At 68.6% G+C, this 56,162-nt stretch carries 51 protein-coding genes, 1 tRNA gene and 7 pseudogenes (2 of these 59 only partly in view); 25 read left to right on the forward strand and 34 right to left on the reverse strand.

The window, feature by feature from the left end; all coding sequences use genetic code 11:
• The 5 genes from ACZ7MX_RS23310 to ACZ7MX_RS23330 all read right to left on the reverse strand — a co-directional run.
• Positions 1-813, reverse strand: partial view of a 3-oxoacyl-ACP synthase III family protein gene (locus ACZ7MX_RS23310; RefSeq protein WP_472134968.1) — the 5' portion only. 207 nt of this gene lie to the left of the window's left edge; 813 of the gene's 1,020 nt are visible here — the first part of the coding sequence; the start codon lies at positions 811-813; its stop codon lies off the left edge, out of view.
• Positions 810-1,463 (reverse strand): SRPBCC family protein, encoded by a 654-nt coding sequence (locus ACZ7MX_RS23315; RefSeq protein ID WP_472134970.1) that lies wholly within the window; start codon positions 1,461-1,463, stop codon positions 810-812. Before ACZ7MX_RS23315 ends, ACZ7MX_RS23310 begins: the two co-directional genes overlap by 4 nt.
• Complete coding sequence (locus tag ACZ7MX_RS23320) at positions 1,435-3,225, reverse strand: thiamine pyrophosphate-binding protein (RefSeq protein WP_472134972.1); 1,791 nt, start codon at positions 3,223-3,225, stop codon at positions 1,435-1,437. Before ACZ7MX_RS23320 ends, ACZ7MX_RS23315 begins: the two co-directional genes overlap by 29 nt.
• Positions 3,222-4,238: a GlxA family transcriptional regulator gene (locus ACZ7MX_RS23325; RefSeq protein ID WP_472135101.1), complete on the reverse strand. Its 1,017-nt coding sequence runs from the start codon at positions 4,236-4,238 to the stop codon at positions 3,222-3,224. Before ACZ7MX_RS23325 ends, ACZ7MX_RS23320 begins: the two co-directional genes overlap by 4 nt.
• Before the next feature lie 878 nt (positions 4,239-5,116).
• Positions 5,117-5,380 (reverse strand): hypothetical protein, encoded by a 264-nt coding sequence (locus tag ACZ7MX_RS23330; RefSeq protein ID WP_472134974.1) that lies wholly within the window; start codon positions 5,378-5,380, stop codon positions 5,117-5,119.
• 263 nt (positions 5,381-5,643) lie between these two features.
• Between ACZ7MX_RS23330 and ACZ7MX_RS23335 the strand changes: the two genes are divergently transcribed.
• The gene (locus ACZ7MX_RS23335; protein ID WP_472134976.1) at positions 5,644-6,084 is read left to right on the forward strand and encodes a VOC family protein; all 441 of its coding nucleotides are present in this window, start codon (positions 5,644-5,646) and stop codon (positions 6,082-6,084) included.
• A gap of 598 nt (positions 6,085-6,682) precedes the next feature.
• Here the strand turns inward: ACZ7MX_RS23335 and ACZ7MX_RS23340 are convergent.
• A complete protein-coding gene (locus ACZ7MX_RS23340) occupies positions 6,683-7,516 on the reverse strand; it encodes a PIG-L family deacetylase (RefSeq protein ID WP_472134977.1) in 834 nt (277 codons plus the stop codon).
• 1,217 nt (positions 7,517-8,733) lie between these two features.
• Positions 8,734-8,943 (reverse strand): DUF6243 family protein, encoded by a 210-nt coding sequence (locus ACZ7MX_RS23345; RefSeq protein WP_472134979.1) that lies wholly within the window; start codon positions 8,941-8,943, stop codon positions 8,734-8,736.
• 406 nt (positions 8,944-9,349) lie between these two features.
• Here ACZ7MX_RS23345 and ACZ7MX_RS23350 point away from each other — a divergent pair.
• Positions 9,350-9,541 (forward strand): annotated as a pseudogene (locus ACZ7MX_RS23350) (IS5/IS1182 family transposase); the annotation flags it as partial.
• Between the two features lie 94 nt (positions 9,542-9,635).
• Here ACZ7MX_RS23350 and ACZ7MX_RS23355 read toward each other — a convergent pair.
• Positions 9,636-10,382, reverse strand: coding sequence for a phosphotransferase family protein (locus ACZ7MX_RS23355; RefSeq protein ID WP_472134981.1), 747 nt, complete (start codon positions 10,380-10,382; stop codon positions 9,636-9,638).
• A gap of 146 nt (positions 10,383-10,528) precedes the next feature.
• Between ACZ7MX_RS23355 and ACZ7MX_RS23360 the strand changes: the two genes are divergently transcribed.
• Together ACZ7MX_RS23360 and ACZ7MX_RS23365 are read left to right on the forward strand one after the other, a co-directional pair.
• Positions 10,529-10,708, forward strand: a complete 180-nt coding sequence (locus tag ACZ7MX_RS23360; RefSeq protein WP_472134983.1) for a type I-E CRISPR-associated endoribonuclease Cas2 — start codon at positions 10,529-10,531, stop codon at positions 10,706-10,708.
• Between the two features lie 187 nt (positions 10,709-10,895).
• Complete coding sequence (locus tag ACZ7MX_RS23365) at positions 10,896-11,498, forward strand: hypothetical protein (RefSeq protein WP_472134985.1); 603 nt, start codon at positions 10,896-10,898, stop codon at positions 11,496-11,498.
• Here the strand turns inward: ACZ7MX_RS23365 and ACZ7MX_RS23370 are convergent.
• On the reverse strand, positions 11,495-12,043 hold the full coding sequence (locus ACZ7MX_RS23370; protein ID WP_472134987.1) for a DUF6233 domain-containing protein: 549 nt from the start codon (positions 12,041-12,043) through the stop codon (positions 11,495-11,497). The genes ACZ7MX_RS23365 and ACZ7MX_RS23370 overlap by 4 nt on opposite strands.
• A gap of 328 nt (positions 12,044-12,371) precedes the next feature.
• Between ACZ7MX_RS23370 and ACZ7MX_RS23375 the strand changes: the two genes are divergently transcribed.
• The 6 genes and pseudogenes from ACZ7MX_RS23375 (at position 12,372) to ACZ7MX_RS23400 (ending at position 17,348) form a co-directional block, all read left to right on the forward strand.
• Entirely contained in the window at positions 12,372-13,625 is a 1,254-nt protein-coding gene (locus ACZ7MX_RS23375; protein ID WP_472134988.1) for a hypothetical protein, read from the forward strand.
• A 354-nt stretch (positions 13,626-13,979) separates the two neighbouring features.
• Positions 13,980-14,438, forward strand: a complete 459-nt coding sequence (locus ACZ7MX_RS23380; protein ID WP_472134990.1) for a universal stress protein — start codon at positions 13,980-13,982, stop codon at positions 14,436-14,438.
• Between the two features lie 162 nt (positions 14,439-14,600).
• Positions 14,601-14,885, forward strand: a pseudogene (locus tag ACZ7MX_RS23385) (dihydroxy-acid dehydratase domain-containing protein); the annotation flags it as partial.
• 109 nt (positions 14,886-14,994) lie between these two features.
• Positions 14,995-15,237: pseudogene (locus ACZ7MX_RS23390) on the forward strand (dihydroxy-acid dehydratase domain-containing protein); the annotation flags it as partial.
• Positions 15,238-15,310: 73 nt separating this feature from the next.
• Entirely contained in the window at positions 15,311-16,321 is a 1,011-nt protein-coding gene (locus ACZ7MX_RS23395; protein ID WP_472134992.1) for a dihydroxy-acid dehydratase domain-containing protein, read from the forward strand.
• The gene (locus tag ACZ7MX_RS23400; RefSeq protein ID WP_472134994.1) at positions 16,308-17,348 is read left to right on the forward strand and encodes a C-terminal binding protein; all 1,041 of its coding nucleotides are present in this window, start codon (positions 16,308-16,310) and stop codon (positions 17,346-17,348) included. Before ACZ7MX_RS23395 ends, ACZ7MX_RS23400 begins: the two co-directional genes overlap by 14 nt.
• A gap of 123 nt (positions 17,349-17,471) precedes the next feature.
• On the opposite strand, the gene ACZ7MX_RS23405 is transcribed toward ACZ7MX_RS23400, so the two are convergent.
• Positions 17,472-17,774, reverse strand: a complete 303-nt coding sequence (locus ACZ7MX_RS23405; RefSeq protein ID WP_472134996.1) for a putative quinol monooxygenase — start codon at positions 17,772-17,774, stop codon at positions 17,472-17,474.
• A gap of 29 nt (positions 17,775-17,803) precedes the next feature.
• Complete coding sequence (locus tag ACZ7MX_RS23410; protein ID WP_472134998.1) at positions 17,804-18,859, reverse strand: aldo/keto reductase; 1,056 nt, start codon at positions 18,857-18,859, stop codon at positions 17,804-17,806.
• Between the two features lie 223 nt (positions 18,860-19,082).
• Here ACZ7MX_RS23410 and ACZ7MX_RS23415 point away from each other — a divergent pair, with 223 nt between their 5' ends.
• The 3 genes and pseudogenes from ACZ7MX_RS23415 to ACZ7MX_RS23425 form a co-directional block, all read left to right on the forward strand.
• Entirely contained in the window at positions 19,083-19,946 is an 864-nt protein-coding gene (locus ACZ7MX_RS23415; RefSeq protein ID WP_472135000.1) for a helix-turn-helix transcriptional regulator, read from the forward strand.
• A gap of 365 nt (positions 19,947-20,311) precedes the next feature.
• Entirely contained in the window at positions 20,312-23,017 is a 2,706-nt protein-coding gene (locus ACZ7MX_RS23420; RefSeq protein ID WP_472135002.1) for a beta propeller repeat protein, read from the forward strand.
• 83 nt (positions 23,018-23,100) lie between these two features.
• Positions 23,101-23,233 (forward strand): annotated as a pseudogene (locus tag ACZ7MX_RS23425) (IS21-like element helper ATPase IstB); the annotation flags it as partial.
• A 171-nt stretch (positions 23,234-23,404) separates the two neighbouring features.
• On the opposite strand, the gene ACZ7MX_RS23430 reads toward ACZ7MX_RS23425, so the two are convergent.
• A complete protein-coding gene (locus ACZ7MX_RS23430) occupies positions 23,405-24,892 on the reverse strand; it encodes an amidase (protein ID WP_472135004.1) in 1,488 nt (495 codons plus the stop codon).
• Between the two features lie 122 nt (positions 24,893-25,014).
• On the opposite strand from ACZ7MX_RS23430, the gene ACZ7MX_RS23435 reads away from it, so the two are divergent.
• A complete protein-coding gene (locus ACZ7MX_RS23435; protein WP_472135006.1) occupies positions 25,015-25,632 on the forward strand; it encodes a TetR/AcrR family transcriptional regulator in 618 nt (205 codons plus the stop codon).
• Positions 25,633-25,962: 330 nt separating this feature from the next.
• On the opposite strand, the gene ACZ7MX_RS23440 is transcribed toward ACZ7MX_RS23435, so the two are convergent.
• The 3 genes from ACZ7MX_RS23440 to ACZ7MX_RS23450 form a co-directional block, all read right to left on the reverse strand.
• Complete coding sequence (locus ACZ7MX_RS23440) at positions 25,963-26,463, reverse strand: hypothetical protein (RefSeq protein ID WP_472135008.1); 501 nt, start codon at positions 26,461-26,463, stop codon at positions 25,963-25,965.
• Positions 26,464-26,722: 259 nt separating this feature from the next.
• Positions 26,723-27,103: a peptidase inhibitor family I36 protein gene (locus ACZ7MX_RS23445; RefSeq protein WP_030410962.1), complete on the reverse strand. Its 381-nt coding sequence runs from the start codon at positions 27,101-27,103 to the stop codon at positions 26,723-26,725.
• Positions 27,104-27,819: 716 nt separating this feature from the next.
• A complete protein-coding gene (locus ACZ7MX_RS23450) occupies positions 27,820-28,041 on the reverse strand; it encodes a hypothetical protein (RefSeq protein ID WP_472135010.1) in 222 nt (73 codons plus the stop codon).
• Between ACZ7MX_RS23450 and ACZ7MX_RS23455 the strand changes: the two are divergent.
• Both ACZ7MX_RS23455 and ACZ7MX_RS23460 read left to right on the forward strand, forming a co-directional pair.
• Positions 28,028-28,178 (forward strand): annotated as a pseudogene (locus tag ACZ7MX_RS23455) (IS110 family transposase); the annotation flags it as partial. The gene ACZ7MX_RS23450 and the pseudogene ACZ7MX_RS23455 sit on opposite strands and share 14 nt — an antisense overlap.
• A 26-nt stretch (positions 28,179-28,204) precedes the next feature.
• Positions 28,205-28,681, forward strand: coding sequence for a hypothetical protein (locus ACZ7MX_RS23460; RefSeq protein WP_472135012.1), 477 nt, complete (start codon positions 28,205-28,207; stop codon positions 28,679-28,681).
• Positions 28,682-28,977: 296 nt separating this feature from the next.
• Here the strand turns inward: ACZ7MX_RS23460 and ACZ7MX_RS23465 are convergent.
• The 14 genes from ACZ7MX_RS23465 to ACZ7MX_RS23530 all read right to left on the reverse strand — a co-directional run bounded on the left by ACZ7MX_RS23465 (position 28,978) and on the right by ACZ7MX_RS23530 (position 40,303).
• Positions 28,978-29,051: transfer RNA gene (locus ACZ7MX_RS23465), tRNA-Met, on the reverse strand.
• A gap of 221 nt (positions 29,052-29,272) precedes the next feature.
• Positions 29,273-29,806, reverse strand: coding sequence for a GNAT family N-acetyltransferase (locus tag ACZ7MX_RS23470; protein ID WP_472135013.1), 534 nt, complete (start codon positions 29,804-29,806; stop codon positions 29,273-29,275).
• A 746-nt stretch (positions 29,807-30,552) separates the two neighbouring features.
• On the reverse strand, positions 30,553-31,482 hold the full coding sequence (locus ACZ7MX_RS23475; RefSeq protein WP_472135015.1) for a hypothetical protein: 930 nt from the start codon (positions 31,480-31,482) through the stop codon (positions 30,553-30,555).
• Between the two features lie 104 nt (positions 31,483-31,586).
• The gene (locus ACZ7MX_RS23480; protein WP_472135017.1) at positions 31,587-32,033 is read right to left on the reverse strand and encodes a hypothetical protein; all 447 of its coding nucleotides are present in this window, start codon (positions 32,031-32,033) and stop codon (positions 31,587-31,589) included.
• Between the two features lie 243 nt (positions 32,034-32,276).
• Positions 32,277-33,092, reverse strand: coding sequence for an SDR family NAD(P)-dependent oxidoreductase (locus ACZ7MX_RS23485; protein WP_472135019.1), 816 nt, complete (start codon positions 33,090-33,092; stop codon positions 32,277-32,279).
• Positions 33,093-33,272: 180 nt separating this feature from the next.
• Positions 33,273-34,430, reverse strand: a complete 1,158-nt coding sequence (locus ACZ7MX_RS23490) for an MFS transporter (protein WP_472135021.1) — start codon at positions 34,428-34,430, stop codon at positions 33,273-33,275.
• Positions 34,431-34,668: 238 nt separating this feature from the next.
• Positions 34,669-35,739, reverse strand: coding sequence for a hypothetical protein (locus tag ACZ7MX_RS23495; protein ID WP_472135023.1), 1,071 nt, complete (start codon positions 35,737-35,739; stop codon positions 34,669-34,671).
• Positions 35,740-35,872: 133 nt separating this feature from the next.
• Positions 35,873-37,072, reverse strand: coding sequence for a cupin domain-containing protein (locus ACZ7MX_RS23500; protein ID WP_472135024.1), 1,200 nt, complete (start codon positions 37,070-37,072; stop codon positions 35,873-35,875).
• A gap of 70 nt (positions 37,073-37,142) precedes the next feature.
• Positions 37,143-37,283: a hypothetical protein gene (locus tag ACZ7MX_RS23505; RefSeq protein WP_472135026.1), complete on the reverse strand. Its 141-nt coding sequence runs from the start codon at positions 37,281-37,283 to the stop codon at positions 37,143-37,145.
• Between the two features lie 495 nt (positions 37,284-37,778).
• Complete coding sequence (locus ACZ7MX_RS23510; protein WP_472135028.1) at positions 37,779-38,183, reverse strand: ATP-binding protein; 405 nt, start codon at positions 38,181-38,183, stop codon at positions 37,779-37,781.
• Between the two features lie 271 nt (positions 38,184-38,454).
• A complete protein-coding gene (locus tag ACZ7MX_RS23515; protein ID WP_472135030.1) occupies positions 38,455-38,751 on the reverse strand; it encodes a DUF3817 domain-containing protein in 297 nt (98 codons plus the stop codon).
• A gap of 2 nt (positions 38,752-38,753) precedes the next feature.
• Positions 38,754-39,230: a DUF2269 family protein gene (locus ACZ7MX_RS23520; RefSeq protein ID WP_472135032.1), complete on the reverse strand. Its 477-nt coding sequence runs from the start codon at positions 39,228-39,230 to the stop codon at positions 38,754-38,756.
• The gene (locus ACZ7MX_RS23525) at positions 39,227-39,544 is read right to left on the reverse strand and encodes a hypothetical protein (protein WP_472135034.1); all 318 of its coding nucleotides are present in this window, start codon (positions 39,542-39,544) and stop codon (positions 39,227-39,229) included. Before ACZ7MX_RS23525 ends, ACZ7MX_RS23520 begins: the two co-directional genes overlap by 4 nt.
• A gap of 69 nt (positions 39,545-39,613) precedes the next feature.
• Positions 39,614-40,303 carry a DJ-1/PfpI family protein gene (locus tag ACZ7MX_RS23530; protein WP_472135036.1) on the reverse strand — a complete coding sequence of 230 codons (690 nt, stop codon included), beginning with the start codon at positions 40,301-40,303 and terminating at the stop codon, positions 39,614-39,616.
• A gap of 196 nt (positions 40,304-40,499) precedes the next feature.
• On the opposite strand from ACZ7MX_RS23530, the gene ACZ7MX_RS23535 reads away from it, so the two are divergent.
• Positions 40,500-41,438, forward strand: coding sequence for a GlxA family transcriptional regulator (locus ACZ7MX_RS23535; protein WP_472135038.1), 939 nt, complete (start codon positions 40,500-40,502; stop codon positions 41,436-41,438).
• A gap of 35 nt (positions 41,439-41,473) precedes the next feature.
• Positions 41,474-41,602: pseudogene (locus ACZ7MX_RS23540) on the forward strand (IS701 family transposase); the annotation flags it as partial.
• Between the two features lie 211 nt (positions 41,603-41,813).
• On the opposite strand, the gene ACZ7MX_RS23545 reads toward ACZ7MX_RS23540, so the two are convergent.
• Both ACZ7MX_RS23545 and lysA read right to left on the reverse strand, forming a co-directional pair.
• On the reverse strand, positions 41,814-43,202 hold the full coding sequence (locus tag ACZ7MX_RS23545) for an APC family permease (protein WP_472135040.1): 1,389 nt from the start codon (positions 43,200-43,202) through the stop codon (positions 41,814-41,816).
• 108 nt (positions 43,203-43,310) lie between these two features.
• Positions 43,311-44,642, reverse strand: coding sequence for a diaminopimelate decarboxylase (gene lysA / locus ACZ7MX_RS23550; RefSeq protein WP_472135042.1), 1,332 nt, complete (start codon positions 44,640-44,642; stop codon positions 43,311-43,313).
• 159 nt (positions 44,643-44,801) lie between these two features.
• Between lysA and ACZ7MX_RS23555 the strand changes: the two genes are divergently transcribed.
• The 4 genes and pseudogenes from ACZ7MX_RS23555 (at position 44,802) to ACZ7MX_RS23570 (ending at position 49,503) form a co-directional block, all read left to right on the forward strand.
• The gene (locus ACZ7MX_RS23555) at positions 44,802-46,088 is read left to right on the forward strand and encodes a PucR family transcriptional regulator (RefSeq protein ID WP_472135044.1); all 1,287 of its coding nucleotides are present in this window, start codon (positions 44,802-44,804) and stop codon (positions 46,086-46,088) included.
• Positions 46,089-46,096: 8 nt separating this feature from the next.
• Positions 46,097-46,300, forward strand: a pseudogene (locus ACZ7MX_RS23560) (MFS transporter); the annotation flags it as partial.
• A 230-nt stretch (positions 46,301-46,530) separates the two neighbouring features.
• Positions 46,531-46,731: a hypothetical protein gene (locus ACZ7MX_RS23565; protein ID WP_472135107.1), complete on the forward strand. Its 201-nt coding sequence runs from the start codon at positions 46,531-46,533 to the stop codon at positions 46,729-46,731.
• Between the two features lie 108 nt (positions 46,732-46,839).
• Positions 46,840-49,503, forward strand: coding sequence for a P-loop NTPase fold protein (locus ACZ7MX_RS23570; RefSeq protein WP_472135046.1), 2,664 nt, complete (start codon positions 46,840-46,842; stop codon positions 49,501-49,503).
• 410 nt (positions 49,504-49,913) lie between these two features.
• Here ACZ7MX_RS23570 and ACZ7MX_RS23575 read toward each other — a convergent pair whose 3' ends face one another.
• From ACZ7MX_RS23575 to ACZ7MX_RS23585, 3 genes are read right to left on the reverse strand one after another with little or no spacing between them, the layout of a single operon-like run.
• Entirely contained in the window at positions 49,914-51,215 is a 1,302-nt protein-coding gene (locus ACZ7MX_RS23575) for a cation:proton antiporter (RefSeq protein WP_472135048.1), read from the reverse strand.
• On the reverse strand, positions 51,212-51,802 hold the full coding sequence (locus ACZ7MX_RS23580) for a nitroreductase family protein (RefSeq protein WP_472135050.1): 591 nt from the start codon (positions 51,800-51,802) through the stop codon (positions 51,212-51,214). Before ACZ7MX_RS23580 ends, ACZ7MX_RS23575 begins: the two co-directional genes overlap by 4 nt.
• Positions 51,803-51,840: 38 nt before the next feature.
• On the reverse strand, positions 51,841-52,641 hold the full coding sequence (locus ACZ7MX_RS23585) for a 2OG-Fe(II) oxygenase family protein (protein ID WP_472135052.1): 801 nt from the start codon (positions 52,639-52,641) through the stop codon (positions 51,841-51,843).
• A gap of 597 nt (positions 52,642-53,238) precedes the next feature.
• Between ACZ7MX_RS23585 and besD the strand changes: the two genes are divergently transcribed.
• The 3 genes in view from besD to besB are tightly spaced (at most 41 nt apart) and all read left to right on the forward strand, a layout consistent with a single transcriptional unit that may run on beyond the window.
• Positions 53,239-53,997 (forward strand): L-lysine 4-chlorinase BesD, encoded by a 759-nt coding sequence (gene besD / locus ACZ7MX_RS23590; protein WP_472135054.1) that lies wholly within the window; start codon positions 53,239-53,241, stop codon positions 53,995-53,997.
• A gap of 41 nt (positions 53,998-54,038) precedes the next feature.
• Positions 54,039-54,809, forward strand: coding sequence for a 4-chloro-allylglycine synthase BesC (besC, locus tag ACZ7MX_RS23595; RefSeq protein WP_472135056.1), 771 nt, complete (start codon positions 54,039-54,041; stop codon positions 54,807-54,809).
• A protein-coding gene (besB, locus tag ACZ7MX_RS23600) for an L-2-amino-4-chloropent-4-enoate dechlorinase/desaturase BesB (RefSeq protein WP_472135057.1) crosses the window boundary here: on the forward strand, positions 54,806-56,162 show its 5' portion. 182 nt of this gene lie beyond the right edge of the window; only the first 1,357 of its 1,539 coding nucleotides appear in the window; it begins with the start codon at positions 54,806-54,808; its stop codon lies off the right edge, out of view. The genes besC and besB overlap by 4 nt, the downstream gene beginning before the upstream one ends.

The following is a 56,162-nucleotide window of genomic DNA, read 5'->3' on the forward strand; positions in this document are numbered from 1 at the left end:
CCGCCAGTTCCGCAGGAAAGTGCGGTTGGGCTGGTTGGTGATGAGGACGTCGATGTCGGTGGGCGCCACGCCGAGCCGCCGGCACAGGTCCGTGACCACCTCAGGAACGAGGCGGTTCCCGCGCGCCAGGACCTTGGCGACGCTGGCGTCGGTGAACCCGATCCGCAGCTGGGACTCTCCCGGTTCCCAGTACTTCCGGCCGTCGTCGACCGCTACGGTCATGTCCCCTGCGTAACTGCCGATGTGCCGGGTCTCCACGTCGAGCACCGGTGCGTCGGACGACGTCGTCACATACCCCACCCCGCAGCCGTCGCCCGGAACCGCGGCCTGGGCGAGCCGGCGCACCTGGGACTGGGTGAACCACTGGCCCGCGGCGCTTTGGGCATTGCAGATCAAGGCGGTCTTCGCGTCGGTGGTGGTGAGGATCTGCCGCGCCAGCTTCAGCATGTACACGAAGGAGGCGCAGCCCGCGTTGGCCACGTCGACGAGCCACTCCGGGTTCAGGCCCAGTCGGCGCGCCACTTCGGTGCCGGCGCCCACGAACGGCAGGTCCGGCAACTGGCTGTGCACCAACAGCACGTCGACGCCTCGGATCTCTTCCCTGCCGTGTCGTTCGATCAGAGGCTGTACGGCGCGTTCGACCATGTCCGCGTTGGTCTCGTCCGAGGCCACGTGGTGCCGTAACGGCGGGACCTTGAACATGGGGTGGTCGCGTAGCTTGTCCTCGGCTCCGGGGTACTCGGTGTAGAACTCCGCGGGCACCGGCTCGCCGGGGAGGTAGCTCGCGACGTCGGTGAGGCTGACCGTCTTCACTGCGCCACCGCCCTTGACGGAGCCACGCTGACCGGCAGGCCGTTGCGGTGGCGGTGTTCCAGGATCGCCTTGAGGTTGTTCATCTCCAGGGTGTGCCCTGCGTAGAAGAGGTCCCAGTAGTCGCCCACCCAGGGCCGGTCCGGGCGGGGCGCCCTCTCGGGATGAGGGTTGGCGTCGTAGTAGGGGTGCCGGCAATTGGTCCATGTGATCACCGAACCCGGCTTGTCCAGCACCAGCTGCGCCGGGACGATGCGCATCAGGTAGATCATCCACAGCTTCTCGCCCTGGTCCCAGGAGCAGTGGTAGTCCACGGTCATGGCGTCGGGGTTGGCGAACACCTCGCAGTAGATCCTGGTGTCGTCCTCCAGCCGGTCGTGGCCGACCCACAGCCCCGGTGTGCCGGAGGGCGCGAAGTCCCGCAGGCTGCAGGTCCATTCCTCCAGGTGATGCCCCTGGCGCAGGTAGTCGTACGCCGCCTCCGGGGGGCAGTCGACGTATTCGTGGAGGGTGCAGTACTGCCCGTAGACCTGATGGTGGGGGTAGACGGCGTGGGTGAGCTCCATGCAGTGGGCGGTCAGTTCCTCCTTGCCGGCGTTCTCGATCCGCAGCAGGCCGGGGATGTCAGCCAACGTGGACGACTCCTCGCTCATCCGAACTCTCCTTGCTCTCGGTGCGGTGGGTGCTCTCGGTGACGGCGGTCTCGCCGGTGCTGTCGGTGAAGGACTGGAAGGGAAGGAACGGTGGGATCTCCCGCGGGTCGCAGTCCACCGCGACGAACGCCGGGCCGCCGCCCGCATTGCCGCGCAGCAGCGCCGTGCGCAGCTGCGCCGCGTCGCCGGCGCCCGTGGCATCGAGGGACGGGAAGGCGGCGGCCACTCCCGCGGCGAGGTCGGTCCGGGCGAACAGGTCGTCGTCGCGGACGCCGCCCTGGAAGAACTCCTCGCGCAGCGCGCACATGGCGTGGGCATTGTTGTTGAAGATCACGAAGGTCACGGGGGCGGCGTACTCCACGGCGGTGTGCACTTCCATCCCGTGCATGAAGAACGCCCCGTCCCCGGCGAGGACGTAGGTGCGTCGGCCGGTGGCGAGCGCGGCGCCGATGCCGGCACCGAAGGTGTAGCCCATGCCGCCCATGCCGACCGCCACCACGAAGCGGCCGTGGCGCGGCGCCGGGAGCAGATGGACGGCGCTGGCCCCCGCGTTGCCGGCGTCCACGAAGACGTGTGCGTCCTGGGGGAGAGCCGCCTCCACCGCGGCGACCGCCTGACGGTAGGGGAGGGGTCGCCCACGCGCCTGGGAGAGCGGGCCCGGCATGGGGGTGGGGAGAGGACCGGCGTGCGGGGGACAGGGACGTGGGCGGGGTGGCAGGAGGGCGGTCACTGCGCGCAGCGCGTTCCGCAGGTTTCCGCCCAGCGCGGTGCCTGCCACGAACGGCGGTTCGGGGCCGAGGCAGACGACGTCGGTGGTGGCCAGGACCCGGTCGAGTCCGCCGCGTGCCATGAGCGGCAGTCGGGTACCGACCAGCAGGCATACGTCGGCCCGCCGCAGACACTCCTCGACGTTGGTGTGGCCCATCACCCCCGCTACGCCTGCGAATCGGGGATCACGGTTGTCGAAGACGTCCTTGGCATCCGGGGTGACCGCCACCCACGCCCCGAGGCGCCGGGCCAGTTCGGCCAACTCCGTACGCGCGTCGGCGGCGGCGACGTCCTCACCGGCAATGACGAGAACGCGGCCGGCCTCGCGAAGGGCCTCCGACACGGTGGTAAGGACGGCCTTGTCGAGCCGTGCCACCGATGCCGACGGTGCCGGCGCGCCCGGGGGAGCGGCCGCGCCGCGGCCGGGCACCCGGATGCGCGCCTGCTGCACGTCCTTGGGCAGCAACAGCACAGCCGGCCCACGGGGATCGGACTGCGCCGCCGCCACTGCCCGGGGCAGCAACTCGACGAGCGACTCCGCGTCGTCCACCCGGGCGCAGAACCGGGAGACGGGGGCGAACACCTCCCGGGCGTCGAAGGCCCCTGCCTTGCCGCTGGAGTCCTGGAACGCCCCGCGGCCCTCCTGGTCGGTCGGCGGCTGACCCACCAGTGCCAGCACCGGCACCCGCGAGGCATGGGCCTCCGCCAGGCCCGGTACGAGATTCATCGCCCCGCCGCCCGAGGTGGTGGCAACGACGCCGAGGCGCCCGGTGGTGCGTGCGTATCCGTCGGCCATGGTGACGGCGGAGAACTCGTGCTTGGCGACGACGCCGCGGACGGCGTCGCTGCGGTGCACGGCGTCGTACAGGTCCTCGATGTTCGCGCCGCCGACGCCGAATACGTGGGAGACGCCGGCCCCGGCGAGTTCCGCGACCAGATGGTCGGCCAGGCGTGCCGTATCCGCGTCTCGCGGGTGGGAGGTCGTGCCGGTCATAAAGAGTTCCTGTCCCTCTCGTGGTGCCGGTCGACGAGGCCGGCCGGCGAGATGACCTGAAAGCGGTGTCGGTATTCCTTGGGGGTGAGTCCCAGGGTGCGTGCGAAGGAGCGGAAGAAGGTCTCGGGGGCGGCGAATCCGCAACGGCCGGCTATCTGGCTGATCGCCAGTTCGGTCGTCTCCAGCAGTTCGCGAGCCCGGGCGATGCGGGTCCGCTCGACGTACTGTCCGGGTGTCGTGCCCACCTCGCGCCGGAAGACCCGGGCGAAGTTGCGCTCACTCATGTTGGCCTGCCGGGCGAGCTCGGCCACGGGGAGCGGGGTGTGCAGGTGGCCCAGAATCCACTCCTGCGCTGCCCTGATCGGCGGATGATCGGCCAACTGGGCGTCGAGGACGGCACTGTACTGGGACTGCCCTCCGTGTCGCTTGAGGAACAGCACCAGAAACCGTGCCGTCTCCAGGGCGAGCGCCGCACCGTGATCGGCCTCCACCAGAGCCAGCGCCATGTCGATGCCTGTCGACACGCCCGCGGAGGTCACGAAGCGGCCGTCCCAGACGAAGATCGGCTCGGCGTCCACCGTCACCTCCGGATAGCGGCACGCCATCGCTTCGCTGTACGCCCAGTGGGTGGTGGCGCGCCTGCCGTCGAGGAGGCCCGCCTCCGCCAGCAGAAAGGATCCGCCGCATACGGAGGCGACTCTGCGAGACCGTGCTGCCGCCCCGCGGATCCAGGAGACCAGTACCCGGTCCCGCAGTGCGTTCTGGAGACTCCAGCCGCCCGGTACGAGGAGTGTGTCGATCGGCCCCTGTCCCGAGTTCAGGGGTGCGGCAGCCACCACCACCCCTGAACTCGTGCGCACCAGCGGTGCGTCGGCGGAGACGAAGTCGACACGGTAGGGGGCGCCCGACGGGTCGAGGAGCCGGTTGGCGGTATCGAACACTTCGATCGGTCCGGTGATGTCCAGGGCCATCGCCCCCGCGTACACCACCACAACAACACGTCGTTCCAACACAGTCACAGCCTGTATGGAACAGCGCACTGGCTGCAATGACAGATTACTGACGTATCCGGCCAACAAGCGGGGGCGGACCGGGGGAGAGGGGTGCCGGCCAGGCAGTTCGTGTGTCGGAGCGGACGGAGCTGGGTGAGGCAGCTCACATGGCCTCGGTGCAGTGGTACGGGGGAGCGACTCCGTGCCGTGCCACCGGCACTCCAGCTCGAAGTGGTATGCCGTGTGGGTGAGTTCCTTCTGGCGGGCTTCACTTCTGACGTCGGTGGCGACCGTGGTGCCCGGTCGCCACCGCACAATGCAGCACCTCGGCTCGCTGGCGAGTGCACCGCTGATGCCGGCACATGGCGGCTGCCCATCGGCTGACGCCGTCCTGCTGCTGCGCTCGGCCGCGGCTCGGTTGTCTCCGGTGAGCAACCACGACGGCGAGATTCCCTCGACCCGGGGTGACTCCACGTTCGGAAAATGGTGGGGGTCTCGGGCCGGAAGCCGGAGTAACGGGCGTCCATGGCGAACGCGGCGGCGACAACGCCGCCGGCGTTGGCGACGAAGTCGGCCCGCTGCTGCGTGGCGGGGGATGAACCGGCCGACGAACACGGCAGCCAGGGCGGCGAGAACGGCCAGGGCCCAGAGGGGGCCGCGCCGGCCGGTGTACTGGCCGACGAACGAGCCGATCGGCACGCCGACGACGTTGGCCAGGGTCAGGCCGCTCATCATGACGTCGACGGCCCGGGTGGCCCTCCCAGGCTCGTCGAGGCAGCGACAGGCTACCCAGCGTGCCGAACCGTCTCACCACCAGACCTTCAGTGGGAATCCGCAAGCCGGTACGACGAAGCACCCCGCCGCCTGCCGAAGCAGGGGCGAGATGCAGGGCCCAAGCCTCAGAATCCGACGACCTTGCCGGACTTCACCTGCTCCTGGGACTCCATGACCAGGACGTTGCTCGCCGGAACCGTGTAGATGGTGAACTCCCCCGGCTGTTTCCATTCGTCCGCCGGCCGCGGATCGATGTGGAGGAAGGAACCGTCGATGGCGACTCGCACGCTGTGGAGTCGGTCGAGCTTGATGTGCTGGGCGTTGGGGTCGGGGATCAGCTTGTCGTTCAGTTCGAGGGTGCGCACCGGGCGCCAGGGGAGGCTCGTCATGGCGGGATCATCGCTCACAGATCCGCTGTCCGCACGGCCCTCGCGGATAGAAAGGTCCGCCGGTTGTTGAGCAGGCAACGTTATGGTCACGAATCGCGCGTCTCGTGCCTGTCCTCCTTGCTCGCGGGTCTGTGTAGCGGTGCTGAGGCGCGATCCAGATTTTCGGAGTTCGGCGGTCTGAGGATGTCGAGAACGTGCCACCGGCTCCGTCCCAAGGCATCAGCGGCCACCACCGGCCGCATGAGGAAGAAGGAGAAATCAGCATGGCGATTCAGCGGATGGACAACGTCGGCATCGTCGTCGAGGACATGGATGCCGCCATCGGGTTCTTCGTGGAACTCGGTATGGAGCTGGAGGGCAGGGCGGAGGTCGAGGGTCTCTTCGCCGACCAGTGCACCGGACTCGACGGCGTCCGCTGTGACATCGCGATGGTCCGGACCCCGGACGGTCACAGCCGGATCGAGCTGGCGAAGTACCGCAGCCCCGCGGCGATCAGCGCCGGGCCGCGCAACCGGCCGCACAACATTCTGGGCACGCACCGCGTGATGTTCGCCGTCGACGACATCGAGGACACGGTTGCCCGCTTGCGCCCTCACGGCGCCGAACTTGTCGGCGAAATTGCCCGTTTCGAGGACAGCTATCTGCTCTGCTACCTCCGCGGCCCGGAGGGCATCATCGTCGGACTGGCCGAGCAACTGCGCTGAGAAGGAGGAACCGAACCATGCAGCCGAACGACCGGACGCAGCGGTGCGCCGCAGGCCCGGGCCTGCGGCGCACCTGGTGGCCGGTGAGCGGCACAGCTCACCGGCCGGTTCAGGGCGGGTCAGTGACCGTGGCGTCCCCAGCTCTGGGCGTCGACGATGCGGCGGTGGTCGTTGCGCAGTGTGGCGGTGTCGTCGGTGTTGTCCCAGACGTGGGCGCGGCGGTCCTGGTAGATGGACCGCCGAGTCCTACCAGGCAGGACAACTCCTAGCGACCGTCCTCGCAGCGCATACGGCCGTTCTGGATCCGTCCGGACGAGACCGGTCGTGAGCTCACGCTAACGGACCGGCACCTGGCTCCTTCAGCTCTTCGCGTCATACGTGGGGGACCGGCCCCAGTGGTGATGCGCAGCTCCCACGGTCGCAATCCCGCGCGTACGGGGAGCCGCTACACCCCGCTACCCGCAAGCGCAGGACCCGGGGGACCCACCCTGCGGGCGCGGGCACGCGTCGATGCGGCCGGCTGGTGCCTGGATGCGGGCTCCCGGAGCGGAACTCGGGTGGACGAGCCTTCGGGTGTGTGACCCGCTCGATCGCGCCATCAGCGCAGTCCGGCGAAGAGATCGTTCTCGGGTACGGTCGCGCCGGTGGCGTCCTTGACGCGTACGAAGGTCTCCATGCTCATCAACTCGCTGAACCTCTCCTTGCCCATCTTGAGAAAGAAGATGTTCTCCCCCTGACTGGCGTGCGCGGCCAGGGCATCGAACTTCTGACCGCTGAATGCGGTGGTGTCCACCCACGTGGTGATCTCATCGTCGGGGAGGCCGATCTCGGCCATCGCGGCGGCCTCGGCAGGATCCGGCTCCGGCATGTCCGGATGAAACTCGCGCATGATCTCCCCGAACCGCTGCATCCCCGAGCGGGGCATCGTCGTCCAGTACACCTTCGGTGTCAGCGCGGTCATCTCCAGCGCCGCCATCGTGATGCGGTGGGCCTGGATGTGGTCGGGGTGGCCGTAGAAGCCGTTCTCGTCGTAGGTGACGACCACATCGGGTCGGTAGTGCCGCATGAGTTCCGCGAGTCGGGCAGCGCCTTCCTCCACGGGTGTCTGCCAGAAGGATCCGGGAGCGTCGTTGCTCGGCCAGCCGATCATCCCGGAGTCGGCATAGTCCAGCATCTCCAGATCGCTGACTTTCAGGACGTCACAGGCCGCCTTGAGTTCTTGACGGCGCATCAAGGCGACGGCCGCCGGATCGTGCCCGGGATCGCCCGGCTTGACACCCCCCGGTCCGTCACCGCAACCGCCGTCGGTACACGTCACCAGAACCGTGCGGATGCCCTCCGCCGCGTACCGCGCGAGAACCCCTCCGGTTCCGGTGGCCTCGTCGTCGGGGTGGGCGTGTACTGCCATGAGCGTCAAGGGCCGGTCAGTCATGAAACATTCCTCCTGCAGAAATACGTCTTGGTCCGAGCGCGCGGCGGGCGTACCGCGATCCTGGGGCCCGGATCCCGGTGGGGCGGACGACCTCGTGGTCTCCGTGCTCCCCGCCCGTGCGGCGCCGGTCCCTCGGTCGATGCAACTGTGCTGACCGGCCCAGTTGTTCCCGGCGTGGCCGTGGCCTTCCAGGCGCCGGCGTTTCCACGCGCACGAGGTACAGGTGCGACCTGCCGTCCTGTGGCGCTGCGTCTGGCGTGTGGTGGGTTGCTGACCAGCGCGTTGCCAGGTCGTTTGAGACTGGCTGTGGCCAGTGATCCCCATCGACCTGGCTTTCGCGGAAGTCTCGTTCGCGATGGAAGACTGGATGGAGCGCCGCCGAAATCGCCAACGAGATGCGCCGGAGATCGCCGTTCTCCATGGTGCTGCGAGGTGAAAAGCCCCGAACCTGCCCTCGCCGCCTCGGATCTGCACGTGGTGATGTGCTGTGCCATGTGCACCTTTACCTGTGCGCGGTGCTGAGCTGCACCGTCGATGGGGAGTCGAACTTCCGCGTTGCTCATCCCGCGTCAGGAGTGGGCTGGAAAGCCGCCAGCCCTCGGTGGGTGCACGTTCTCCGAAGCTGCTGCCTGCTCCACATCGTCCCAGCCGGCTGGACTGCTCAGTCCAGCAGATCGATCTCCCCATTCGGACGCTGGATATGCACATCGACCTCGCAGATCTCTCGGGCGAGTGCATCCGCCTACCGCGCAGTTCGGCGACCGGAAGCGCGGAAAGCATCATCAACCCTGGGGTTCGTGGACCGGCTTCCCAGTCTGCTGCTGGCCGGACTGGGCCAGGGCTTCCAGCTCCCTGCTGCTGCGGCTGCTGCGGATCGTGCTCTTCGGCGGACCGGGCGGGGGTGGGCAGCGGGGTGATGGTGACCGCGCAGGAGTCCTCGCCGGCCGTGGGGGTGGCAACGCTCGGCACGCTCTACCGGGCGGCGTCGCCCGGGCTGGGCACGGGGGACGCGGTGGTGGTGACGCTGCTGGTGCAGTTCGGGGTGGTGGCGGTGACGGGGCTGGTGAATCTGCGGCTTTCCCGGGTGGTCGGCCGAGAGCTGAGCGGGACCGGCCGCGCCCGGTACGGCAGCAGGGCCCGATACGGCAGCAGGGCCCGGGCCGCGCGTCGCGGTCCGGGCCCTGCCCCGTGCAGTGCCGCCGTGCGGCGGCGGTGCGTCAGCTCTGTGCAGTGTCGTCGCCCGTCGGCCCGGTGCCCTCAGCTGCGCCTGTCTTCTCGCGCATCTTGCGGACCAGCTCCGCCTTCTGGTGGGCGGCACCCTGGCGGTCGAGGTTGCGGTGCGGACCGTTGTTCTGCCGTTCGGCGCGGGACAGCTTCTTGCGCTGGCCGCCGCCCATGCCCACGGGGTTGTTGATGTTCTTGCTCACGGGTTCTCCCGGATTGATGTGAAGTGATCTACGGATTCATCGGTGGGGGACGGGCGCGGCGACGTCGAAGGATGTCCGCAGGGGCCCGTCACGCTCTCACTCGTGAATCGGTGTCTGGAAGAACATGACAAAGACATTACCCGGTTCCGTCGGCCCCGCACACCAAGTTTTCGCCGCCCCTGGCGGCGCTCCCCGCGTCCGCAGCCGGCGCCCGGATCGGATACGCCCGGGTATCCACCCAGGGGCCAGCTGCTCGATCGGCAGGTCGCTGCCCTGGAGGCTGCCGGATGTGCGCGGATCTTCGCCGACAAGAAGTGCAGCAAGAACGCGGAGCGCGAGGAGCTGTGGGCCGCGCTGGACTACCTGCGCCCCGGGACACCCTTGCGCCGACCGGAGCCGGTTCCAGCTCACCCCGCACATCGCCCGGCGCGGCCCCGGGCACGGCTCCGGTCCAGGCGGGCCGCTGGGTCGTGGAAGGAGCGGTCGCGCTGCTGCACTGGTTCCGCCGCCTGCGTACCCGCTGGGAGATCCGCGACGATATCCACCACGCGTTCGTCACCTCGGCTGCGCCGTCATCTGCTGGCGACGACTGCGCACCGTACTTTGTCGAGAGCAAGGGCGGGCGATCAGCCCAGGGGATGGCCTGCTCGGTGCGTCAGAGCGCATCCGTAGCAGTCGGGCCGCGCGCCGCCTCACATCCGGGATCTCAGCACGTCGACCTCACAGCCCGGCGCGAACGGGTCGAAGCCGTGCTCGATCAGCCAGCGAACTGCCAGCAGGCTTCGCAACGACCACCACGCGTGGATCACGTCGAGGTCGATGTCGGTGCCATAGCCGGCGAGGACGTCGTCGAGGTGCTCCTCGTGTCCGAGCGTGAAGGTGGCGAGGTCGTACAGGGCGTCACCCTGGCCCGCCTCGGACCAGTCGATCATGCCCGTGACCTCGTCGCCGTCGAGGAAGACGTGCGCGATCTGCAGGTCGCCGTGCGTGAACGCCGGAGTCCATGGCCGGAGTGCGGCCTCGGCGACTTGGCGGTTGTGGGTGACCAGGTCAGCGGGCAGGAGGCCGTTCCTCACGAGCAACTCGCACTCGTCGTCGAGTTCCGCCGCCAGCGCGACGATGCTCCGGCCGGCCCGACCCGGCCGGGGCGGCAGCGGCGCGTCGTGCAGCCTCCGGATGGCGGCGCCCGCCGCGGCCCACGCCGCCGACGACCCGGTCGATGGTCCGCCGAGGCGCCCAAGCGTCGTCCCCGGGAGTGCGGCGATCGCGAGCACGGGCGGCTTGCGCCACAGGACCTTCGGGGTCGGGACCGGCGCGAGGGCCATTGCCTCGACCTCGACGTCGAGGCGCGCCTGATCGGCGTCCACCTTCAAGAACACGTCGCCGACGCGCAGGGTCGCGCGCTCGGAATGGGCGACAACGACTGTGACCTCATCCATGGGCGACCAGTATCCCGGGGGTGATCGCCGATGTCGCCGGGGTTGTCGCGTGCGATTACGCGGCTGACTGCGTCCCGCTGCCTGGCGGTCTCGTGCGCTACACCGACCTCTGACCAGGTCAAGTCCACCACTTTTGTGAGGAGTTCTTGGCTGACCGCATCGGTGACGATCAGGCAGTCGTGATCGAGCCCGCCCGGACCGAACAGGGATGGGCCGTCCGCACAGCTGGCGAGGAGCGTGGGGCCCCCACCGACTTCGACGGACTCACCCTCGTTTCGTGGGATCACGCGACGCCGATCCCAGACACTCCGGCGGCCCCTGCGTGAGGTGGGGCAGGCCCTACATCGCGTCTTCACCGCGCGCGGTGAAGACCCGGAGTTCCTGGCGGGTTGAGCACGCGGGCGCCGGGAGTGGAATGAACCGTTTCTTGACCTTCCGTCCCCTATTCGTCTGTTCGCTCGCCTGTCAGGGTTCTCGTGCGTACCACTGTGGTACGGGGAGAGGGGACTGTCGGTGAAGTTAAAGGTGAGATCGGCGCTGGTGGCCGGCCTGCTGGCGGCTGCGGCAGTGGCGGGAACGACGGGTACCGCCCAAGCGAACACCTATCAGTACAACGTGATGCTGCAGGACTACGCCACCGGCTACTGCCTGGACTCCAACGGCGGCGACGTCTACATCAATCCGTGCCAGCCTGGTAATCCGTGGCAGCGGTGGAACGTCGTGTCCTACGACAGCAACGTCGGTGGCTACTACGACCGGGTGCAGATCGTCCATCGCAAGGAGGGCAACTGCCTGCGAGTGCAGTGGTCGCATTCCGCCTCGTCTCCCAGTGGCTGGTTCGCAACCCGCGCGGCCGGGTGCGATTCGAGCGACTACCACGACCAGTGGAACATGACCTGGGTCGGTAACAGCTCCGGCAACCCTGGCAACAGTTGGCAGTTCGCCAACTACCAGGCAGACTCCAACCTCAACGAGGTGCTCTGCCTTGATCGCGGGCAGGACGGGCACTGGAATCAGCTGCTGTGGGACCAAGGCCACCCGCAGGGCGCCCCGGTCGCCAAGACCACCTGCTACAACCACACCAACCGGTACCAGATGTGGAACATGGTCCATTAGGCCACGTCAAGACCCACCTCGGTGTCCGGCCGGCAGAAATCGCAGGGTGCGAGGTTCGGGTCGGCGAGCGCGGCTTGCGCTTCGTCGGCCCTGATCCCGTGCGAAGTGCCCGAGATCATCATGCGGTCGGTGAGGTGGATCATTGCCGGTTCGGGTCCTGTAGGAGTGCGCTTCTGCTGCACGACGAACCCGACTTGGGGTTGCGCCTCAAGACCTCGTCTTTGATGACGTGATGGTTCGTTGAGCCGTGCATGACGGATCTTGTGGAACGGTTGGTACCGGAGGAGTTGTGAACTCTGTTCCGGCGGGTGGTCCCGCCGACGGAAGTCATACGCCCGCAGGGCGGCGGACCTCGCCGAGCCGGTGACCGTGAATGCTTGGCAGTAGGGCCGACACCGAGCACGCAGTGGCCGGCGAGGCCGCCCCGTTCCGCCTGCGTTTGCGGCTTGCCGCAAAGGTGCGACGCTGGAAATATGGCCATTGGCACACTCGGCGCGGTGGTCATGCGCAACGAGGACAACACTCTCCTGGGCCTGACTTGCCATCACGTCTCCGGTGACACCGGGTATCGGGTCTTCCAGCCCACCGCACCCCGTAGCTGGCCGTGCCCTGGCGGTGGGGCGGCCCGCCGACTGGGCATCGGTATGCAATGGCCGACCGATTCGAAATCTTCTCCATCCCGTCGGAATGCCCGGACGGCATCCTCGTCGGGGTCGGAGACTCGGGTTCGGTCGTCGTGCGGTCCGGTACGAACAACGCCGTAGGCATGTTGTGGGCCGGCGTCAGGGCGGGCGGGCGACGCGCCCTGATGAGCGACATCACCATGGTGGAGCAACGGCTCAACGTGACCCTCGTTTGGGATCCCTCATTCCTATGCTGCTCATCAAGGGCTTATACAACATCAAAGGCTCGCAGCCGGATGGGGACACAGTTTATTTCACGGCAGACAATCCTTTGCGCTCGTTACATGCGCGGATAGTCATGGGGGGGGGCGGGCAGCAAGCGGGCAGCAAGGAGGAATCGATGCTCTTTCCCAACCCCTTTCCCAATCTGTTGACACAAGACTTGGGGATGCGCGCGGCGCTGACAGCAGCGCAGACACAGACGGGTCTTACCTTTCCGGCTTCGGGCGTGCACCTGAATTGCCCCATCTCGGTGGCGGCGGTGCAGAACCCGACCGGCACCTCCCCGTCCTTCGCCTATGCCGGTTTCCGTGACACGGAGATGCATTTCTCGGCCAGCTTGCTGAAGGTTGCGGCCATGCTCGCTGCCTTCGAACTGCGGCAGAGCGCCTCCGATTTCGCCGTCACCGCGGGTGACTGTTCTGCGAACGTGGTGTTCAACGGCCTGCAAACTGCCTTCAACACGGACATCCAGAAGGCCGCCCCTCGTTTCCTGAGCGAACCGGGCATCACCGAGGCGATGCGCGTACCCAAATATCCCCGGATCTTCGATTCGCCGCAGGGTCTCGCGAGCGGCGGGTGCCTGATGTCGTTCGACCCCACCTTTGCGGCGAACGTACAAGGCATGATCGTGCCCAGCAACAACGACCAAGCAGCCGCCACGATCAAAGCGCTCGGTTACAGCTGGATCAATGGGCTGCTGGCCAAGGCCGGCCTCTTCGTCGACCAGGCGGTGAACCGGGGGATCTGGCTGGCCGGGACGTTCAAGCCCGGTCCCCCGGACGCCTTTCCTGCCGTCCGGGTCCCCTCCGTGAACGACGGCCCCTCGGCGCAGGCGACCACGACCATCGACATGACACGGTTTCTCGCGCTGCTCATCGAAGGCGCAACGCTGGACTCGCGCAGCGTCGATGGTATTTCCTCGGAGATGCGTGATCTCCTGTCCGAGGCCCAGGCCGGCCCGGACTCCTCATTCCTGACCACGGGGGCCCGACCGGGCCTCAACGGTCTCGGCGCAGGCTTCACGATCACTCATACCAAGATCGGGCTGGGGCCGCTCAATGCGGGAGGAAAAGTCGCCTCCGAGGCGACCATCCTCTCCCATGACGACACCGGCCAACAATTCCTCGTGGTCTGGCAGAACCTGCTGAACCTGAACGACCGGCACAACGCGATGGCGTTCATGGTGCGCCGGATCCTCCTCAATTTCCTCGGCCTTCCATGAACCGTGGCATTCGGCAGTCGTGCCGTATTCATCTTCTGCCGCCGCGGTCCCCGTACTGCCCCCAGTGGCGCCGGTCCGTCACCGGAGTGAGCATGGAAGAAGGGTGAAGGTGCCTTGCATCTGTCCCTCGCACGACTTCTTCCGCACTTTCATGAGCTCGGGTGAGGCGTTCCTCATGTCCTTCCATACCCGCCGCCCGGCCTCCCCGTGGCTCGGGGCAGAGGCTCGGCGCACACGTAGACGTCCCACCATGTGGTAACGGCACGCAGTGAGCTCGGGTGGCGGTCGACGTGGACCAGCCTCGATTTTTCGTGCGAGCGCGTCGCCCGCCACCGGCGAGCCAAGGAGGAATCCATGGCCGCCCAGAACCAGAACACAGAACGCATGGTGGTCGGAGTGGGCGGGTCGGACTCGTCGAAGCAGGCCCTGCGCTGGGCCGTGCGTCAGGCCGAGCTCACCAGCGGCACGGTGGAGGCACTGACTGCCTGGACTCTTCCGCAGTTCCACGGCGCGCTCGGCTGGTTGCCGCCGTCGAGCAGTGACGAAGCAGCGGTGAAGGCCCGGGCTCGCAGCAACCTCACGCACATCGTCGAGGAAGCCGTGGGAGAGCCGCCACCAGTGGAAGGACGTGCCGAGGCGCGCTATGGCACAGCAGCGGACGTCCTGCTCAAGGCAGCACACGGTGCGTCCCTGCTTGTCATCGGCAGCCGAGATCTCGGGGGCTTCTCAGGGCTGCTCCTGGGATCGGTGGCCCAGCACGACGTCCAGCAGGTCGTCTGTCCGGTGGTCGTGATCCGCAGCGATGGCCAATGAACACCGTCAGCGAATGTCCGGGGTCTTCTGTCTGAGCCGCAGTAATGCCCGGCGTTGCGAAAGCCCGGACCGGTCAGCGAGGAGTCAATCATGTCACCGACGAAGCGCACCGCGGGGGAGCTACGCAGCCAGGCATGGTGGGACAATGCGGGAAATCCCGAGATGACGGCTCTGTATCTTGAGCGGTTCCTGAACTACGGCTTCACACGGGGAGAACTTCAGTCGGGCCGACCGATCATCGGAATCGCTCAGACAGGTAACGACCTGGTTCCCTGTAATCGGCACCATCTCTTCCTCGCCGACCGGATCAAGGCCGGGATCCGCGACGGTGGCGGCATTCCGTTCGAGTTTCCCGTGCATCCGTTGCAGGAGACCGGAAAGCGCCCCACCGCGGCGCTGGACCGCAACCTCGCCTATCTCGGACTGGTCGAGGTGCTCTACGGATATCCACTTGACGGAGTGGTTCTGACGACGGGCTGCGACAAGACCACACCTGCCTGCCTGACCCGCGGCGGCGACAGTGAACATCCCGGCGATCGTCTTGTCCGGGGGGCCTATGCTCAACGGCTATCACAACGGTATGCGGACGGGCTCGGGGCTGGTGATCTGGCAGTCGAAGCGGCTCCTGGCCAGCGGGCAGATCGACTACGACGAATACATGGCACGGGTGACCGCCTCCGCGCCCAGCATCGGGCACTGCAACTCGATGGGCACTGCGCTGTCGATGAACAGTCTGGCCGAGGCCCTGGGAATGTCCCTGCCCGGCTGCGCGGCGATCCCCGCCCCCTACGCCGAACGGGCGCAAATCGCCTACGAGACAGGCCGCAGGGCGGTGACCCTGGTGCGGGAGGACCTGACCCCCCCGCAAGATCATGACCCGGCAGGCCTTCGAGAACTCGATCGTTGTCGCATCGGCCATCGCCGCGTCGACCAACGTGCCCATCCACATCAACGCCATCGCACGTCACGTCGGGGTGGACCTGTCCAACCAGGACTGGCACCGCGTCGGACGCGACATCCCGGTGCTGGTGAACCTCGCTCCCGCAGGGGAGTTCCTCGGTGAGGACTTCCACCGCGCCGGCGGTGTCCCCGCAGTCATGCGGTCGCTGCTGGAAGCGGGGCACCTGCACCGTGACGCCGTAACCGTCTCGGGCCGTACCGTGGCCGAGAACCTGGAGAATGCCCCGCCCGCCGACCCGGCGGTCATCCGACCCGTCCACGACCCCGTCACCGCACGAGGCGGACTGCTCGTCATGACCGGGAACCTGTTCGACTCCGCGATCATGAAAACGTCGGTCATCACCGACAACTTCCGGGCCCGCGCCCTGCCACACTCCGACGATCCGTCGGTGTTCGACTTCCGCGCCGTCGTCTTCGACGGGCCCGAGGACTATCACGCCCGCATCGAGGACCCGGAGCTGGGCATCGACCAGGACTGCCTCCTCGTCATCCGCTACACCGGGCCCGTCGGATATCCGGGCTCCGGCGAGGTCGTGAACATGGAGCTTCCCGCGGTGCTGATCCAGAGAGGCATCGCCTCGCTGCCCACGCTCGGAGACGGCCGGCAGAGCGGCACCTCGGACGCACCGTCCATCCTCAACGCCAGCCCCGAGGCCGCGGTCGGCGGCAACCTCGCCATCCTGCGCACCGGCGACCGGATCCGTATCGACCTGGACAACGCGCGCGTCGACGTCCTCCTGCCGGATGAGGAGATCGCCGCGCGGTGGGCCGACCACACACCCCCGGCACTGGAGCACCAGACACCGTGGCAGGAGATCTACCGTTCCACGGTCGGCCAACTGGACAGCGGGGGCTGCCTGGAGCTTGCCGTGTCGTACCAGGACCTCGTTCACACCAAGGGGATTCCTCGTGACTCGCACTGACTCCCGCGAAACGATCCTGATCGCCGACTACGACTTCGGCGATGTGGACATCGAACGCGCCGTCGTCGAAGGCGCCGGGCTCCAGCTGCTTGCCGCGCAGTGCAAGAGCGAGGACGAGGTGATCGAGGCGGGACGAGAGGCCGGCGGCGTCCTGACCCAGTACGCGCGGGTCGGTTCCCGTGCCATCGACGCGTTGACCCGCTGCCGGGTGATCGCCCGCTACGGCACTGGTGTGGACATCGTCGATGTCGACGCCGCGACCCGACGCGGAATCCAGGTCACGAACGCACCGAACGAATGGTGCGCCGAAGAGGTCGCCGATCATGCCGTCGCGCTCTGGCTCGCAGCCGCACGCAAGATCTGCCGTTACGACCGGGCGACCCGACAGGGCGAATGGCACTGGAAGACCGGAAAACCCATCCACAGACTGCGGGGACAGGTGCTGGGACTGCTGTCCTTCGGCTCCATCGCACGGCTCATCGCCGAACGCGCAAAAGCATTCGGCGTCGAAGTCTGGGCACACGACCCGTTCCTCGACCAGTCCGAGATCCGGGAATCCCAGGTCCGGCCGAGGTCCTTCGCCGACTTGGTGGAAGGTGCCGACTACGTGGTGGTCCAAACGCCGCTCACCCCGCAGACACACCACACCTTCGATCGCGCGACGCTCCGCCGGATGAAGCCGACCGCCATCCTCGTCAACACCGCACGCGGGCCCATCGTGGAAGACGCGGCACTCCACCACGCGCTCACCGAAGGATGGATCGCCGGCGCGGCGCTGGACGACATCGAGGAGGAACCCGCGAAACAGCGCGGATGGCGCCCGACCAACCCCCTCCTCGAACTGCCCAACCTGATCGTCACCCCCCACGCCGCCTACTACTCCGAGGAAGCCGTCAGGACGGTACGGACCATCGCCGCTGAAGAAGCCGTACGGGTGCTGACAGGGCTACCGGCACGATTCCCGGTCAACGAGCTACCACCCGGCTCCCACCCGCACCCGGGCGATCTTCCCGCTCACGGGTCCTGACCACCGCGATCCGCCAGGACGTACGCGCAAGCTGACAAAGATCACCCGTCGCCCTGCCCACCGCAGCGCCCGTCAACCCGACGACGGCCTCCACCGCGAGCGCAGCGGAGGCCGTCGTCGTTCTCAGCGGGTGTCCAGCGGAGCCGCCACCAGTTTCCGGAGGGTCATCGGCTCGGCGAGGACCAGGTCCAGCACCTTCCGGACGTGCCGGAAGTGCGGCGTGGTGAAGTGCTCGGCAAGGTCCTCGGACGCGGCCCACTCCTCGACGATCACCATCCGGGCCGGGCGATTGGGATCGGCGTACGGCTGGTAGGCGATGCACCCGGGCTCTTCCAGGGACGGTTCGATCATCGCCTCCAAGGCGGTGCGGAGGCGGTCCTCCTGGCCAGGAGCGGCCAGGCATTCGGCGACGACGATGACGGACATGCGCAGTGGTCTCCTCGTGGTCTCGGCGGTTACGGGCGGGCGGGACCGGTGCCCGCGTGGCTCGTGGTGATCGCGGTGGCGATCTCGTCGAGGTCGGCCCGGGTCAGCTCCACAGCGCCCGCGGTGATCCAGCCGTCCACCTGGCGGGCGGTGCGCGCCCCGACGATGGCGCCGGTGATGCCGGGCCAGGCGAGCGCCCAGGCGATGGCGACCTCGGCGACGGTGGCACCATGCCGCTCGGCGACGGGGCGCAGCGCGTCGGCCAGCCGGAGGTTGGCGGCGAGCCCCGTGGTGAAGTCGTGGTGGGCGGTGCGCCAGTCGTCGGCGGGCAGCCGGTCGACGCGCTCGGCGGAGAAGGTGCCGGTGAGCAGGCCGGACTGGAGCGGGGAGTAGACGATCACCCCGGTGCCGTGGGCGGCGGCCCAGGCGATCTCGGGTGCGGCCGAGCGGTTGATCGCCGAGAACGGCGGCTGGATGACGTCGACGTGGGCGATCCGCTCGGCGGCCTCCAGCTGCTGGGCCGAGTGGTTCGACAGACCGATGGCACGGACCTTGCCCTCGGCCTTCAGGTCGGCCATGACCTGCCAGTACTCCTCCAGCGGCGTGGCGTTCGGGGAGATGGCGCCGAACCCGCCGCCGGCGTACTCCAGCGACTCACCGGTGTCCGGGTAGTGCACCTGGTACAGGTCGATGTGATCGACACCCAGGCGCCGCAGCGAGTCCTCGATCTCGCGGCGTACGCTCGCGGGTTTCATGATGCGGCGGGGCGCGGCCTGCGGGTTGTCCGGGTCCCAGACCAACCCGACCTTGGTGAACAGATACGGCCGCTCGGCCTCGGGCAGGTCGTTGACGGCCTTGCCGACCAGCTCCTCGGAGTGGCCCAGCCCGTAGACCGCGGCGGTGTCGATCCAGTTGACGCCTGCGGCGACGGCGTGCCGGATGGCCGCCACCGACTCGGCGTCATCGGTGGCGCCCCAGCTGAAGCGCCACCCTGGACCGGACACCGCCCAGGAGCCGAAGCCGACGCGGGTGATGTCCATACCGGTGTCACCGAGGGGAAGGGTCGGCAGGTGCGTGGTGGTCACTTCGAAGAACTCCCATAAGACGTGGTCAGCTACAAGAGGCACCAGAAGGGCCACAATTGGGCTCTCTGCTCGGCCAGTTGCGCTCTCTGTTCGGCCGGAACCGTTCCGGCGAGCACCACTGTGCTCCGCCGCGCCCGGCCCACCCAGTGGCAGCCGGTGCCTGGGCACGGCATGACCAGGCAAGGGGGCAGCGGGCCCCGGCCGCAGCCGGAATACTGCCCGTATGACACTTGATCGACGTGCGGAACTGGGTGAGTTCCTCCGTTCCCGGCGCGCCCGGCTGCGCCCCGAGGACCTGGGCCTGCCGGACTACGGAGGCCGCCGCAGGGTCCCGGGTCTGCGCCGTGAGGAGCTCGCCCGGCTGGCCGGGGTGAGCGTGGACCACTACGTCCGGCTGGAGCAGGGCCGCACCCTGCACTTCTCGGAGGCCGTGCTGGACGCGGTCGCCAGGGCGCTGCGGCTGGACGCCGTCGAGCGGGAGCACTTCTACCGCCTGGCGCGCCCCTGGTCGGATGCGGACCGCGGAGACGACCCTCCGCAGCCGCAACGGGTACGGCCGGGGCTGCGCCGACTGCTGGATCTGGCGGCCGACGTCCCCGCGTACATCGTCGGCCGCAACACCGACGTACTGGCCTGGAACCGGCTCGCCGCCGCGCTCATCACCGACTTCGGCGCCCTGCCACCGCGGCAGCGGAACCTGGCCCGCCTGGTGTTCCTGGACGAGGGGATGCGCGGCCTGTACGCCGACTGGCGCGGCAAGGCCGGCGACGTGGCCGCGTACCTCCGGCTCGACGCCGGACGCCACCCCGATGACCCCCGGACGGCCGAGCTGCTCACCGAACTCTCCGACGCCAGCCCCGAGTTCCGCGAGGCCTGGGCCGAGCACCGCCTCAAGGACAAGACCCACGGCCGCTACGTGTACCGGCACCCGGTCGTCGGCGAACTGGACCTGGGTTTCGAGACGCTACGCCTCCCCGACGACCCGGACCAGGCCCTCATCGCCCACACCGTGGAGGAAGACTCCCCCTCCCACACCGCCCTGCGCCTCCTGGCGGGCTGGGCCCACGAAACCCTGCCCACGGGCTGACCGGGCCGTGGTGCGGAGCCGACGCCGGACGCCTGCACCGGCCCGGACAACGCACCAGGCCCAGGTCTCCGACCTGGGCGTCAACTCCGGAGCGGGTGACGGGAATCCAACCCCCGCTCCGAGCTTGGGAATCAGGGGGCTTGCCGGACTCGCTCGGGGTGCCGAGAGCCGGTCGCTCCTGATCTCCGGCATCACTGTCGATAGCCTCAAATAGAGGTGATTAACAGGAAGTTTGGTTCTATGCGGGCCGCAAGCGTAAACTCCCCACCATTTTTCCTGCGACCCCCTTCGCAGTGCTGTCGCGAACACGCCAAGATCTCCTCCGCGTCGGGCCACCCCCATAGCCGGCGCAGGGAGGAGAGGGCATGTTGCCCCAACGGCATCGTCGGCGGTTCATCGCCTGCACCGTCGTAGCCGCCGCATTCGGGCTGGTCAGTAGCCAGTCGTTCGCGGCATCAGGTGACTCCGGACCCCGGCCCTGGAACGCACGCCACCAGGCCGATATCGGCCGCCAGCACATCAAGGCGGTGCACCACCACGGCGGACGATCCGCCGTCGCCGCCCCCGGAAGCGGGGACGACGGCTCCGACGAGGCGGAGAACTCGGCCGAAGCCACTGCCCAGTTCACGGAGGCGCGCACGGCTCCCGGCGTGGTCGCGCCCGGTGCCTACGGGGCGGCCTGGCAGCAGCTCCAGTCCATGCGGCACACGCACGGCGACTGGGACCACGTCACCAAGAAGGCGTACAACGCCGACGACCCGCGCTACCGCGATGTGAATTCCAACTCCAGCGGCGGTGCCGGGAAGGTGACCGGCCGGATCACCGGGATCGCCGCCGACGACCAGGGCTATGTGTACGCGGGCGGCGCCAACGGCGGCGTCTTCCGGTCGAAGACCGGCGGTGGGCACTGGGAGCCGATCGCCGACAAGCTGCCGTCCCTGTCGACGGGCACCCTCGCCCTGGACGGCACGAAGCGGCTCTGGTACGCCACCGGCGAGTCGAACACCGGGGCAACGTCCTTCGTGGGCACGGGCGTCTACGTCCTGGACGACCCGCGGCACGGGCAGTTCCGGCCCGGCGGCCGGGTGGGCGGCGCCGAGCTGGAGAGCACCGTCATCCATGCGCTGCGGTTCGCGGGCACCAAGGTCTGGGCGGCGACCAGCCGCGGTGTGTGGTCGCACTCCACCACCACCCTGTCCGGGCCGTGGAAGCTGGAGTTCGCCCCCAACCCGGACTATCTACCGGGCGGTTCGAAAGCGGACGACCCGAGCGCGCCGTACAAGAACATCGCCAACGACATCGCCGTCGACCCGAAGGATCCGTCCAAGGTCCTGCTCGCCGTCGGCTGGCGCGGTGGCGATACCTACAACGGGCTGTACGCCAAGCAGGACGAGGGGAGCTGGAAGCCGGTCAGCGGGCTCGGTGTCCTGCCGACCGGCCATGACGACGTGGGCAATATGACGTTCGGTGCCGCTGCCGATGGCTCGCGGCTGTACGCCATCGACCAGTCGCCGGCGCAGACCGCCGCCAACCCGGACAGCGGCCTCAAGGGCGTGTACGTGTCGAAGAACGGCTCGCCGTTCGGACCGTGGACGCAGATCGCCGACTACACCAAGCTCAAGGCATCGGGATCCGCGCTCCAGAGTGCCGGCTACCAGCCAGGCATCCAGTCCTGGTACAACCAGTTCCTCCAGGTCGACCCGGCCAACGCCGACCATGTCTACCTGGGCCTGGAAGAGGTCTTCGAGACCAAGAACGGTGGTACCAGCTGGACCACACCGGGCCCGTACTGGAACTTCCCCTTCCCCTGCTGGAGCATCGACCCGGCCAAGCAGACCGGCGACTGCTCGCCGACCACCCACTCCGACCAGCACGCGGTCGCGATCGGCAGCTATCACGGCAAGACCTGGGCATACGTCGGCAACGACGGCGGCATCTACCGCCGCCCGCTCAACGGCACGGTCGACTCAGGAGGCCACGCCACGGACTGGCAGTCCCTCAATGACGGCACCCTCGACACCCTTCAGTACTACTCGGTGGGCGTCGGCAAGGACCTCACCCACGGTGGCGTCTCGGTGACCGGTGGCTTGCAGGACAACGGCCAGTCGATCCTGCGCGGCCGGGACAGGGTCATGGGCTCCGACTTCGGCGGCGACGGCGCCGACACGATCACCGATCCCGCCAACGGCTGCAATATCGCCGCGGAGTACGTCTACCTCGACATGTGGGTCACCCAGAACTGCGGGGTGAACGACGGTTCGTGGGCCACGGACCCGTCCAAGGCCACCGAGTACGAGGTCGCGCCGCCGGACAAGGACCTGGGCGGTGCGGGTGCCCGCTTCATCGCCCCGATCACCGCCGACGCCAAGGACAGCAACACCTGGGTGGCCGGTGGCCGGCATGTGTGGGTGCAGACCAAGGGCTTCGCGATCCGTTCCGCTGCGGAGTGGAAGAACGCGTACGACCTCGGTGACGGGCATGTGGCCACTGCCGTGGCGTCCTCGGGCGGCACGGTGTACGTCGGCTGGTGCGGACCCTGCAACAACCAGGGCTTCACCCGGGGCATCGCGGTCGGCCCCGCTGGGGGTACCTCCCGGACGGAGTCTGGGGGAGGCACCGGCTGGCACCAGCTGAGCCTCCCGGCCGACGGCACCCTCCCCAACCGCTACATCTCCGGCTTCGAGGTCGACCCGGCCAACGCCCAGCACGTCTACGTGGCGGTCAACGGCTTCTCCCGCAAGTGGACCGAAGGCCCCGGCGCCGGCGTCGGCCACCTCTTCGAGTCGAAGAACGGCGGCGCCGACTGGACGGACATCTCCGCGAACCTGCCCGACGTCCCCGCCAATACCGTCAAGCTGCTCCCGAACGGCGGCCTCGCCCTCGGCACCGACCTGGCCACCTTCTACCGACCCGCCGGTGCCACCAAGTGGCAGGTACTAGGACGCAACCTGCCCACCGCGGCCGTGCTGCAGCTGCGCCTCGGCCCGGACAGCAGGCTGTACGCCGCCACCCACGGGCGCGGCATATGGTCCTTCGACATACGGCGCCTCAAGGCCACCCGTAACGATTGACCGCGAGGGATCCCGGTCACACGGCGGCCGGTGCGCACCCCACCTGCGGGAGGCGCACCGGTCGTCCCGCGTCCGGCTCACCAAGGCCGCTCAGTCCAACCATCGCCCGCTACGGCCGCGTCGATCTTTTGTGCATTGACGAACTCGGCTCCATGGAAATCGACCGCCACGACGCCGACCTCCTCTTCCAGGTCCTGACCGAGCATGAGCTGAAGAGCCCGCCAAGACCGGCTGACCTCGCTCGGCGCACTCCGGGCGACTGGCCAGAGTTCCCCTCAGCCTGCCCGGCGTTGAGGGGAGGGGAGGGCCTCGTCCCGCCTGCGCTGTCCATCAGAGCAGTCACGTATCCGGGGTCTTCGTCCACCAGGAGGTGGCCGGCACCCGCAACTACATCGAGGTCCTGCCGAGAGTCCGCGCGGTCGTGGATGGGGAGGGGAGCGCGCCCGCCCGGACGGGGGGAGTGCGTCGCGCCCAGGGAGCGGCCCGCTCCAGTTGCCCGGCGAGGCGGAACAGCACGTCCTCGCGCCCGTAGCCGGCGGCGAACTGGAGGCCGATGGGCATGCCGGTGGCCGGATCGGCCGCCAGGGGCACCGACATGGCGGGGGTGCCGGCGACGTTGAAGGCGGCGGTGAACGGCGATCTGTGGAACATGTGCTCCAGCCAGCCCAGGCCGTCGGCCCCCTCCGCTCCGTGGTGGTAGGTGCCGAGGGCCACGGGAAGTTCGGGAAGGGTGGGTGTCAGCAGGACGTCGTGACGCGTGAAATATCGGCCGATCGAGCGGGCGACCCGGTTGCGCACCTCCAGGGCCCGTACGAAGTCCGCGCCGCTCACCCGGCGTCCCCACACGTAGCTCGCCAGCATCTCGAGCTCGACGGTCGTCTCGTCCACGGGGCGGCCGAACGCCTCGGCGAAGCCGTCGATCCAGGTCACCAGGTTCGCCGTCCACAGCCGGGCGTTGGCGAGGACGAATTCCTCCCAACTCACCCCGAGGTGCACACCGGTGGGTTCGACCCGGTGGCCGAGCGACTCCAGCAGGTGGGCCGCGGCCAGGGCGGCTTCCTGCACGGCCGGTTCCACGGCGCGTCCGTTCCAGGGGGTGGTGAGCAGTCCGACGCGCAGCCGCCCGGGGTCGCGGGTGCTCTCCTCGGCGTAGGGGCGCCGGGGAGGTGCCGCGAAGTAGGGGTCGCCGTTTTCGGGGCCCTGGATCAGGTCGAGGAGGGTGGCGCTGTCGCGCACGGTCCGGCTGAGGGCGCCGTGTACAGCCAGGCCGTTGAAGACCTCGTCGGCGTCCGGGCCCATGGAGACACGGCCGCGGGTGGGCTTGAGGCCGAACAGCCCCGTACTCGCTGCGGGGACGCGGATCGAGCCGGCCGCGTCGGTGGCGTGCGCGAGGGGCGTGATGCCGGCGGCGACTGCCGCGGCCGACCCGCCGCTGGAGCCCCCCGGCGTCCTGGTGAGGTCCCACGGATTCCGGGTCGCTCCGTGGAGGACCGGCTCCGTGGTGGTGCTGTAGGCGAATTCGGGGGACGCCGTACGGCCCAGCGTCACCAGGCCGGCCCTCCTGAACCGCCGCATGAGGAAGGAGTCGGCCGCCGCCACGTTGCCGGCGGCGAGTCGGCTGCCCAGTTCGACGTGCTTGCCCTTCATGGCCACGGCCAGATCCTTGATGAGGAACGGGACACCGGCGAGCGGGGTGCTGCCCGGGTCCGGGGCGTCCTCGGCGGGCCAGTTCTCCACGACGGCGTTGAGGTGGGGATTGACCGCGGATATCGCCTCCTGGGCGGCGGTGGCGAGCTCCGCGGCGGTGACGTCTCCTCGTGCCACGAGCCGGGCCAGCCCCACGGCGTCGTACTGGGTGTATTCGTGCAGCTTCACGATGCTCGGCCTCGCAGGGGTCCGATCGGTCCCGCATGATACCGATCGGTATCGTTCGGGGTTGATCGGTAACGTAGCATGGGCGGAGAGCAGCCGGCGGCGGTGACCGAAGTGAGGCGGAGATGGCGAGCAGCCCCCCAAGGCCCGGGCGGGACACGAGAGTTGCCCGGCTGCCCCCGCGCGAGCGCATCCTCGACGCAGCCGAGGAGCTCTTCCTGCGCGAGGGCATCAGGGCCGTCGGGGTCCAGGCCATCGCCGAGCGGGCGAAGACCACGAAGATGGCCCTGTACCGGCACTTCGACACCAAGGACGCCCTGATCGAGGAGTGGCTGCGCATCGTCGCGGCGGGCTACTCGTCCGCCTTCGACCGGACGGAGACCGAGCACCCCGGCGACGGCCGGGCGCAGGTCCTCGCCGTGACGCGCTTCTTCGCCGAGGGGCTGCCGGATGTCGCGGAGCGGGGCTGTCCCTTCGTCAACTCCGTCGCCGGCCTGCCCGACCGGGAGCACCCGGCTCGCCGGCTGATCGAGGACCACAAGGCCACCCAGCGTCGCCGGCTCACGGACATGTGCGCCAGGGCCGGTGTGCGGGATCCCGACGAGGCCGCCGCCGAGATCACCTTCCTCATGGAGGGCGCCCAGATCAGTGCCCAGAACGGGAGCGTCGACCGCGCGGGGGAGCGGCTGCTCGCCGCGGTCAAGGCCGTCCTGGAAAGGGGAGGAGCGGACGGGGAACGCTGAGCCGGTGCCTGGCGCTGATGGCCACGGTGTCGACGACGGCGCCCTTGCGCGATTCGAGGACCGTGCCGGTGACGGCCCTGCGGTGGTGGTGATGACCCGGCCCGAGTGCTGGGCGACATCGACGGACCCCGTGCCGCGGGAGCAGCAGCCGGGCGCGCCCCGACACGTGACCGCGCCTGGGCTCCGGCGAAGGCTCCCGCGCGCAATCCTTGAGGAGGCGTCCCATGGACGACGGTATGAGCCCCGAGCGTGTGCCATCGAAAAATGTGAAAGCCTTTCTCCCCGCGTCATGCGGACGGGCCGGAGCCCAGCGCGCGCCGCGGAGTCCCGTCACAGGTAGGTGATGTCCCAGTGGCTGCTCTCGCGGGCATAGATGTTGCCGGCAGAGGACCGGTACATCGGTGCACCGTCCCCGCGCTTGCCGAGGTAACGGAATTCGCGCTTGATGTACGTGGTGACACAGCCGGTCGGAGCGATGTCGACCTTGTAGCCGTTCCAGTGGCTGTACCGGCCGGAGGCGTGGCCGGTCTCGGTACCACCGGTGATGGTGACCGCGCAGTGACTGGCCCGCTTGAAGGTGATGATCCCGCTGACGGTGCCGGAGTTGATCCGGGAGAACGAGGTGCACCGCCGGTTGTTACGGTCCGAACAGTGGCCGCTGGAGCTCCAGCTGATACCCGCCGCCCGCAACCGGCCGGCGGCTTGGGCCTGCGTCAACTTCGTACCGCTGGCGGACGCGGCGTCCGCGGTGAGGAGCGGTGCGACCACCGCGATCGCGGTGACGGCAGCGACAGCGAGGCCGCTCCGGGCGGACAGACGTGTGGACATCATGGGCCTGCTTCCCTTCGTGACGAATGGTGTGGCCGATCTGGGGAAGAGCATCGCGATGCCGCCGGTGGACGCCCACCCCCGCCGCCGGGCCGGGGACCTTGTGGGACGGCCCAGGCCCTGACGTGCTGGGACGCAGGAACCGCTGAGGTCTGTCTGGGACGTCACGCATTGCCTGCGCAGGGCACGGCGACAGGGACTGCCACCGTGCCCTGGAGAGCCGGAGCGGCCGAGGAGTGGGGGAGCCAGCCCCCCGACCGCCCTACTGCGGCCGGAACGAGCGAATCTGGTAACTGCCCTGTAGGTTGCCACCCGCGCCGGACGGCGTGGACCCCACACGCGCGTGGTAATTGGTCTGCGTGTAGTACTGCACACGGTGCCTGGTGCTGTTCCACACGGAACGCACATTGATGCCACGCTGAATGAAGGAACAGTCGTCAGCGGTGTTCGCCTTGCTCGACTGCGACCACTGACACCGCGTTCCGCCGCCGTTCCAGTCGCTGTAGATGCAGAAGTATCCGGGGGTGCAGTTGTACGCCGCCCGGTGGGCGGGCTGTTCGGGAGCCGCGCTCGCGGTGGGCGTGATGCCGAGTGCGGCGACCAGCGCGGTCGCGGCAAGGGCGATGGAGGGAATTCGGCGCATGACAGAGACTCCGCTTCTTCCTTGAGGGGCGATTCCTTGGGAGTCGAACCCTTGAGGGGCGACTCCTTGAGGGTCGATTCCTTGCGGGGCAAAGAAACCGCGCCGCTACGACGTCCGCAACGGAAAGACAGGGGAGTGTGCACAGCGGAGCGCACCATTGCCGACGTTTCCGGGCGGCCGGTCTCGAAGCGCCCTCAGTATGGGCTGCCGGAAAGATCCCTCTCACGGCCATTTTGCGCCGTCCCCCGCCGCCTGGAGCGCGGCGGCGTAAGCACCGGGCGTACGCAGCGCGCTGCCTCCCGAACACGTCGTTGTGCAACGGGTGGCGTCGGAAGAACGGCCCGGCGGAGTAGGGAAGACGGACGCACGCGCCGGGCCCGCGGTCAGTCCTCCGCCCGCTGTTGATGTTCTGCGGGGGAGTGTCGGTTGAACGTCGTCGTCTGGGCGTCAGTGGTGCCAGGTGCTGTGACCTCGTCATTGACGCTGACGGCTGGTGCTCACTCGTTGCTGACATGAGTGACGAAGGGCCATGCCGTTTTCATGCCGACCACCAACCCCACTGAGCAACACCCGATGAGCTGCTCCCCGTGCCCCGGACAGCGTGCGTCTGTCAGTGCTCGGGTCCACGTCTTGGTCGGTGACGTCCGAGTCTCCGGGGGCGTGCTGCTGTGCCACGTCCAGAAGCCATCCCTCGTCGAGGGTGACGATCGGGGCCATCAGGCGGCGGCCTGCCCCTCCTCGCCAGCGCCGAACCGGTCAGCGAACGCTGCGCCGTGCTCAGAGGCGAAGGCGCGGGCGGCCTCGCTGAACTGGCTGTGAGCGACGTCTTCGGTCAGCCGCTGGGCGGCCTCCTGAGGCAGCTCGGCGTGACCGTTTGCGGCCAATCGCGCGAGCTGCTCATAGGTTGCGTCGTCGACCTCGATCAGGAATCGGCTCAACCGAGGGGGAATCCGGCAGGCGAATGCTGCCCTGTACCGCATCGTGCTGACTCGACTGCGCTGGGACCCGCATACCCAGGCGTATGACGAGACGGGTGACGGAAGGAAAGACCCGGCGTGAGATCATCCGCGTGATCGTCCCAAAGCTCGACCACATGGCACGATGACGACCATGTCAGGTCAGGTCTGGGTGTCACTCATATCGTTGGGCGGCGTTGTCCTCGGCGGCATGCTGTCCTACCTCGTGCAGCACAGGACTCAACTGTCAGCGGAACGCGCTGAACAGCAACGGCAGCGGAACACCCTGTCGGAGGCTCGGCGCGCGGAACGGCTGGCGCTGCTGGAGCGGTTCATCGAGGTGGCGGCCGAGGCCGAACGCTCCGCGTTCAGCCGGCCTCCCGAGTTCGATGACACCCACCCCTGGTACCTGAAGACCCAGAACGTCATGAACAGGCTATGGGTCGCCGAGCGGCTCATCCGCATCCAGTTCCCACTGCCGGTGCATGACGCGGCACGTGCGTACTTCCTCGACCTCAACCGGACGGTATGGGAAGGCTTGCCCGACGGCGAGAGCGTACGGGACTACCTGGAGGACAACCGGCTGGCGTTCCTCGACACGGCCCGAGCGGTCATGGGATAGCCCACCGCCGAGCCCTGAAGATCTTTACGGGACAGTCCTTAGGTGTAGGACTCGCGATGTCGCGAGCAATTCCGCGTGATCACGAGCACTGTCCGAGAACATCCGCGGTTCTGTTACTGACTCAACGACCGCCCTGGCTCGCGGGATCAGATCGCCGAGGCGGCAGAACGTCTGGCTTCATTGCTGCCCGGAGATCGACGCCTTCTTGCCCCTGGAGTCCTGGTCGCCTGAGGATCGGGTTCGAGCGGGCTCAGACGCAGTGAAGGCCCGATGGGTACCGGGCCTTCACGTGTGAGTAGCGGGGACAGGATGTGAACCTGCGACCTCTGGGTTATGAGCCCAGCGAGCTACCGAGCTGCTCCACCCCGCGTCGGTACGGTGAACTGTACGGCATCGATCTTCGCTGGGCCGAATCGGCTCTCGCCCGGAGGTGATGGCGCTTTTTGCATGTGGCTTTGCCCGCAGTTCCGTGAAGGTACAGGTCAGCGGCGGGAAGCGACGTCTTTCGCCTGGGTGTCTCATACCTTGGCGATCAATGTGGTCTATGGGCAGGGGTCGGTTGTCTGGTGATGAAACGACGGCTCAGCCGGTTCACGCCTCGAACTCGGTGAGATCGATAGTGTGGACGTGCAGCGGATAGCCGTACTTGGGGTGTACCGTCGCGCGCTCCGGCACCATGCCGAGCTTGCGGATGATGTTCTCGGAGGCGTTGTCACCCACCCGGTTGATGCTGATGACGCGGTCAAGGCCGCGGTCCTGGAGTGCAAACTCCAGTGTGGCTTGGGCGGCTTCGGACGCGTATCCCTGGCCCCAGAATTGTGAGCCGAGCCGCCAGCTGATCGTCACGGCGGGCAGTACCTCCGGCAGGAACTCGGGCACGGACAGACCCGTGAACCCGGCCAGTTCGCCCGAGGCCAGCAGCTCGACGGCGAAGAGGCCGAAGCCCTCCTCGTCCCACTCCTCCTCCCACCGCTCGATGTCCTCGGCCGTGTGGTCCAGGTCGCGCACCGCGCCTTCGTCGATCCAGCGCATGACCTGCGGGTCCGCATTGATGTCCGCCATAGGCGCGAGGTCGTCGTCATGCCAGCGGCGGAGGAGGAGGCGGGGAGTGCGGATCTCGGTCATGGTCCCTATCCTGCCGAAGGCAAGAGCCTCATGGGTAATCGGCACTCGCCCGTGCTGGCACCGCCGCTCTCCCGATTGCTCATGCTCGACCGGCACGGCCACTGCTCGCCCCACCTGGATTCTGGCGTTCTCGCAGGAACCAGGGCTCACGAAACGCGGCTCGGCGGCCTGTCGTTCCAGGCAGTGTCGTCGGGACCAGCGGTTGCGCAAGCGGACGGCCCCGAGAGCCGGTCTGTGAGCGGAGTGCACGTTCACGACCCCCTCCATCAGGCCTGGCACATCACACACCAGAGGGTGCGTCGTCCCCGCTTGACCCCGGAAGGGGCACGGGATGTGCGGCGATGAACTCGCAGCTGTACCTGCTCGTCGCCGCCCTCGTGGCCCGCCACCTGCACCGGCGGCACACCACCCCGCCCGTTCAGCGCCCCCAGCCGTAGCGGCCCGGACTCGATGCCCGGCGCGGGTGTGGAGTCCCAGTCGGTGGCGAGCTGGTCGAACTGTGCGGCGATGAACTGGGCGGTCTCGGCCGTCCAGGGCCGTCGGCCGGCAGCCAGGTCACGTGAATCAGGGCCCAGGTGATCTCCCAGGTCATCGACCCGGCAATCGACAGGGCATGCAGTACGGCGTGCATTTGTGAAGCCATCCTCCGTAAGGAGGGGCCTGGACCCACGGACACGCTCTCTTTGGGTGCGCGTCCGGCGGACCGGGGGCGGGGCGCCGCCGTGTCGGCGGCGCCCCGCCGGGGTTCACCCGACGCGCAGTGTCAGGGCCGCGGTGTGGAGCTTGCCGCCGGTCTGGAACTGCAGGAACAGCCGCCAGTTGCCGGAGGTGGGCAGCTCGGCATGGAAGGACAGGTCCGGGCCGCCGTTGTCGCCGGTCACCTTGGTGGCCGGGTGGAGGTGGGCGAACGCGGCGTCGCCTTCGTGGAAGGCGGTCAGGTGGGCGTAGGTGTCCAGGTAGGGCTCAAGGTCGGTGACGGGCTTGCCGTCCTTGGCGATCAGGACGGTCAGCGGGTGCGCCATGCCCGCCATGAGCTCGCCCTTGACGGTGACGGTGTACTCGTCGGTCTGTGTGCTGGTGGCGGGGGCGGGCAGCGGGGTCTTGGTGGCGTTTCCGGGCACGGTGACGGTGCGCGAGAGCACGAAGTCCTTGCCTTTGCCGGGCCCGGCATCGGGGGTGAAGGAGGCGAACAAGCGCCAGGAGCCCGGTGCGAGGGAGGACAGGTTCGCACTCCAGGTGCCGTCGGCGGCCATGGTGGGGTGGATGTGCTGGAATCCGGTCAGGTCGGAGCGGATGGCGTAGAAGTGCATCCGCTTGGTCTGGTCGAGGGCGAAGCCGGTGACCGGCCGGCCGTCCGGGCCCGTGACCGTGAACCGGTAGGCGGTCTGCTTGCCGGACGGCAGGGTCGCGTCCTTGGAGATGAGGCGGTAGCCGTCCCGGGTGTCGGACAGGCCGTTGCCGGAGGCCATGTGGTCCATGCCGGGCATGTCACCCCTCGCTTGCGACGCGCTGGGTGAGGCGGACGCGGAAGACCTGCCGCCGTGGTCCATGCCGGGCATGGAGGAGGAGTCGCTGGAGGAGGAGCCGCAGGCGGCCAGCGTCAGCGCGAGAGCGGCTGCGGCGCCGGTCGCTGCGAGGCCGCGGCGGCGCGCGATGAAACGGTACGAGGTGACCATCGAAGTGGGATCTTTCCGGGTGGGCGCACCACACCGGTGGTGCGCGGAAACGAGCAGGACACGGTGCCGGTTTCCGGCCTGGGGCCGGGTCCGGCGCGCACCTGTCACGTCTGCGCGATGCACACCCGAAGCAGGAGATCTCGTCCGCCATCCGGTGGCCCGCGCCGCCCTCTCCCGGCGGCCGCTGCCCGCAGTCGGGTCAGCGTCCGCAGGGCGAGTCCGGCGGCACCCGCCACGACGAGCAGGCTGGGCGCAGGCAGGGGGGTCCGCTCGTGGGCGGCAGTCGACACGCACAGCGCTCCGGGCATCCCGGAGACGTCGGCGGCCCGGACGGCGGGGCCGTGCCCGTGCCCGGTCGGCGCGTGGGCCGTGGGCAGTGCAGTGGTGTCGTGGCCACTGGTCATCGGCGAGGTCGCGGTCGTGGCGCCGTGGCAGCCCTCCGCGGCCGTGGCCGGGGCTCCGTGCATGAGGAAAAGCCCGAACAGCACCGCGCACACTGCCAGCAGCCGGGCGACGCCCCGCGTGCCTGCCTGTGCGCTGTCCACGGCCATGCCCCTTCCTTTTCGTTCAGTCGAGCCGTACGACCATACCCCGGCAGGGTATCGACTGCGCGAGCTGGGTTCCCGAGGTGTACCCCCATGAGGACGGCCTGCTCAACGACTGGCCGGCACCTGCCACTCCCCGCCGTGGAGGCCGGACGAGCACGCTACCTCCGGGGCGCCGGCCAGGCCCGGTCCCTTTCCAGGGATCCGGCCCCGCCACGGCGCTGTGGAACGGACCCGTCCGGTAGTCCGCTAAAGCCGCGGGCTGCGCGCCTCGATCCGGTAGTCGAAGGCGGCACCGCCGACGCCGACCTGGGTCACCCCGCCGTCGACGGTGAGGGTGGCCCCGTTGACGTAGGACGAGGCGGGCGACAGCAGCCAGTCGATCGCCTCGGCGACCTCCTCCGGATCACCCGGCCGCCCGGCGGGAGTCAGTCGGTTCGCCTCCTCGTACGCCGCCTCGGCACCGCCCGCCAGCCCCGCCTCCGCCGCGAACCGTGCCATCCGCTGGTCGGCCATCTCCGTACGCACCCAGCCCGGGCACACCGCGTTGGCCCGCAACCCCTGCGGCCCGTAGTCGACGGCGAGGGAGCGGCAGAGGTGGAGCAAACCCGCCTTGGACGTCGCATAGGCGGCGTTGCCGACGCTGTTGCGGAGCGCGGCGACCGAGGCGACCGCGACCACCGCGCCGCGGGCCGCCAGCAGATGCGGCAGTGCGGCACGCAGCAACAGGAACGGGCCGGTGAGGTTGGTCCGTATCAGCTCTTCCCAGTCCTCGACGTCGGTGTCGCCGACCGCGCCGCCCCGCCCGATTCCGGCGTTGAGCACCACACCGTCGAGTCTCCCGTAGGCCGTCACCGTCGTCTCGACGAGCTCGCGCACGGCCTCGGGGTCGGCGGCGTCGGAGGGGTGGGCCTGCGCTCCGGTCTCCTCGGCCACCCGGCGCAGCGGCTCGGGCCGCCGCCCGGAGATCACGACCTGGTGCCCGGCGGTGCGCAGCAGCCGGGCGGTGGCGGCCCCGATCCCCGTTCCCCCGCCCGTCACCAGGACAACACGCTGTTCCGACATGCTCGTTCGCCTCCGAAGGTGGTCAACTTCCGTACCCCGCACGGCGAGCATACGAAGCGCCGGCACCGCCGAGCCGACCGGGCGCAGCCGCCGTCGGCACCACGCGGTGGGTGCGGGTGAGGAACGACCGCGGCGACGGGCAGCGGCGATCACTGATGTGCGGGTGGGGGCCCCGAGACCTCAGCCCACGAGGACCGGTGCTTCCGGTGCCGGAAGGGTCCGGGTACGCAGTGCCCACCGGGTGAGCGGCCGGGTGGCGAGGCCGCAGAGTGCGAGGACGATGCCCAGTACCACCCAGCCGGGCCGGCCCCATTGGAGGCAGAGGGCGGTGAGCACGACCGGCGCCGCCGCACGTACCGCGCCGTCAGCCAGGTTGAAGGCTCCCTGGTACTGCCCTTGGGCGTGTTCCGGGGCCAGCGTGAAGCTGATCTCGAACGCCCCTGCCGCCAGGCCGAGTTCACCCGATGACAACAGGAGCACGCCGACGAGCAGCAGGGCAGCGGCGACGGGTGCGGAAGTCCCGGCGGCGAGGGCGAGCACGGTGCAGCCGGCGAGAGCCTGGAACAGGACGACCACTGCCGTATTCACCACCAGCAGTGCGGAGAGCCACCACCGCGGCGCCGCGGTGTGCGACACCAGCCAGAGCGGCAGGACCAGGGACACCACGTCGTACTGGAACGCGATGACCCCGCACAACAGCGACAGGGCGAGGTACGGCCTGTCCCGCATGGCCTCCATGCGTGGCGCGCCGGGCGGGCGTGGCACCGGCTCCACGGACGGGATCTTGAGCAGCAGGCCTGCCGCGGCGAGGAAGCTCAGTCCGTTCGCCAGGATGAGAAGGGTGTAGCCCGTCGTCGAGTCGAGTTGGAGCGCGAGGCCGGCCGCGGCGGCGCCGATGCCCATGCCGAGGTTGGTGACCGCTCGGAGATGGCTGCGGACGCGGGTGCGTTCTCCGGGCTCGCTGATCCGTGCGATGAGGGCGCCGCCGACCGCCTGGGCGCCGCGTTGGCCGATGGCGGCGACGGTGACCAGTGCGAGGAACACGGCGAAGGAGTGGGTCATCGGGAACAGGAACATCGCGGTCGCCTGGACAGCTTGGGTGGCGACGTACAGTCCCCGGGGGCCGACGCGATCGGCCACCGCTCCGAGGGGGAGTCCCGACAGGATGCCGGCGACCGTCGCGATGGCGAGGCCGCTGCCCACCGCCGACACACTCAGCCCGACGACGCGGGTGAAGAACAGCATGCTGCCGGCGAGATAGAGGCCGCTGCCGACGGTGGTGACGAAGCTGGCGATCGTAAGAAAGCGGACCGGGCCACGCACGGCATCGATGTTCATATACGCCTCTGCGGGGCGCTGTTGTTCTGCTGGTGGCACATGGCGCTTTCTTTCGGTTCGGTTTGGATGCCTGGTTGTTCCGGGACAGGTTCCCGGGCCTCACGGGGGTTCGCGCCGGCGCTTCTTGCGGCGGCGGCACCCGGCCGGGCTCTCGGCCGAGAGGCGACATCGGGCCAGGCGGTGGCCGGATGGTGAGAGGCAGCGGTGGAACCGCCGCAGAACTTGCCCTCGCGAGCTGCTAACGGCGGGCCAGTTGCTCGCGCAGGGCCGCCAGACACTCGTCCCGATAGGCCTCCAGCCCCGGTGCCGCCGCCTGTTTCCTGCGGTTGAACTCACCGGTGTTCACCCAGGTAACGATCAGATCCGCCAGGGACGGAATGCCGTCGTAACGGGCCGTCATCCCGTCGATATGGCTGCTCAACGGATAGAAGGCGGGCAGGAGCGAGGGAAGGCCGAACCGGACCATGTCATTGACGTTGCCCGTGACACAGGTCCGGCCGCGTATCTCGACGATGCCGTTGCGTGTGAGGTGTTCGGAGACCGGAAGAATGAGGAAGTCGGCCTCCGACAGCGTCCGGTCGAACTCCTCGTGGGCGACGTAACCGGGGTGATCCCGCAGATCGACCGAGGGAGCGACCGCCTTCCGTGCCGCTTCGACGGCAGCCTTGGTCTCCTCCGTGGAGTGCTCCCCCAGAAAGTCGACGCGCAGTCGCTTCGTCAGCCGGGGGGCGGCGAGTTCCAGTGCGGACAGCACCTCGGCGTGGTCCCTGCCGGAATACAGCCTTCCCGGAACGCAGCACCGCACCTCGTCCCGTACGAACTCCCTGGGCGGATGCTGCGGATAGGCGATGTTGATTGCGCGGCCCCGCAGCGGGTCGCCGGCCTTCCTGAGTCGGATGTCCGGGAGAAGGACACCCGCCGCGCCGTCGAGAACGAGCTTCGCGATGGCCGCGCTCGGCCGCTTGTCGTCCGACGAGGTGAACGTGTTGAGGTTGTGCACCAGGCAGTGCCAGGTGGGCGTCATCGTGCGCGCATGGCACAGCAGGTCGCACAGGGCGTCGATCGGGGTGATGACGATCAGGTGATCCTGTGCACCGATCGAGGACTTGCACTGCTCCAGGAATTCCGCGTAGGGCAGATCCGGGGGACACACCTGCCACTCGACTGCGGAGGATGCGGCGGCCTCCGGGGCCTCGGCGCAGAAGGGGTTGGTGTAGACGGTCGGGTTCGCCCCGAGAGCAATGACTTGCCGTATGAGACTGTCGAGGACCTCGCTGTGTGCGCTGAGCTCGATCAGGCCGATCTTCATCGAGGTGTCTCCGTCAGTGGTGAGCGCCCTGCGGGGTCAGTGGCTGCGAAAGGAACCGACGCCGTGGTGCAGCCCGGGGAACATGGACCGCCTGCCCGTCATGCCGCAGGGCCGGGCCGGATTCTGGCAGTGCTCACGCCGACGGAGGAAGCTCTTCCAGCAGGAGTCCTTGCTCGACCAGCAGCCGTAGCAGGGGGACGATGTCTTCGGCCGGGTCGAATCCGGGGGCCCATTCGAGGGCTTCCGCGAGGGTGAACGACTCGCGGCGCAGGAGATTGTCGATGAGCTCCGGGGGAGCGCCGTCGAGGGTGATTTTTCTTGTGCCGAACTGGAGACGGTGCTGTTCGGACTCGGCATCGTAATCAACCTTGACGGGGTTGAACCGTGCTTGCCGCAGACGTGTGCCGGCCTTCGTGGACAGGGGATGGAACCCGGACTGACTGGGGAGACCGACCTCCCGGTGGCGGCTGTCCTGGGTGGTCAGATGATTGGCGAGGTACGCCTTCACCAACTGCTCGTCGCCGGACAGCACGGCGAGCCTGCCCATCAGACCGCGTACATGGTCGGCGAGTTGGGCTGTGTCACCTCCGACGACGGGCGGCAGATTGCGCCGCCACTCCTCCTCGTCCATCAGCTCGTCCGCGAGCCACTTCAGCCAGTAGACGCCGGTGCGGCAAGTCACGCCCAGTGTCAGGTGCAAAGAGGGTTCGTCACCGGCCACTGCGTAGTGCCAGTGGCCCCGTGGAATGTAGAGCACGTCCCCCGGGCGGAGTTCGGTCTCGATGTACGGGGGGCCCTTGGGTTCGCCTGTGTCGACGGAGACGTTGTTGTATTTGTCGAGCGGGTACTTGTACGTCTCCTCGGAGACGACCCATCGCTTCGTCCCCTCGATCTGCAGGATGAAGACCTCATGGTCGTCGTGGTGCTGGTCGAACCCCTGCTGCTCGGGCCAGGAGCAGTACATGTTGACCTGGCTCCGGTGGCCGATCGCACGCTCGATCGCCGTCGCCAGCTCGGCGATGGCGGGTATCCGCCGCTGCAACTGATTGATGATCAGGGTGTAGCCGTCCTGGCAGTGCTTGATCCACTCATCGGCCGTCTCGGGCCGGCCGGAGATCTTTTTGCCTATCGCCGCCAGGCGGATTTCTTCGCCGAACCGGAGGCGATGGAAATTGAGCAGGTGGTTGAGCTGATTCCAGGAGAAGAGTGAACGGAAACGGTCCCGGTCCTGCCCGCGTAAGACGACGCCTCGGGTTGTCCATTTTTCGCGAAGAAATTGATCGAGGGGCATCGGGTCAAGCAGGGATTCGAGATCGAACACGCCATTCCTCACGGTTTAAGGGGAGGGCCCGGTGACTCCAGGAGTCACCGGGCGGGTCAGGACAGTGGCTTGAACCCTGCCCTTACACGTCCTTCTGGTCGACCTCGAGGTTCGGCACGCTCTTGACCTGGGCCGTCTTCACTGTCTCCACGGAGACTCCGATCCGCTTCGGCCGAGGGGCCGCGTGCGTCTCGCTCTTGGGTGCTACGGAAACCTTGGTCATCGATGTCTCCTCGAGTAGGGAACTTCCTCTCCATTTCTACTGCTTGTTGTCCATAACTGCGGGAAACGTGTGAAGGATCACGGGCGACAAATCGAGCCATAGCCTTCGGGCGCTTGCGGAATCATTGGCAACTGTGCGCCCTGAGGAGTGGGTTACGGATCGTTTCCGAATGCGGTGCCGACAGTGGCCTCAAGTGGATGGCGAGGAATGCGAGTTCGAGGGGTCCTTGGTGGTGGGTCGGCGTGTATCCCCACCCTGGTCAGGGCCGCCAGGATCAACACTCGATGCTGCCGGCCGCGAGCCCGCCGCGCGCCGTCTCATCGTCCTGGACGTGCGGGAGAGACCCCGCGGAGCCGACGGGCGTCACCCAATGTCGTGCGGGTTGTCTCCACGGAGATTGGCGGATACCAATGTCAACAACCGGAACCCGTAGGTGCTGTTACGTGCCAAGCGTCGTGAGGCTGCCGGCAAGCCGCGACCGGGCGTTCGGCGCGCTCAGCCCGCCGGATCTGCTGTAGGAGCCGCCGGCAGGGTGATGATGATGCGGGCGCCGCCGCAGTCCGCTTCGTCGGCGGTGATGGTTCCGGCGTGCCGGAGGACGGCATCTCGCACGATGACAAGTCCCAGGCCGGCGCCCCCGGCATCGCGGTTGCGGGCGTCGTCCAGCCGCACGAACCGTTCGAAGTTCCGCTCCCGGTCCGCCTGCGGCACGCCCGGCCCGTCGTCGCAGATTTCCAGCATGACGGTGTCTCCCGGGCCGCTTCGGAGGACGATCCGCACCGTGGTGGTGGCGTGCCGTTGGGCGTTGTCCACCAGGTTCCCGAGGACGCGGGAGAGCTGGGTGCGGCTGCCGGTCGCCGCGACCAGCTCGTGGGTCAGGTCGGTCGGCTTCCGGCTCACCGTCCCCCGCGACAGCGAATCCGTCTGAACGGCAGAGCACAGGGGGCCGCTGCCCTGCCAACCTGGATCAAGCTTCCTGCGGCTCCGGGCAGCAGACGTCACAGGTCTTCGGAGACCTGACATCTGTGCGACTGACGGAGGCTCATGACAGTGGGTTCTGGGCCTTCTGCCGGAGTCGTTCGAAGGGTGTCTGGCCGGTGGACGGCCGGCTCCCCCCCACCGGACATCAGCAGGCAGGAGCTGATGCCGACGATCGCCGGCGACACAGGGTTCATGCCGGGGTGACCTCTTCCGTCCGGGCGCGGGCCGTATCGACGCGGTCGAGCTGTCGCAGCGCGAGCAGCCCGCCGATGCCTGGAACGACGGCCAGGACCTTGGCGGCAGCCGGGGCCTGTTTGAGGCGCCAGGTCGCGATCACGACGAACAGGTAGGCGCAGCCGTGGGTGGGGCCCATCAAGGACGAGATGGGCTTGAGGTGGACGGTGAACACGTTGGCCAGCATCACGATCAGCGAGACCAGCTCGGCGTGAGCTGCGATGCGCAGATGGCGCGGAGACCGCAGGTGCACGGTCACACTCCCGTCGTGGAGCCGGGACGGATGATCATCAGCACGGTGACTGTGGCCCAGAGCAGGTTGAAGATGCCGGTGAGCATGGCGAGACGACCCGGTGTCGACGGGGTTGGCGCTGGCGAAGGCGAGGCGGAACTCGTCGTCCCGGCCAGAGCACGGTCCTGTGCCGGCAGGATCAGCAGGGCCAGTACGCCGGCGGCCGCCGCGGTCAGCAGGATCGAGATGATCAGCCAGGCGTCGCCGAGGACACCGAGACTGCTGGCCGTGGCGAAGCCGAAGAGGGGAACCGCGATGCCAAGGCCCGCGTAGACCCGGCAGATGCGGTGCAGCGTCCGAAGGGTCGTCCGGGCGTCGCCGTCGCCGCAGTCGCCGAGGGCACGGCGCAGCGTCGCGGGGAACATGCTCGCGGCGACGGTGACCGGGCCGACGGCGACGATGGCGGCCAGGACGTGCAGCGACAGGAGGAGCTTGGTCACGCCTGGCGCTCCGGGGCGGTCCGGCGCTCGCCGGTGACCTTCGAGGACGGAAGGCGGCCGGCTTTGGAGGTGCCCTGGAGCGTGTCGCCGTCGACCGTCACGTCGAACGCCAGGTTCAGCCGCATGGGCTTGGTGACGGCCTGCTTCCAGGTGAGCCGGTCGCCGTCGAGGGCGACGTCGTTCAGCGGTACTTCCTCGCCGGCTCCGTGGGCGACGCCGGTCAGGACGCCGTCCTGCTCACGGAGTTCGACCATGGCCTTCATCGTGCCGATGGGGATGGAGAGGGACAGGTTCCAGGTGCCTTCGAGGGACATGCTGATGTTCTTCCTGACTGGGAAAGGGGAGGATGAGCGACTGGCCCGCGAAGGGCGCGGACCGAGTGTTCAGAGGCTGGCGGGCGTCGGCCCCTGGGCGCGCCAGACGGTGCCGCGCCGCTCGTGGGAGAAGAGCTCTTCAACGGCGTGCGCGACGCGTGGGCCCACCTCGCGCTCCAGCAGGTACAGGCCCAGATCGAGCCCGGAGGTGACACCGGCGCAGGTGATCAGGTCGCCGTCGTCCACGACGCGGGCGCGGACCGGGTGGGCGCCGGTGGCGTCCAGCATGTCGAGCCCCATGTGGTGGGTGGTGGCGTGGCGTCCCTCCAGCAGACCGGCCATGGCCAGGACGAGCGAGCCGCCGCAGACGGTGGCGACCGTGATGTCCGGGTCGTCCATTGCCTGCTTGAGGAGTGCGGGCAGCTCGGTGGTCAGCGTGCGGCCCAGCAGCACCGGTATGAACTCCTGCTGCTCCCACTCGCCGGCGCCCACCTCTTCCTCCGGAACCTCGCCGGGTTCGCCGACCCGGCCGGCGGCGCCCGGCACCAGGAGCAGGTCCGCACGCTCCAGGTCGACGGCACTGGTGGCGCGCAGTGTCAGCCCTCCGGCGCCGCTGATCACCTCGCGAGGGCCTTCCGCGGAGACCATCTCGACGGTCACCGCTCCGTCCGACGCCGAGCCACCGGCGTGCAGGACCTCAAAGGGGGCGATGGCATCGAGCGGGTCGAAACCGTTGAACAGGACAACCTGGATGTGCATGGGTGTTCCTTCGGGTGTCGATTTCTCTCGGACGTTCTGAGTCAATCGGCTGCCGCCGTGATCGCCCAGTGGCACGAGTGACAGGTTTCAACGGGATAGCGCCAAGGGCTTCCGGAGTGCTCAGAGCTGCGGTGACATGGAGCTGCCCGGATATCGGTCCGGAACCGTCAGGCAGATGAGGAGGTAGGTTCCGGCCATGCACACCGTTGCCGTTCTCGCGCTGGATCAGGTGATCCCGTTCGATCTGTCCGCCCCGATCGAGGTCTTCTCCCGCACCCGTCTTCCTGACGGGCGGCCCGGCTACCAGGTCCGGGTGTGCGCCGAGCGCGACGAGATCGACGCCGGAGCCTTCACCCTGCGCGCCCCCTGGGGTCTGGAGGGCCTGCAGGACGCGGACACGATCATCGTGCCGGGCGTCAACGACCCCACAGCCCCACTCTCCTCCCTCGTGCGCGACGCGCTGTGGTCGGCCGCTGCCGACGGCACGCGGATCGCCTCCATCTGCGTAGGTACTTTCCCGCTGGCCGCCACCGGGCTCCTTGACGGGCTGCGCGTCACGACCCACTGGCAAGCGGCCGGGCTTCTGGCCGACACCCACCCGGACCTCGACGTCGACCCGAACGTCCTCTACGTCGACAACGGCCAGTTCCTCACGTCGGCCGGCGCGGCCGCGGGAATGGACCTGTGCCTGCACATGATCCGCCGTGACTACGGCTCGGCTGTCGCCGCCGACGCCGCCCGGCTGTCGGTGATGCCTCTCGAACGGGAGGGCGGCCAGGCGCAGTTCATCGTCTGCGACCACGCGCCCACACCGCAGGGCTCCGAGCTGGAGGCGTTGCTCACGTGGCTGCGGGAAAATCTGGCCCGCGACCTCGTCCTCGCCGACATCGCTGAGCAGGCCGGGACGAGCACCCGGACCCTGATCCGGCGGTTCCGCGAACAGACCGGCACAACCCCGCTCCAGTGGCTCCACCGAGCCCGCATCCGCCAGGCACAGCACCTGCTCGAAACCACGGAGCACTCCGTGGAACGCATCGGCAGCCAGGTGGGCTTCGGTTCCCCCACCACCTTCCGCGACCGCTTCAAACGCACGACCGGCGTCAGCCCGCAGACGTACCGACGTACGTTCACCTGAGCTCGCCGCCACCCTTCCCGGACGCCTGCCCGGCCGCCAAGCACGAATGTGGCCTCGACCAGTACGAAGTCCGCCGCTCTCCAGGCTGGTACCGACACCTCACCCTGGCCATGCTCGCCCACGCTTTCCTGGCCTCCGTCGCAGCCCAGACAACCGAAAGGGGGCCCGCAGAAACGACACCACCAGCACCATCCGCTTCACCGTGGCAGAAATCCGCAGCCTCCTGGATGCTCTGCTGCCCCGCCCCACTCCCCGCCTCGGATCGGTCACCCACGCACCGAACTGGTCCCGCTGGCGCAGACAGCACCAGGCCATCGCCCGCCGCTGCCACTACCAAACAAGAACCAGCTCAGGCAACGATTTCTGACTGGACTACTAGCCCTCTCCATCCGGGAGTTGATTGCGCAACCGCGAGTGGTGACGGCTGTAGAGGAGATACACCGCGAGGGCCGCGGCGAGCCAGCAAGCGAACATGATGTACGTCGACACCGGCAGCCCGCAGAGGAGATAGCCGCAGAACGCCACCGACAGCAGCGGTACCACCGGGAAGCCGGGCACCTTGAAGCCGCGGTCGAGACCGGGAGCCCGGCGGCGCAGGATGATCACGCCGACCGAAACGACGGTGAAGGCGGCCAGGGTGCCAAGGCTGGTCAGGTCGGTCAGCACGTCCAGGGGGAACACCGCGGCCAGCAGAGCGACGAACCCGCCGACGATGAGGGTCCCGAGCACCGGGGTGCCGGTGCGGCGGTCGATGCGGTGGAAGGCTGCGGGGAGCATGCCGTCCCGGCCCATGGAGTACAGGATGCGCGTCTGCCCGTAGAGCACCACCAGCGTGACGCTGACGATGGAGAGCACCGCGCCCGCCGAGAGCACCACACCCGGCCAGCCCGCCCCGGTGACCTTCGCCAGGATCGTCGACAGGCCCGCCTCCTGGCCGGCGAACGTGGTCCACGGCTGGGCGCCGACGCCGACGAGGGCCACCAGAACGTAGACGGAGGTGACCACCAGCAGCGCACCGATGATGGCCCGCGGCAGCGTCCGGCGCGGGTTGCGGACCTCCTCGCCGGCCGTGGAGACCGCGTCGAGGCCGATGAAGGAGAAGAAGATCGTGGAGGTGGCGGCGCCGATGCCGGCCATTCCCATGGGCGCGAAGGGGTGCAGATTCGCACTGTGGAATCCGGTGGCGCCCAGCACGACGAACAGCCCCAGCACCGCCAGCTTGAGCAGCACCATCACGGTGTTGACCAGCGCCGATTCCTTGGCGCCGCGCACCAGCAGGAGGCAGCACAGCACCACCAGGACGACGCCCGGCAGATTGAGGTAGCCGCCGGCGCCGGGCGGTGCGGAGATGGCTGCCGGCATCTGGAAGCCGAACAGGCGCTGGGTCAGATCGTTGAGGTACTGGCCCCAGCTCACCACGATGGCCGCGCCGGAGACCGCGTATTCCAGCAGCAGACACCAGCCGACCGCACAGGCCGCGAACTCACCGAGCGTGGCGTATGCGTAGGAGTACGAGGAACCGGAGACCGGTACGGCGGAGGCGAGTTCGGCGTAGCAGAGGGCGGTGAGCGCGGCCGCGACGGCGCCGATGACGAAGGAGATCGTGACGGCCGGGCCGGCCTCCGGGACCGCGGCGTTCAGGGCGAAGAAGATGCCGGTGCCGATGGTCGCGCCGATGCCGATCATGGTGAGCTGGAACGTGCCCACGGTGCGGCGCAGCCCGCCGCCGGCCGGTGTTTCGGCGTCCGCGAGGAAGGCCGCCACCGGCTTACGGCGAAGGAGTTGTTGGCGGAGTGGCGTTCTCGTGGGGTGGGGCGTTCGCGTTGCGGGTCTCAAGTCGGCCTCGTTCCAAGGGATGGGTAGCGGGCGTTTTCAGGGGAGGTCGCGGCGCATCAGGTCGGCGTAGGTCTCGCGGCGGACGACGGGGCGGGAGCGTCCGTCGCGGCAGAACACGACGGGTGGGCGGCGGGCCGCGTTGTAGTTGTTGGCCAGGGAGTAGGTGTAGGCGCCGGTGGCGGGGACGGCGATCAGATCGCCCGGACGCGGGTCGTTCAGGGGGACGCCCGCGCTGAGCACATCGCCGGATTCGCAGTGCCGGCCGACGACCCGGCACATCTCGCCGTCCGGGCCGGCCATCCTGGTGGCGACCGTCGCCTCGAACCGCTGCCCGTACAGGGAGACTTCGAGGTTGTCTCCCATCCCGCCGTCCACGGCGACGAAGGTCTCGCCACCGGCGCGCTTGACCGTCACCACGCGGTAGAGGGAGACACCCGCCTCGGCGACCATGGACCGGCCCGGCTCGATGATCACGCGTGCCCCGGAGGGCAGCAGCTGATCGGCCGCCGACATCAGCACGCCGAGGTACTCCTCCACACTCGGCGGCCGGTCGTCGTACGTATAGCGGGCGCCGAGCCCGCCGCCGAGGTCGTACACCGGGAACTCCCCGAGTTCCGCCACCGCCTCCACGGCCCGGACGAACGGCTCCGTGTCGAGGATCTGCGAGCCGATGTGCACATGGAGCCCGTCGAGCCGCAACCGGGAGCTGCCGCGCAGCCGGGCGACGGCCTCGCGTGCCTGCGGCAGGAGCAGGCCGAACTTCGAGCCGCGTTGGCCGGTGGAGACCGCCTCGTGGGTGTCGGGCCGGACATCGGGGGTGACCCGGACCAGGACGGCCTGCTCACGGCCACGGACATCGGCCAGAATGCGCTCCAGCCGCTCGATGTCATCGAAATTGTCGATGACGACGAGCCCGGCGCCCGCCTCGACGGCCGCGCGCAGATAGCCGTCGGTCTTGGCGTTCCCATGCACGATCAGCTTGGCCGGGTCGGTGCCGGCGGCGAGGGCGAGGGCCAGCTCGCCACCGCTGGCGACGTCGATGCCAAGACCCTCTTCGGCGAGCAGCCGGTAGACCGCCGTGCAGGGGAAAGCCTTGGAGGCGAAGGCCACCGCCGAGTTCGTACGGCGAGCGGCGAGCCCGTCGGCGTAACGCCGGGCCCGGTCCCGAAGCGCGACCTCGTCGACGAGCAAGGCGGGCGTGCCGTAGCTCTCCGCCAGCTCGGCCACATGGCAGCCGCCGATGCGCAGCGCTCCGTCGGGCGCGAGCGCGGTGCCGGGCGGGAAAAGCTCAAGGGGGCGGGGGGAAGAGGGGTGGGCGGGTGTCGCGGTGGTGGCGGTGGCGGCGGTGGTGGTGGTCCCGGGGACCATGGCGCTTCTCCTCAGGGTTGACTTCATGAAGGCCGGCTGCACGGGGCGTACGGGACGTACGAGGTAGGTGGGAGGGGGCGTACGGGATCGGTTCGCACCATCGTGAGGTGCAGATCACTCCCCGTCGTTGGCGAAATCGCCTAGGGTCCGGACATGGAAATGACGGATTCGCCAAACCCGCCGGGCGCGCTGCCGCCGCCGGCCGGGTCCGGGCTCGGCGGCACCAGCGAGGAGTTGTTCGCCCTGGCCAACGCCGTCGCGGCGGTCATCGGCGGTTCGGTGGCGATCGAGGACCTCGATCACCGGGTGCTGGCCTATTCGTCGATTCCGGGCCAGCGGATCGACGAGCTGCGCCGCCGCGGCATCCTGGAACGGCGGGTCCCCGAGGATCCCGAGCAGCTGCGCCAGTACCGTGAGGTGCTCGGCGCACAGGACGTCGTACGGCTACCGGTCCTCGCGCCCGACGAGCTGCCGCGCGCCGCGGCCGCCATCCGGGCCGGGGACCTTCCGCTGGGCACGATGTGGGCGATCGAGGGCGAATCCCGGCTGGACGCGTCGGGCACCCGGGCACTGCTGGACGGCGCCCGGCTCGCGGCACTGCACATGCTCCGCCGCCGCAGCTCGGCCGAGCTCGAACTGCGGGCCCGCGAGGACACCCTGCGGGCCGCGCTGCGCGGCGACGGGCCCGCCGAGGAGATCCGCTTCCAACTGGGCCTGCCCGAACAGCCGCAGCCGGCGCTCCTCGGCTTCGCCCCGAGCGCGTACGAGCCCGACCGCACGGGCCCGGCCGTCGTCCGGCTGGGCGCCGCAGCGGCCCGGCACTGGGCAGCAGTGCACAACGAGGCGGCGGTGGCCACCGTCGGCCGCACCGTCTACGTTCTGCTGCCGCAGGCCGGCCCGGCCGAGGCCCGCCGTCTCGCCGAGCAAGCCGTGGCCGCCCTCAGCCGCAGCCTGGACACCCCGCTACGCGCCGCCGTCAGCCGCCCCGCCGACGACCTGGCCGAACTTCCCTCGCTACGTGCCGAGGTGGACGACATCCTCCGGGTAACCACCACCTCCCCGGACACACCGGCCGTCGCCGCCCTCACCGATGTGCACGCCCAGGTGCTGCTGCTCCACTGTGCCGACGAACTGACGCGCCGCCCCCGCCTGCGCCACCCCGGCGTCGATGCGATGCGCGAACACGACCGCACCCGTCACACCGATTACGCCGCGTCGGTCCTGGCCTGGCTGGACGCGGCCGGCAACATCGCCGAGGCCGCCCATCGGCTCACCGTCCACCCCAACACCCTCAAATACCGCCTCCGCCGCACCCAAGACCTCTTCGGGCTCGACCTCGGCAACCCGGACGTCCGGCTCTCTTGCTGGCTCCAGCTGCGGCTGACCCTAGGGCCCGGAACGCGGGCCAGTACTGCTCGCGGCTGCGTTCGTCCAGCTCACGAATGAGAGCGACATTGCTCGGCCGCACCCCCGCGCTCCTGGAGCGCGCCAACTCCCGCCTGCGCAGCACCCAGACCGCCGCGTCCGGCTTCGCCGGGCCACCCGCAGGCAGGGCCCTGCTCGCGCTCGGACGGGCGGTCCCGCTGCTCACCGACGCGGTCTCCTTCGCCCTCTCCACAGGGGTTCCGCGAGGTCGTTGGGCCAGCGCACGCCAGGCTCAGCTCGGCGTTCCTCACCTCGGTCGAGGAGCGTCGGGCGCCTGGCCTCCTGGCCTCCACGGGCGGCAGCGAGTGGCGCAGCGGGCCGGGTGCGCCGTCGTCAATCCTCGTCGTCCTGGACAGCCTCCGGGTCCGGAAGGGGTGCGGGCCCTGACCGGGTCCGCTGGACTTGATGGTGAACAGATGGACGGCGGCGTCGCGGTCGCCGAGGGCCTTGTGAAGTTCACAGGGTGCTCCTGGGAAACGGCGCCGCGGTGCCCCTCGCCGACTTCCTGCGCCGGGTCTTCGCCTGCCAGATCGGTCCTCACGACCCGCAGGTGCGACTGCGCTACCCGCAACGTCAGCTCGCCCAGGTCTGGACAGCGCCGCAATACATCGCGGCCGAGGAGCCTCAACGGCGGCAAGGGCTGACCAGCCTGGATCAGGCCTAAACTGGGAGGCATCGGCGCCGTATCCTCTGGATCAGTGCGGTCCGGTCGTCGCGGGAGGACGGTCAGTTGGGGAAACATGCGGACCAGTTCCGAGACGAATTACGTGCGTTGTACGAGAAGGCGGGAAAGCCGTCCCTGAGGCAGTTGTCCAGGCAAAGCGAGAATCATCTGGCGGCATCGACGATCAGCGGCTGGCTCAACGGTCGCGCCCTGCCAAGCGAAGCGCTGACGCGCGAGTTCCTCGGACTGGTCCACCAGCTGCAAGAGCGGGCAGAAAGAACCACGGGAAACACCCGAACACGAGACCAGCGCTGGTGGCTGGAACTTCTCGACGCGGCTCGTCAAGAGCGCGGTGTTCGCGCCGATTCCAGGGTGTCATTCGAATGGGCTGAGGCGGTCAAGAGCCCTGCCACGTTCGAGACACTGGTGTCTCTGCTCATTCTGCGGACTCGTCCTCATGCCCAGGTGGTCCAGCACAATGGCAAAGACCGCGGATACGATGTATTTGAGCACTCGGACGACGACGGCTTCGTTCAGTACGAGTTGAAAGCCTTCACCGGCCGCATGACGTCGGATCGCAGAGCGCAGGTTCGTCGTTCGCTGCAGAGCCTCGAACCTCGGCCGGATCACTGGGATCTCGTGGTGCCGATCGACGCGACGCCCTCTGAGGATGCATGGTTCGCAGGCCTTCGCGATGAATTTCCGTTCGTCCGGCAGTGGAACGGCCTGAGTTGGTTGAATCGTCTGCTCGGTGACCAACCTGACCTGGCCGCCTACCTGGCTGGGGGTTCACCAGACCTCCTGCGTAGGCGTCTACGCGAAGCAATGGCCAGCCGCCGCTCGCTGCCAGGAAAGACCGTGCCGGACCCTCCGCGCGGGCATGGTTCCGTCCGTTGCCGAGGTTTCGGCGATCGTCCCGCCGACGAGGACCTGCTGAACCGGGACGCATTGGTCGCTGCTATCGCCGACCTGCTGGTGACGGGCGAAGACAATGTGAGAACCATGGTTGAGGACGGCGGCGCTTTCGTGGACACCACGGGCCCGACCGTCGTGGCTTTGGAAGGTCCATGGGGATCGGGCAAAACGAGCATGATGCGGCTGATCGAAAGGGAAGTCCTTCGCAGGCAGCCGGCACGCTGCGACAAGACCGGCCCGCACCGGCGTTGGTGGAGGCGTTCGCCCCAGCATCTTTCGGTCACGGCTGCGCTTCTGCAGCTGATCCGGACCACCCCAGAGGCACCCACGAACAGAGAAGTGTCTCGCACGAAAAATGCAGCACGGGCGGGGCAGCCTTCGACGTCTATAACGGCCCACTTCAACCCCTGGGCACATCAGACGAATGATCAGATATGGGCAGGCCTGACTCGGACGATTGTCGAGGCTGCGCAGCCTGCGCTGGGACCTCACGGGCGGAGCCGGGAGAGGTACTGGCTGCGTAGGAACTCGGTCCGCCTGGACCGTCATCAACTGCGTCGCACGATGCTGCGGCGGCTGTGCTCCCCAGTGCTGCGAGTAGCAGTCTTCGCACTGCTTGCTCCCCTGGTCGCACAGCTCGCCAAGGGAGGTCAGAACTACGACATCGCCGGGCATCAGATCAGTGCAGTTTTGCTGGCAGGAGCGCTGCCGACACTCTTGGCCGTCGTGGGGGTCATTCATACGGTGTTGCGCCTCGCGGGTGGGCGGGCGCGGTCCTACCTGCCGGGCGAGCTCCTGGACGGCCCGGTGATGAGCGGTGTCCTTGCCCCTGGGGGAAGGGGAGGCGTTCATGACGCCTTGCGAGACCCGTACTACAACGCCCGGTCCGGATACCTCTATCTCGTCCAGCACGACATCCGGGAGCTGCTCGCGACCTTGAAGGAAGGCGGCCACGAGCTGATCGTCTTCATCGACGACCTGGACCGTTGTTCACCCCGGGTGACCGCCGACGTCTTCGAAGCAGTCAACCTGTTTCTGTCGGGCGCGCTGTACGTCCCTACGCGGCAGAGCGCCCAGGACCAAGCCCGATGCCGGTTTGTTCTTGGGCTCGACCCTGGAGTCGTCGCCGCGCATCTGGACCGAGCCTATGCAGATCTCGTGACTGCGAACCTGGCCGACTCGCATCAGGACCCCTCCGTGGGCTGGACCTTCCTGCGCAAGCTCGTCCAGCTGCCGGTGGCTCTGCCGCCGACGTCGCAGGGCAGCGTCGAAACCGCTCTGGCCGGGCTACTGGGCGAGGTTGCCCCGTTGGCTCCGCCGGCCGTCGTCGCTCTGGACGAGGTGGGCGACCAACAGTCCGTCGTGGTTCCTGCTCAGGCCCCATCCTCGACCACGTCGTACGGCCGTACATCGGAGACCGAGGCACTCGTACGTGCCCTGGAGACGGACCACTCGGTCCGCGACCAGCTCGGCAAACGCCTGCGCGCACAGAACGATCTCTCGCTCCGTGAAGTGAAACGGCTTTTGACGTTGTGGCAGTTCTACCTTCGGGTGCTGGGCCACAAGGAGCACGGGCTGGAAAGACTGTCGGTGCACGAGGCGGTCCATCTGGTGGTTCTCTCCGAGATCGCGGCCCGCTGGCCGGCGCTCCAGGCATCCCTGCGCCGACGCTTCGATGGGGCGACGGGACTGGAGATCCTCGCGCAGAGCACCACGGATGACCACTCATGGGCCAGAGCTCTCCGGCGCGTCGGACTGAGCGACACGCGCCACGCAAAGTCGTGTGCTGCGCTGCGATCGCTGCTCGCCGAGCATGAAGGGAAGTCGGTGGCCGAGCTCGCGGAACGGCTGTCTTAAGAGTCCTGGCGGGAGAAACGGACCCGACCTGGCACGCCGGCCCGGGGGGACGACCTGCGGGAGATCGTGAACGCGATCCTCACAAGACCGGAGGCTGTTGCCCCGGTCGTGAACTGTGGTCAGCTGCTCCACCACCACTAGGGCGCGTCGTTCGGATCATGGTGTCCCGGACCTCTGGACGGCAGCGTCTACGCGAGCGGCAGGGCGCTCTCCTCCAGCTCGTCGGACGCTCGCGCGAATCCGTCTGTCAGCCTTCCCGGATGAAGCCCTCCCGCACCAGCCAGTCCTTCGCCACCTCGTGCGGGTCCTCCCCGTCCGGTGAGACCGGTGCGTAGCCGGCGTGAGAGCGCGAGGCACGTGCCGTTGAGCGTGTCGTTGCCGCCGATCCGCGAAGAACCGGCTCAGCCCGGTCACTGCCGTTGTGGAGGCGGCCCCTCGATGCTCGGTTCGGAGAACGCGGCGAGGTCGCGGCGGCGCAGCTCCTCTTCCGCGGTTTGTTCGATCCTGTGCATCGCGACACGCAGGACGGGGGGAGCCATCACCGAGGTCACGACCGCGACCAGGACGACGATGGTGTACGTGGCGGTGGTCAGTACGCCCAGGCGCAGGCCCGCCGTGGCCACGACGATCTGGATGACACCGCGCGCGTTCATCCCCGCACCCATGGCCACCGCTTCCCACATCCCGAGCCGGGCGAGCAGCGCCCCGAGGAACGCTCCGGCGAACTTCCCGAGCACGGCGACCGCCAGCACCACCCCTGCGGCGAGTGCCACCACGGGATGGGCCAGGGCGGCCAGGTCGAGGTGCAGGCCCGCGGTGGCGAAGAACAGGGGGGCGAACACCGCCATGACAACCGCCCGGAGCGGAGCGAGCTTCCTGAGGTCGACGTCGGTTCCGGAGCCGATGAGAACGCCGCCGATGAACGCTCCGAGCATCGCTTCGAGGCCGAGTGACTGCGTGGCCGCGGCGCCCAGGACGAGGACCGTCGTGACCACGGCGATCGTGGGGGCGGCATCGCCGGCCCGCTCCGCCATGGCCAGCGCCCGGCGCACCAGGGGCCGGACGACGGTCAGTGCCAGGATCACCACGCCCGCCATGTACCCGACGGAAAGGAGGACGTGGCCGGCCCGGACCTGGCTGCTGGCCATGGCCGACACCACCGACAGCAAGAGCCAGCCGATGGCGTCGTCCACCATGCCGGCCCCGAGAATGAGCTGTCCCACGGTGCGATGAAGCAGGCGCATATCGGCGAGGATCTTGGCGATCACGGGGATGGCGCTGACGCACAGCGCCACGCCGAGGAACGCGGCGAACACCGGCTGCCCGCTTCCCACGGCGACCAGCGACGACGGCAACAGGAGCCCCGCCGTCACACCCAGTCCCAGCGGTACGAGCAGGCCGGTGGTGCCTACGGTCAGGGTCGCCGCTTTCCTGCGGCGCAGCATCTTCGTATCGATCTCGATACCGGTGGTGCCCACCAGGAGCACCACGCCGAGCTGTCCGATCGAGTCCAGGGGACCGTGCGGCACTGCCGCGCGGGGAAGCCAGGACGACAGGGCGGGGACGGCGTGGCCGAGCACCGAGGGGCCCAACAGGATCCCCGCGCACAGTTCACCGACCACCGGCGGCATGCCGATGCGTACGGCCAGCCGCCCCAGGACCAGGGCCGTGGCCAGCAGCACGCCGGCCGGCACGAGAAGTCCGCCGCTCACTCCGCGCTGGCCACTTCGCGGGGCCCGCCCGCTGCCCGCACGGCGGGCGCGGCCTCGAAGACGGAGACCCGGTCCGAGATGTCCGGAAGCGGCCTGCGCTGCCGGGGACCCTTCGGAGGCGTACCGATGTCCAGGGAACCCAGTAATCGCTCGCCGTCCGCCATGTGCAACAGGCCGCGCAGGCCGTCGCTGGTGCACAGCCGCCCGGTGCGCCAGATGCTGCCGTAGCCCCGGCCGTGCAGCAGCATCATGAGCGCGTGCGTCATGGAGCAACTGGCGGCGAGCTGCTCCCATTCGGGGATCTTGTGTCCCGGAAGGGGGGCGAAGACCAGCAGCGCCCGCAGCGGCGGCTCCAGGAGGCTGGAGGGGCCCTTCTCGACGGCGCGGGGTTCCCTGGTGGTCAGCGTACGAGCCAGAGCGGCGCGTGCGTCACCGCGCACCAGGATCCAGCGCCAGGGGCGCAGCCTTCCGTGATCGGGCGCTGTGGCCGCACCGCGGAGGAGGTACGCGAACTCCTCGTCGCTCGGGGCCGGTTCGCCGAGTACCTTCTCGCTCCTGCGGGTGACGATCGCGGTCATGACGTCCATCGGGCGCCGTTTCCTTCCAGGTCGTGTGGCGGGCGGATTCAGGACCAGGCGACCAGATCACCGGCCGGGGTGAGGCCGAGGAAGAACGTCACCGTGATCCGCCGCTGGCCCTCCCCGTTCGGCAGCACCCGGTGGTAGTGGTTCGGGTTGAACAGCAGGGCGTCCCCCCGGCCGGGGGCAACGGTGAGGCGCCGGCAGCCGTCCACCACACGGGGGGCGTACCCGTACCGTTGACGGTGGACGTCGTCGGACGCCTCCCAGCGGTGCTGCCACAGGCTCGTCCCGCCGCCCTCTTCCGGCACCACCAGGTAGGCGTTGTAGGTGAGCTGGGAGACGATCTCCTGATCGAAGAGGCCACCTGGGTATTCGAGGTGGATGTCGTCGTAGTGCAGGAGTGTGCCCGCGTTGATCTCGCGCATCATCCCCACGAAGGCGGGCCGCCCACCGATGGTGGCGGTCGTCACCTTCGCCCCCCATGCCTCGCCGAGCATGTCCAGCGACACCGTGGTCGGGTCCGGATGCATGCCGGCCTCCCGCCACATCCGCTCCGCGGCTTCGGCATCCGGCCAGTAGCGATCCTCCTGCAACACGCCCTGGGGAGTGCGGTAGTCGTTGAGGGCCGGGCCGAACCTCGTCATGGCGACCCGGACCGGGTAGTAGTCGACGGTGGGCAGACGGTGCAGTACGGACGTCATGCCGTGGAGAACGGCCCCGTCGAAGAAGCCGGGTATGCGGGCCGCGGCGAGTTCACCCGTCGCGACAGCGGTGATGTGCTCCTTGGAGAAGGCGGGCACGTCCTCGGCAAAGAAACTCGGGTCGAGCGCTGTGCTGGGCATCATGCCTCCACATCCGTCAGGACTGGGGTGCCGGGGTTGGGGCAGGGCGAGGCAGAGCAGCGTCTTCGCACACGGGAATGTACGGGCTCCGGACATTGGCGGCGCCCATCGGGCAAGGGGCCGGGCGGTCGTCAACTACCGGAATGCGGAGCCTGGTGGACGTTGGGACGCACCACGGTATGTCCCGCTGATTATTCGCGCGAGTGGGCAGCGTGGCAACGCCCCCTCGGTAGAACGCAGTTGTCGAACCGTCGAGAGGTCGAAAATGGCCGTCATGCGATTCACGCCACGTTGATCGGACGGTGACGTGGTGAGCGGCCGGGAAGATCCATCCTGTCGTGCCCCGAACGCTCGTCTGCCCATATCCCGACAGTGGATCACCCGCGACGTCATCGTTCGGCACCTGTCATCCTGCACCAACCTGCCATAAGCGCATGGAGTTTGCCGGGCGAGTTGACCGGAAGGCACACCTTCCCGTGATCGCGTGGTTGATCAGGGCCGGGAAGCGCACTTACGGTCCTGAACACGCTTTCCACCAGACGTCCCCTCTGATCAGTGCAGCCGATCCCGCATTCACCAGCCGAACATCGGAGACACTTCGTGAGCGGTAACGGACTTGGTCCCACGAGCGTATGCACGCCGCTGGACAGCAGCGAGATCCGCCGGTTGTCGCACCACTACCAGCGGTACGGCATCGCCACCGTGACCGACCTGATCGAAGGGCACACACGTCAACTGGTGCGCACCGAAGCGGAACGCCTCCTTGAGAAGCACGCCGAGCGACGCGATTTACGCCTTCAGACCACCGGCTATACCCGCCGCTCGATGTCCGTGGTGCCCAGCGAGATGATCGCGGCCAACAGCGAACTGGTGACCTCGATCTACTCGAACCCCGAGCTCATACGCACTCTGGAAGCCCTCGCCGGCGAGAAGCTGCACCCCTGCCCGAAGCCCGACGAGGAATACCTGATCACCCGCCAGGAACAGCGCGGGGATACGCACGGCTGGCACTGGGGCGACTTCAGCTTCGCCCTCATCTGGGTGCTCGTGGCACCGCCGATCGACGTCGGCGGCCTGCTCCAGTGCGTGCCCCACACCACGTGGGACAAGGCCGCACCGCGGATCAACAACTACCTCGCCGAAAACCCCATCAACACCTACTACTTCGCTTCGGGAGACGTGTACTTCCTGCGGACCGACACCACGCTGCACCGCACGATCCCGCTGCGCGAGGATGCCACCCGCATCATCCTGAACATGACGTGGGCAGGTGACCGGGACCTGAAGCGCGAGCTCGACGCGGACGACCGGTGGTGGGACGACGCCAACGTCTCGGCGGCGTCCGCCATCAAGAAGTGAAAGTCCCCGACACCGATTCCCGCCCACGAAGAGAGACGGCCATGACCGAGATGAACACCCCGGACTCCGCCACGGCGCTACGGGACCACTTCGACAACGTCGAACCGGGGATCCGCCGCCGGATAGCCGTCCAGGACCCGGCAATCAAGGAATACCTGGACGACATGCTGGTCCGTATCGCCGGACACCGCGGTGTCGAGCACCCGTACCTGAACGCCTACCGCACCACGCGGCTCACCCCCGAGCAAGAACGCCTCATGTACAGCGAGTGCTACTACTTCTTCCGCCATCTCCCCTTCTACATCACCGGGATGGCGATCAAGACCCGGGACGAGATGATCCTCCGGGAAATCATCCTGAACGTGGCCGACGAGGTCGGCGGCGATCCGACCCACTCCGTCCTTTTCGGTGATTTCCTCGCCCGGATCGGAATCGACAAGGAACACCTCGACGGCTACGAGCCGCTTGAGGTCACCAAGCGCCTGAACGACGGAATCCGGGTCCTCTACACCGAATCGTCGATCCACAAGGCTCTCGGCGCGCTGTACGCCGACGAGACCATGTCGTCCATCATGGTCTCCAAGATCAATGACGGCCTGGCCAATCAGGGCTACGACAAGGACCTGCGCCACTTCTGGCAGCTGCACATCGACGTCGAGGTGGGCCACAGCAACTCCGTCTTCAACGCGATCGCTCCCTATGTGGGATCGCCGGACACCCGGGAGGAGTTCGAGGAGGGGGTCTTCGAATTCCTCGGGCTCGTGGAGCGCTACTGGGACGGCGTGCAGCAACTCGTGGGCCTCGGGGTATGACCACCGAGGCATCCGGGGAGCTCGGGGCGGCCTGCAGCCTGCGGCACACCGCCGTCGGCCGCCCCGTCCCGGGCTCCCTCCACTCGGTGTCCGTCTCGATCCCCGACGTCGCTGCGGTCATCGGCTACGAGTCGGGCGACGCGGCTACCCAAAGCCGCATCTCCTGGGGCTACCCGCGCTTCCGTATCCACCCGTATGTGACACGGGTGGCGGGGCTCCTCGCTCAGGACGGCATCGATCCGGCCAACGGCCTCCTCCTGACCCGCTCGGCACGAGCCGCAGGGGCCGCCGCGACGTACGCCGGCCTCACCCCTGAAGCTGTGTTCGAGAGGAACGGCCTGCACGGGGTGCGGCTCCCCGCCGACGGCCCCTCGGCCGCACGGGCCCGTGCGTACTTACAGCACACGGGCAGCCACCTGTCCTCGCGCGAGGCGGAGGACATCCTGCTGGACGCCGGCCTGATCGAGAACCGGCAAGCCGAGGCCGCGGTGGAGGAAGCGCCCGCGGAAGCCGTCCGGGCCGTCCTCGCCCAGGCCTATGGTGTGCGCGACGCCGCGGACGTATCGCTGCACAACAGCGGCATGAACGCGGTGGCGGCGGCCCTCGCCGCGGTCTCCGGGATCCAGCGGGAGAACGGCCGGCGCAGATGGCTCCAGCTCGGCTGGATCTTCTTCGACACCATGCGCCTGTTGGAGAAGCGCGTCATCGACGTCGAACACACCACGGTCCCCGACCCGTTCGACCTGTCGGAGATCGCCCGCGTCGCCGATGCCCACGCCGGGGAGCTCGCCGGCATCATCGCGGAGGTTCCGAGCAATCCGAGCCTGCGCACCCCGGACATCCCGGCGCTGCGGGAGATCGCCACCCGGGCCGGCTGTGCGCTGGTGGTCGACGCGACGATCGCCACCCCCTACAACGTCGAGGTGCTCCCGTACGCCGACGTCGTCTGCGAGAGCCTCACCAAGTACGCCACCGGATCGGCCGACGTCCTGATGGGCGCGGCCGTGGTCAACCCGGCCTCTTCCTTCGGGCCGGACCTCCGCACCGAGCTGCGGCGCCACGGCGACGAGCCCTATCACCGCGACACGGCACGGGTTGCCGCCCGGATCCGCGGCTATGCGGAACGTATGGACCGGGTGAACGCCAACACCCTTGCCCTCGCGGCCTGTCTCGCCCGCCACGACAAAGTGGTCCGACACGTCGACTGGGCGTACGGCGCCCGCTCCCGGGGCAACTACCGCAAGGTCGAACGCCGGCCCGACGCACCGGGGGGCCTGCTCATGGTGGACCTCAAAGTCCCGCTCGAGCAGGTGTATGACCGCCTCGCGGTTGCCAAGGGCCCCAGTTTCGGGG

The sequence above is a fragment of the Streptomyces sp. NPDC107765 genome, from assembly GCF_055657085.1.

What these genes read in the sequence shown, in the direction of transcription:
- ACZ7MX_RS23525 (WP_472135034.1), bottom strand. Translation starts at nt 39,544, where the DNA reads ATGTCCCTCGAAGGCACCTGGAACCTGTCCCTCTCCATCCCCATCGGC.
- lysA (WP_472135042.1), bottom strand. Translation starts at nt 44,642, where the DNA reads ATGGTCCCCGGGACCACCACCACCGCCGCCACCGCCACCACCGCGACA.
- ACZ7MX_RS23585 (WP_472135052.1), bottom strand. Translation starts at nt 52,641, where the DNA reads ATGATGCCCAGCACAGCGCTCGACCCGAGTTTCTTTGCCGAGGACGTG.
- ACZ7MX_RS23440 (WP_472135008.1), bottom strand. Translation starts at nt 26,463, where the DNA reads ATGATGTCCACACGTCTGTCCGCCCGGAGCGGCCTCGCTGTCGCTGCC.
- ACZ7MX_RS23445 (WP_030410962.1), bottom strand. Translation starts at nt 27,103, where the DNA reads ATGCGCCGAATTCCCTCCATCGCCCTTGCCGCGACCGCGCTGGTCGCC.
- ACZ7MX_RS23470 (WP_472135013.1), bottom strand. Translation starts at nt 29,806, where the DNA reads ATGACCGAGATCCGCACTCCCCGCCTCCTCCTCCGCCGCTGGCATGAC.
- ACZ7MX_RS23395 (WP_472134992.1), top strand. Translation starts at nt 15,311, where the DNA reads ATGACCCGGCAGGCCTTCGAGAACTCGATCGTTGTCGCATCGGCCATC.
- ACZ7MX_RS23495 (WP_472135023.1), bottom strand. Translation starts at nt 35,739, where the DNA reads ATGAAGATCGGCCTGATCGAGCTCAGCGCACACAGCGAGGTCCTCGAC.
- ACZ7MX_RS23480 (WP_472135017.1), bottom strand. Translation starts at nt 32,033, where the DNA reads ATGGCCGTGGACAGCGCACAGGCAGGCACGCGGGGCGTCGCCCGGCTG.
- ACZ7MX_RS23505 (WP_472135026.1), bottom strand. Translation starts at nt 37,283, where the DNA reads ATGACCAAGGTTTCCGTAGCACCCAAGAGCGAGACGCACGCGGCCCCT.
- ACZ7MX_RS23420 (WP_472135002.1), top strand. Translation starts at nt 20,312, where the DNA reads ATGTTGCCCCAACGGCATCGTCGGCGGTTCATCGCCTGCACCGTCGTA.
- ACZ7MX_RS23490 (WP_472135021.1), bottom strand. Translation starts at nt 34,430, where the DNA reads ATGAACATCGATGCCGTGCGTGGCCCGGTCCGCTTTCTTACGATCGCC.
- ACZ7MX_RS23330 (WP_472134974.1), bottom strand. Translation starts at nt 5,380, where the DNA reads ATGACGAGCCTCCCCTGGCGCCCGGTGCGCACCCTCGAACTGAACGAC.
- ACZ7MX_RS23380 (WP_472134990.1), top strand. Translation starts at nt 13,980, where the DNA reads ATGGCCGCCCAGAACCAGAACACAGAACGCATGGTGGTCGGAGTGGGC.
- ACZ7MX_RS23355 (WP_472134981.1), bottom strand. Translation starts at nt 10,382, where the DNA reads ATGGATGAGGTCACAGTCGTTGTCGCCCATTCCGAGCGCGCGACCCTG.
- besC (WP_472135056.1), top strand. Translation starts at nt 54,039, where the DNA reads ATGACCGAGATGAACACCCCGGACTCCGCCACGGCGCTACGGGACCAC.
- ACZ7MX_RS23335 (WP_472134976.1), top strand. Translation starts at nt 5,644, where the DNA reads ATGGCGATTCAGCGGATGGACAACGTCGGCATCGTCGTCGAGGACATG.
- ACZ7MX_RS23435 (WP_472135006.1), top strand. Translation starts at nt 25,015, where the DNA reads ATGGCGAGCAGCCCCCCAAGGCCCGGGCGGGACACGAGAGTTGCCCGG.
- ACZ7MX_RS23320 (WP_472134972.1), bottom strand. Translation starts at nt 3,225, where the DNA reads ATGACCGGCACGACCTCCCACCCGCGAGACGCGGATACGGCACGCCTG.
- ACZ7MX_RS23405 (WP_472134996.1), bottom strand. Translation starts at nt 17,774, where the DNA reads ATGTCCGTCATCGTCGTCGCCGAATGCCTGGCCGCTCCTGGCCAGGAG.
- ACZ7MX_RS23415 (WP_472135000.1), top strand. Translation starts at nt 19,083, where the DNA reads ATGACACTTGATCGACGTGCGGAACTGGGTGAGTTCCTCCGTTCCCGG.
- ACZ7MX_RS23555 (WP_472135044.1), top strand. Translation starts at nt 44,802, where the DNA reads ATGACGGATTCGCCAAACCCGCCGGGCGCGCTGCCGCCGCCGGCCGGG.
- ACZ7MX_RS23580 (WP_472135050.1), bottom strand. Translation starts at nt 51,802, where the DNA reads ATGGACGTCATGACCGCGATCGTCACCCGCAGGAGCGAGAAGGTACTC.
- ACZ7MX_RS23475 (WP_472135015.1), bottom strand. Translation starts at nt 31,482, where the DNA reads ATGGTCACCTCGTACCGTTTCATCGCGCGCCGCCGCGGCCTCGCAGCG.
- ACZ7MX_RS23315 (WP_472134970.1), bottom strand. Translation starts at nt 1,463, where the DNA reads ATGAGCGAGGAGTCGTCCACGTTGGCTGACATCCCCGGCCTGCTGCGG.
- ACZ7MX_RS23460 (WP_472135012.1), top strand. Translation starts at nt 28,205, where the DNA reads ATGACGACCATGTCAGGTCAGGTCTGGGTGTCACTCATATCGTTGGGC.
- ACZ7MX_RS23375 (WP_472134988.1), top strand. Translation starts at nt 12,372, where the DNA reads ATGCTGCTCATCAAGGGCTTATACAACATCAAAGGCTCGCAGCCGGAT.
- ACZ7MX_RS23340 (WP_472134977.1), bottom strand. Translation starts at nt 7,516, where the DNA reads ATGACTGACCGGCCCTTGACGCTCATGGCAGTACACGCCCACCCCGAC.
- ACZ7MX_RS23535 (WP_472135038.1), top strand. Translation starts at nt 40,500, where the DNA reads ATGCACACCGTTGCCGTTCTCGCGCTGGATCAGGTGATCCCGTTCGAT.
- ACZ7MX_RS23370 (WP_472134987.1), bottom strand. Translation starts at nt 12,043, where the DNA reads ATGGCAAGTCAGGCCCAGGAGAGTGTTGTCCTCGTTGCGCATGACCAC.
- ACZ7MX_RS23530 (WP_472135036.1), bottom strand. Translation starts at nt 40,303, where the DNA reads ATGCACATCCAGGTTGTCCTGTTCAACGGTTTCGACCCGCTCGATGCC.
- ACZ7MX_RS23485 (WP_472135019.1), bottom strand. Translation starts at nt 33,092, where the DNA reads ATGTCGGAACAGCGTGTTGTCCTGGTGACGGGCGGGGGAACGGGGATC.